Origin of the sequence: Trichocoleus sp. Lan (assembly GCF_039961855.1) — a bacterium.
Classification (GTDB): domain Bacteria; phylum Cyanobacteriota; class Cyanobacteriia; order Cyanobacteriales; family FACHB-T130; genus FACHB-T130.
This window is the reverse complement of the sequence record NZ_JAMPKA010000021.1, coordinates 57,672-115,015: the sequence shown is the minus strand read 5'-3', so window position 1 is coordinate 115,015 and position 57,344 is coordinate 57,672. Positions and strand designations below refer to the sequence as shown.

Annotated in this window: 55 protein-coding genes and 1 pseudogene (1 of these 56 only partly in view); 29 read left to right on the top strand and 27 right to left on the bottom strand. The window is 45.8% G+C overall.

What is annotated here, in order from left to right; all coding sequences use genetic code 11:
• The first annotated feature begins 12 nt into the window (after nt 1–12).
• Nucleotides 13–351, top strand: a complete 339-nt coding sequence (locus NDA03_RS19030) for a YbaB/EbfC family nucleoid-associated protein (RefSeq protein WP_190410563.1) — start codon at nt 13–15, stop codon at nt 349–351.
• 216 nt (nt 352–567) lie between these two features.
• Here NDA03_RS19030 and NDA03_RS19025 read toward each other — a convergent pair whose 3' ends face one another.
• Nucleotides 568–1,941: an SGNH/GDSL hydrolase family protein gene (locus NDA03_RS19025; protein ID WP_348238852.1), complete on the bottom strand. Its 1,374-nt coding sequence runs from the start codon at nt 1,939–1,941 to the stop codon at nt 568–570.
• A gap of 330 nt (nt 1,942–2,271) precedes the next feature.
• Here NDA03_RS19025 and NDA03_RS19020 point away from each other — a divergent pair, with 330 nt between their 5' ends.
• A complete protein-coding gene (locus NDA03_RS19020) occupies nt 2,272–2,748 on the top strand; it encodes a low molecular weight protein-tyrosine-phosphatase (protein ID WP_190425208.1) in 477 nt (158 codons plus the stop codon).
• Between the two features lie 39 nt (nt 2,749–2,787).
• Here NDA03_RS19020 and NDA03_RS19015 read toward each other — a convergent pair whose 3' ends face one another.
• Nucleotides 2,788–3,453, bottom strand: a complete 666-nt coding sequence (locus tag NDA03_RS19015) for a response regulator transcription factor (RefSeq protein WP_190410902.1) — start codon at nt 3,451–3,453, stop codon at nt 2,788–2,790.
• Nucleotides 3,454–3,548: 95 nt separating this feature from the next.
• On the opposite strand from NDA03_RS19015, the gene NDA03_RS19010 reads away from it, so the two are divergent.
• Together NDA03_RS19010 and NDA03_RS19005 are read left to right on the top strand one after the other, a co-directional pair.
• A complete protein-coding gene (locus tag NDA03_RS19010; RefSeq protein WP_190410566.1) occupies nt 3,549–4,310 on the top strand; it encodes an aldolase/citrate lyase family protein in 762 nt (253 codons plus the stop codon).
• A 220-nt stretch (nt 4,311–4,530) separates the two neighbouring features.
• Nucleotides 4,531–5,202, top strand: a complete 672-nt coding sequence (locus NDA03_RS19005) for a 2OG-Fe dioxygenase family protein (protein ID WP_190410567.1) — start codon at nt 4,531–4,533, stop codon at nt 5,200–5,202.
• A 304-nt stretch (nt 5,203–5,506) separates the two neighbouring features.
• Here the strand turns inward: NDA03_RS19005 and NDA03_RS19000 are convergent, their stop codons facing one another.
• The 3 genes from NDA03_RS19000 to NDA03_RS18990 all read right to left on the bottom strand — a co-directional run bounded on the left by NDA03_RS19000 (nt 5,507) and on the right by NDA03_RS18990 (nt 7,910).
• Nucleotides 5,507–7,093: a glucose-6-phosphate isomerase gene (locus tag NDA03_RS19000; protein WP_348238851.1), complete on the bottom strand. Its 1,587-nt coding sequence runs from the start codon at nt 7,091–7,093 to the stop codon at nt 5,507–5,509.
• Between the two features lie 233 nt (nt 7,094–7,326).
• Entirely contained in the window at nt 7,327–7,584 is a 258-nt protein-coding gene (locus NDA03_RS18995) for a cytotoxic translational repressor of toxin-antitoxin stability system (RefSeq protein ID WP_190410569.1), read from the bottom strand.
• A gap of 107 nt (nt 7,585–7,691) precedes the next feature.
• Nucleotides 7,692–7,910: a hypothetical protein gene (locus tag NDA03_RS18990; RefSeq protein ID WP_190410570.1), complete on the bottom strand. Its 219-nt coding sequence runs from the start codon at nt 7,908–7,910 to the stop codon at nt 7,692–7,694.
• 116 nt (nt 7,911–8,026) lie between these two features.
• On the opposite strand from NDA03_RS18990, the gene NDA03_RS18985 reads away from it, so the two are divergent.
• The 6 genes from NDA03_RS18985 (at nt 8,027) to NDA03_RS18960 (ending at nt 13,191) form a co-directional block, all read left to right on the top strand.
• Nucleotides 8,027–8,920, top strand: a complete 894-nt coding sequence (locus NDA03_RS18985; RefSeq protein ID WP_190410571.1) for a branched-chain amino acid ABC transporter permease — start codon at nt 8,027–8,029, stop codon at nt 8,918–8,920.
• A gap of 112 nt (nt 8,921–9,032) precedes the next feature.
• Complete coding sequence (locus tag NDA03_RS18980) at nt 9,033–9,788, top strand: ABC transporter ATP-binding protein (protein WP_347276536.1); 756 nt, start codon at nt 9,033–9,035, stop codon at nt 9,786–9,788.
• Between the two features lie 10 nt (nt 9,789–9,798).
• Nucleotides 9,799–10,992, top strand: a complete 1,194-nt coding sequence (locus tag NDA03_RS18975; protein WP_348238850.1) for an alpha/beta hydrolase — start codon at nt 9,799–9,801, stop codon at nt 10,990–10,992.
• Nucleotides 10,993–11,005: 13 nt separating this feature from the next.
• Nucleotides 11,006–11,878 carry an alpha/beta hydrolase gene (locus NDA03_RS18970; RefSeq protein ID WP_348238849.1) on the top strand — a complete coding sequence of 291 codons (873 nt, stop codon included), beginning with the start codon at nt 11,006–11,008 and terminating at the stop codon, nt 11,876–11,878.
• A gap of 136 nt (nt 11,879–12,014) precedes the next feature.
• Nucleotides 12,015–12,557 carry a CAP domain-containing protein gene (locus tag NDA03_RS18965; RefSeq protein ID WP_348238848.1) on the top strand — a complete coding sequence of 181 codons (543 nt, stop codon included), beginning with the start codon at nt 12,015–12,017 and terminating at the stop codon, nt 12,555–12,557.
• A gap of 10 nt (nt 12,558–12,567) precedes the next feature.
• Entirely contained in the window at nt 12,568–13,191 is a 624-nt protein-coding gene (locus NDA03_RS18960) for a ribonuclease D (protein ID WP_190685574.1), read from the top strand.
• 126 nt (nt 13,192–13,317) lie between these two features.
• On the opposite strand, the gene NDA03_RS18955 is transcribed toward NDA03_RS18960, so the two are convergent.
• The 12 genes from NDA03_RS18955 to NDA03_RS18900 form a co-directional block, all read right to left on the bottom strand.
• Nucleotides 13,318–13,695 carry a rhodanese-like domain-containing protein gene (locus tag NDA03_RS18955; protein ID WP_348238847.1) on the bottom strand — a complete coding sequence of 126 codons (378 nt, stop codon included), beginning with the start codon at nt 13,693–13,695 and terminating at the stop codon, nt 13,318–13,320.
• A 969-nt stretch (nt 13,696–14,664) separates the two neighbouring features.
• Nucleotides 14,665–15,021, bottom strand: coding sequence for a DUF760 domain-containing protein (locus NDA03_RS18950; RefSeq protein WP_190410577.1), 357 nt, complete (start codon nt 15,019–15,021; stop codon nt 14,665–14,667).
• 141 nt (nt 15,022–15,162) lie between these two features.
• On the bottom strand, nt 15,163–15,651 hold the full coding sequence (gene scpB, locus NDA03_RS18945) for an SMC-Scp complex subunit ScpB (RefSeq protein ID WP_190430900.1): 489 nt from the start codon (nt 15,649–15,651) through the stop codon (nt 15,163–15,165).
• A gap of 93 nt (nt 15,652–15,744) precedes the next feature.
• Nucleotides 15,745–16,593, bottom strand: coding sequence for an ABC transporter ATP-binding protein (locus NDA03_RS18940; RefSeq protein ID WP_190430896.1), 849 nt, complete (start codon nt 16,591–16,593; stop codon nt 15,745–15,747).
• Nucleotides 16,594–16,601: 8 nt separating this feature from the next.
• Nucleotides 16,602–16,886 carry a TIGR02450 family Trp-rich protein gene (locus tag NDA03_RS18935; protein ID WP_190410579.1) on the bottom strand — a complete coding sequence of 95 codons (285 nt, stop codon included), beginning with the start codon at nt 16,884–16,886 and terminating at the stop codon, nt 16,602–16,604.
• 229 nt (nt 16,887–17,115) lie between these two features.
• Nucleotides 17,116–17,310 (bottom strand): hypothetical protein, encoded by a 195-nt coding sequence (locus tag NDA03_RS18930; RefSeq protein ID WP_190430895.1) that lies wholly within the window; start codon nt 17,308–17,310, stop codon nt 17,116–17,118.
• Nucleotides 17,311–17,339: 29 nt separating this feature from the next.
• Nucleotides 17,340–18,308, bottom strand: a complete 969-nt coding sequence (locus tag NDA03_RS18925) for a transposase (RefSeq protein ID WP_348238846.1) — start codon at nt 18,306–18,308, stop codon at nt 17,340–17,342.
• The gene (locus NDA03_RS18920; protein ID WP_348238845.1) at nt 18,305–20,275 is read right to left on the bottom strand and encodes a S9 family peptidase; all 1,971 of its coding nucleotides are present in this window, start codon (nt 20,273–20,275) and stop codon (nt 18,305–18,307) included. The genes NDA03_RS18925 and NDA03_RS18920 overlap by 4 nt, the downstream gene beginning before the upstream one ends.
• Nucleotides 20,276–20,645: 370 nt before the next feature.
• On the bottom strand, nt 20,646–21,428 hold the full coding sequence (locus NDA03_RS18915; RefSeq protein WP_348238844.1) for a hypothetical protein: 783 nt from the start codon (nt 21,426–21,428) through the stop codon (nt 20,646–20,648).
• A 149-nt stretch (nt 21,429–21,577) separates the two neighbouring features.
• Nucleotides 21,578–22,489 carry a tRNA pseudouridine(55) synthase TruB gene (gene truB, locus NDA03_RS18910; protein WP_348238843.1) on the bottom strand — a complete coding sequence of 304 codons (912 nt, stop codon included), beginning with the start codon at nt 22,487–22,489 and terminating at the stop codon, nt 21,578–21,580.
• Nucleotides 22,490–22,659: 170 nt separating this feature from the next.
• Nucleotides 22,660–24,285, bottom strand: a complete 1,626-nt coding sequence (locus tag NDA03_RS18905; RefSeq protein WP_348238842.1) for an alpha/beta hydrolase — start codon at nt 24,283–24,285, stop codon at nt 22,660–22,662.
• Between the two features lie 115 nt (nt 24,286–24,400).
• Entirely contained in the window at nt 24,401–27,454 is a 3,054-nt protein-coding gene (locus NDA03_RS18900) for a response regulator (RefSeq protein WP_348238841.1), read from the bottom strand.
• Between the two features lie 637 nt (nt 27,455–28,091).
• Between NDA03_RS18900 and argF the strand changes: the two genes are divergently transcribed.
• From argF to NDA03_RS18875, 5 genes are all read left to right on the top strand, one after another.
• Entirely contained in the window at nt 28,092–29,012 is a 921-nt protein-coding gene (gene argF, locus NDA03_RS18895; RefSeq protein WP_190410588.1) for an ornithine carbamoyltransferase, read from the top strand.
• A 136-nt stretch (nt 29,013–29,148) separates the two neighbouring features.
• On the top strand, nt 29,149–29,787 hold the full coding sequence (gene lexA / locus NDA03_RS18890; RefSeq protein WP_348238840.1) for a transcriptional repressor LexA: 639 nt from the start codon (nt 29,149–29,151) through the stop codon (nt 29,785–29,787).
• A 262-nt stretch (nt 29,788–30,049) separates the two neighbouring features.
• Entirely contained in the window at nt 30,050–31,309 is a 1,260-nt protein-coding gene (locus NDA03_RS18885; RefSeq protein WP_190410905.1) for an AmpG family muropeptide MFS transporter, read from the top strand.
• A gap of 57 nt (nt 31,310–31,366) precedes the next feature.
• On the top strand, nt 31,367–31,591 hold the full coding sequence (locus tag NDA03_RS18880; protein WP_190429526.1) for a hypothetical protein: 225 nt from the start codon (nt 31,367–31,369) through the stop codon (nt 31,589–31,591).
• Between the two features lies 1 nt (nt 31,592).
• The gene (locus tag NDA03_RS18875) at nt 31,593–32,132 is read left to right on the top strand and encodes a GNAT family N-acetyltransferase (protein ID WP_190410590.1); all 540 of its coding nucleotides are present in this window, start codon (nt 31,593–31,595) and stop codon (nt 32,130–32,132) included.
• Between the two features lie 180 nt (nt 32,133–32,312).
• On the opposite strand, the pseudogene NDA03_RS18870 reads toward NDA03_RS18875, so the two are convergent.
• Nucleotides 32,313–32,411: pseudogene (locus tag NDA03_RS18870) on the bottom strand (IS1 family transposase); the annotation flags it as partial.
• A 1,332-nt stretch (nt 32,412–33,743) separates the two neighbouring features.
• Here NDA03_RS18870 and NDA03_RS18865 point away from each other — a divergent pair.
• Nucleotides 33,744–34,508 carry a HEAT repeat domain-containing protein gene (locus tag NDA03_RS18865; RefSeq protein WP_190410906.1) on the top strand — a complete coding sequence of 255 codons (765 nt, stop codon included), beginning with the start codon at nt 33,744–33,746 and terminating at the stop codon, nt 34,506–34,508.
• Between the two features lie 10 nt (nt 34,509–34,518).
• Here the strand turns inward: NDA03_RS18865 and NDA03_RS18860 are convergent, their stop codons facing one another.
• Nucleotides 34,519–35,226, bottom strand: coding sequence for a uracil-DNA glycosylase (locus NDA03_RS18860; RefSeq protein ID WP_348238839.1), 708 nt, complete (start codon nt 35,224–35,226; stop codon nt 34,519–34,521).
• Nucleotides 35,227–35,488: 262 nt separating this feature from the next.
• On the opposite strand from NDA03_RS18860, the gene NDA03_RS18855 reads away from it, so the two are divergent.
• On the top strand, nt 35,489–36,205 hold the full coding sequence (locus tag NDA03_RS18855) for a phosphoribosyltransferase family protein (RefSeq protein ID WP_190410593.1): 717 nt from the start codon (nt 35,489–35,491) through the stop codon (nt 36,203–36,205).
• Between the two features lie 112 nt (nt 36,206–36,317).
• On the top strand, nt 36,318–36,617 hold the full coding sequence (locus tag NDA03_RS18850) for a hypothetical protein (protein ID WP_190410594.1): 300 nt from the start codon (nt 36,318–36,320) through the stop codon (nt 36,615–36,617).
• Between the two features lie 114 nt (nt 36,618–36,731).
• Here the strand turns inward: NDA03_RS18850 and NDA03_RS18845 are convergent, their stop codons facing one another.
• Entirely contained in the window at nt 36,732–37,109 is a 378-nt protein-coding gene (locus NDA03_RS18845) for a VOC family protein (RefSeq protein WP_348238838.1), read from the bottom strand.
• A gap of 147 nt (nt 37,110–37,256) precedes the next feature.
• Between NDA03_RS18845 and NDA03_RS18840 the strand changes: the two genes are divergently transcribed.
• The 4 genes from NDA03_RS18840 to NDA03_RS18825 all read left to right on the top strand — a co-directional run bounded on the left by NDA03_RS18840 (nt 37,257) and on the right by NDA03_RS18825 (nt 41,767).
• Nucleotides 37,257–38,375 carry an aldo/keto reductase gene (locus tag NDA03_RS18840; RefSeq protein WP_190439307.1) on the top strand — a complete coding sequence of 373 codons (1,119 nt, stop codon included), beginning with the start codon at nt 37,257–37,259 and terminating at the stop codon, nt 38,373–38,375.
• 205 nt (nt 38,376–38,580) lie between these two features.
• On the top strand, nt 38,581–39,663 hold the full coding sequence (locus NDA03_RS18835) for a class I fructose-bisphosphate aldolase (protein WP_348238837.1): 1,083 nt from the start codon (nt 38,581–38,583) through the stop codon (nt 39,661–39,663).
• Nucleotides 39,664–39,980: 317 nt separating this feature from the next.
• Entirely contained in the window at nt 39,981–41,147 is a 1,167-nt protein-coding gene (locus tag NDA03_RS18830) for a pyridoxal phosphate-dependent aminotransferase (protein ID WP_190410599.1), read from the top strand.
• 362 nt (nt 41,148–41,509) lie between these two features.
• Nucleotides 41,510–41,767: a hypothetical protein gene (locus NDA03_RS18825; protein ID WP_348238836.1), complete on the top strand. Its 258-nt coding sequence runs from the start codon at nt 41,510–41,512 to the stop codon at nt 41,765–41,767.
• 94 nt (nt 41,768–41,861) lie between these two features.
• On the opposite strand, the gene NDA03_RS18820 is transcribed toward NDA03_RS18825, so the two are convergent.
• Nucleotides 41,862–42,908 (bottom strand): 3-deoxy-7-phosphoheptulonate synthase, encoded by a 1,047-nt coding sequence (locus NDA03_RS18820; protein WP_190530253.1) that lies wholly within the window; start codon nt 42,906–42,908, stop codon nt 41,862–41,864.
• 278 nt (nt 42,909–43,186) lie between these two features.
• Between NDA03_RS18820 and NDA03_RS18815 the strand changes: the two genes are divergently transcribed.
• From NDA03_RS18815 to ggt, 3 genes are all read left to right on the top strand, one after another.
• Entirely contained in the window at nt 43,187–43,360 is a 174-nt protein-coding gene (locus NDA03_RS18815; RefSeq protein WP_348238835.1) for a type II toxin-antitoxin system HicB family antitoxin, read from the top strand.
• Nucleotides 43,361–43,479: 119 nt separating this feature from the next.
• Entirely contained in the window at nt 43,480–46,092 is a 2,613-nt protein-coding gene (locus NDA03_RS18810) for a DEAD/DEAH box helicase (RefSeq protein ID WP_348238834.1), read from the top strand.
• Between the two features lie 136 nt (nt 46,093–46,228).
• Nucleotides 46,229–47,785, top strand: a complete 1,557-nt coding sequence (ggt, locus tag NDA03_RS18805) for a gamma-glutamyltransferase (RefSeq protein ID WP_348238833.1) — start codon at nt 46,229–46,231, stop codon at nt 47,783–47,785.
• An 8-nt stretch (nt 47,786–47,793) separates the two neighbouring features.
• Here the strand turns inward: ggt and NDA03_RS18800 are convergent, their stop codons facing one another.
• Both NDA03_RS18800 and NDA03_RS18795 read right to left on the bottom strand, forming a co-directional pair.
• Nucleotides 47,794–48,090, bottom strand: a complete 297-nt coding sequence (locus NDA03_RS18800) for an acylphosphatase (RefSeq protein ID WP_190439289.1) — start codon at nt 48,088–48,090, stop codon at nt 47,794–47,796.
• 141 nt (nt 48,091–48,231) lie between these two features.
• Nucleotides 48,232–48,651 carry a hypothetical protein gene (locus NDA03_RS18795; RefSeq protein ID WP_348238832.1) on the bottom strand — a complete coding sequence of 140 codons (420 nt, stop codon included), beginning with the start codon at nt 48,649–48,651 and terminating at the stop codon, nt 48,232–48,234.
• A 408-nt stretch (nt 48,652–49,059) separates the two neighbouring features.
• Here NDA03_RS18795 and NDA03_RS18790 point away from each other — a divergent pair, with 408 nt between their 5' ends.
• Together NDA03_RS18790 and NDA03_RS18785 are read left to right on the top strand one after the other, a co-directional pair.
• Nucleotides 49,060–49,665 (top strand): CPBP family glutamic-type intramembrane protease, encoded by a 606-nt coding sequence (locus tag NDA03_RS18790; protein ID WP_348238831.1) that lies wholly within the window; start codon nt 49,060–49,062, stop codon nt 49,663–49,665.
• A 514-nt stretch (nt 49,666–50,179) separates the two neighbouring features.
• Nucleotides 50,180–51,685 carry an adenylate/guanylate cyclase domain-containing protein gene (locus NDA03_RS18785; protein WP_190410605.1) on the top strand — a complete coding sequence of 502 codons (1,506 nt, stop codon included), beginning with the start codon at nt 50,180–50,182 and terminating at the stop codon, nt 51,683–51,685.
• Here NDA03_RS18785 and NDA03_RS18780 read toward each other — a convergent pair.
• Both NDA03_RS18780 and NDA03_RS18775 read right to left on the bottom strand, forming a co-directional pair.
• On the bottom strand, nt 51,678–51,971 hold the full coding sequence (locus NDA03_RS18780) for a DUF3593 domain-containing protein (RefSeq protein ID WP_190410606.1): 294 nt from the start codon (nt 51,969–51,971) through the stop codon (nt 51,678–51,680). The two genes, NDA03_RS18785 and NDA03_RS18780, sit on opposite strands and share 8 nt — an antisense overlap.
• On the bottom strand, nt 51,971–52,312 hold the full coding sequence (locus tag NDA03_RS18775; RefSeq protein WP_190410607.1) for a DUF2499 domain-containing protein: 342 nt from the start codon (nt 52,310–52,312) through the stop codon (nt 51,971–51,973). The genes NDA03_RS18780 and NDA03_RS18775 overlap by 1 nt, the downstream gene beginning before the upstream one ends.
• A 145-nt stretch (nt 52,313–52,457) precedes the next feature.
• Here NDA03_RS18775 and csaB point away from each other — a divergent pair, with 145 nt between their 5' ends.
• Nucleotides 52,458–53,507, top strand: a complete 1,050-nt coding sequence (csaB, locus tag NDA03_RS18770) for a polysaccharide pyruvyl transferase CsaB (protein ID WP_190410608.1) — start codon at nt 52,458–52,460, stop codon at nt 53,505–53,507.
• Nucleotides 53,508–53,550: 43 nt separating this feature from the next.
• Here the strand turns inward: csaB and NDA03_RS18765 are convergent, their stop codons facing one another.
• Nucleotides 53,551–54,105, bottom strand: coding sequence for a GNAT family N-acetyltransferase (locus NDA03_RS18765; RefSeq protein ID WP_190410908.1), 555 nt, complete (start codon nt 54,103–54,105; stop codon nt 53,551–53,553).
• A gap of 135 nt (nt 54,106–54,240) precedes the next feature.
• Between NDA03_RS18765 and NDA03_RS18760 the strand changes: the two genes are divergently transcribed.
• Nucleotides 54,241–55,800 carry a hypothetical protein gene (locus NDA03_RS18760; protein WP_348232852.1) on the top strand — a complete coding sequence of 520 codons (1,560 nt, stop codon included), beginning with the start codon at nt 54,241–54,243 and terminating at the stop codon, nt 55,798–55,800.
• A gap of 169 nt (nt 55,801–55,969) precedes the next feature.
• Here NDA03_RS18760 and NDA03_RS18755 read toward each other — a convergent pair whose 3' ends face one another.
• A protein-coding gene (locus NDA03_RS18755; RefSeq protein WP_348238830.1) for a flavin-dependent dehydrogenase crosses the window boundary here: on the bottom strand, nt 55,970–57,344 show its 3' portion. 848 nt of this gene lie beyond the right edge of the window; 1,375 of the gene's 2,223 nt are visible here — the last part of the coding sequence; the start codon falls outside the window, past its right edge — the gene reads right to left on this strand; it ends in the stop codon at nt 55,970–55,972.

The window sequence follows — 57,344 nt, the reverse complement described above, 5'->3', positions numbered from 1 at the left end:
GCATTAATAGTTATGACACAGAAAGGATTTGGCTTTGGCTTAGGCAAAATGAAAGAACTAGCCGAAGCTTTTAAAAAAGCCCAGCAGGTTCAAGAAGGTGCCAAAAGGCTCCAAGAAGAATTGGAGCAAATGGAGATTGGGGGAGAGAGTAGCGGTGGAAGCGTTAAGGTTTTCCTCAGCGGCAATCAAGAACCTCTGCGGGTAGAAATTTCAGCAGACGCCTACAATCAGGGAGCAGATGCTCTAGCTGAACTTGTAACAGCGGCAATGAAAGATGCCTACGAAAAATCCACCGCAACAATGCGATCGCGAATGGAAGACCTCACCAGTGGACTCGACCTGCCACTGTAACCCTTAAGGGATTTCCCAGGCATCAATATCTGCCGCTCTTCTTAGGCAGGCTTCTCGCCTGCCACCTACTTATCGTAGGAAGACGGCTAGCAGGCAAAACGGTGAGAATATTTCCTAGGTTTAGCAATCTTTTAAGCTCAGCGCAAAAACTTCAGGGACAGAGGAGAATTTAGCTCTACACTATTTGTTCTCTCCTCTGCTGCCTGGATTTGCTGCTTATAGCGGTGGCTGCTTTGCAGGCTGTATCTGTAGCCTTGGTAACTCCAAAAACGTTTTGTAGAGCCGATCTGCCATTACTGTATTGGCTTCATCCGTCAAGTGAATGGCGTCTGAAAAAGCCTGACCTGGGAAATTCTGGTAAAGCTTGTAAAAATTCAGCACTTTCACATTTTGCGGAAAACTTCTCTGTAACTGCCCAGTCTTTGTGTCTATTTGTCCATAACCGGCTTGTACTCGCTGGGTGTAGGTTGAACCGAGTTCGCTTAAAAGCTCCCGTTCTCTGAGAGAAAGATTATTCGCTGAACGCCCGGTGATTTCTGGCTGAACTACCAAAACCAATGGAATCTGCGCCGCTGCTGTCAGACGAACCATCTGTGTCTGGTGATTTTGATAACGCTTAACCCGACGCTCCAGCTCAGTGGTGTTAGCTGGCAGACGTTGTGCTAAAGGGACGCTTTCCTCACTCACTGCCATCGTCAGCTGGTCCACAGACGGTTGTGGTTTTAACACCCAATACTGTGTTGCTTTCACTAAATAGGTCTGATTGAGCCAGCGATTCATGTCCTGAGTCAGCTCAAACCACAGATGCCCTGCTGCATTGTTCAGAAAGTTTTCTATATAAGGGATATCCGTTTCATTTTCAGTGCTGGGTAGCATTAAGTCTGCATACCCGTTCAAAACCACAATCGCATCAGGCTGGTAAGGCAAAATCTGGAGGGCAAGCCCAGCCAGTTCGTTCCCCGAAGTATAGCCAGGAACCGCCGCGTTAATGACACGATAGTTGCCTTCCCGAATCCGTAGCGGCAAGGCGAGTGCTTTCACCCGTTCTGGCTTGTAGTAGGGCAAGAAATCCGGGCGAAATTTCTCTGGAGAAGCTTTCTGCTGCTTTACCCGTATATTCAGACTACCTTCGAGCTTATGGGCAAACGTGGTTGCGTTATTGGAACTCATTTGACCAAAAGCTGTAGAACCGCCCAAAATGAAAATCCGAATTTCATCTTTGGGTTTCGCTTGAGAAACCGGCTGGTCATCACGAAAACCCTGTTCGTTAATGCGCCAGAATTTGCTCTGTTGATTTCCTGCCAGCTGATATCCCACTGATAAACGCCGTTTGGCAACCAGACGCCCAGAATTCGGTAAACCCCCGTAGGTTTGCTGGTTTTGATCGAGGAATTTAAGGCGGTAGGCGGTAACTTCTGTCGGTTCACCTTCATAGGCTGCCAATTCAGCATTTTTGCCCGCAACGCTCACAGCAACCCGTGCAAGCAGTTCCAAGAGAATCAAAATGAGGGGCAAAGCTAGGAGTAGGATGAGGAGCGAAGGCGGCTGGCGGCGTTTTTGATAAGGTTTGTAGCGGGACTTTTTAAACATCAAGTAATGAACCTCAAATGACCAACGAACAAAGGAAGTAAAAGGCAAAAAAGGGATGATTAAATGCTTGCCTTTCGCTTTCATGAGTTGCCGGTGGAGTCAGGCAGAATAACAAAAGTAAAGATTAACTCAATCCCGGCATTCGTTATCCCACTGCGATCCCAGTATGCAGCAATTTCGTTGCTAAACTTAACACCAGGGTAGATGACCACTTATGATTAATGAGTTATACCGATTGGCTTTCCTCTAATGCTGGTGCGGAATTAGAGACTTGTGAATGGGGAAGTGTATCAATCATTAAACGTACAAAACTAGACATCTTAGCATCAAATGTCCTACAAGTTATTATTCGTTTGCTTGGGCAATATTTGCCGGTCGCCTGCGGCAGAAAACATCATGAACCATTTGATTGAGCAAGCAAACTTAGGGGAACGGATCATCTGCGATTCTGCCGGTACAGCTGGTTATCACATTGGTCGTTCCCCCGACCGACGCATGGGAGTAGCCGCAGGACACAAAGGAATTAAACTCCAAGGTCAAGCGCGGCAGTTTCAAAGGTCTGACTTTGAGGACTTTGACCTGATTCTGGCAATGGATCGGGAGAATTACCGCGATATCCTCTCCCTTGACCCATCAGGGCAGTATCGGGACAAGGTGCGGCTGATGTGTGACTTTTGCACCCGCCATACTGCAACTGAGGTTCCTGACCCCTACTACGGTGGCCCGGAGGGGTTTAACCAAGTCATCGATTTACTTTTAGATGCCTGTGAGGGTCTGCTACAACACGTTAGTCATACTAATCGCTAATGGGCTAATTAGATTCAACAATTAGCCATTAGCAATTGACTATTCCACCAGATGATGCTCTAAGGCAAAACGCACCAGTTCGGCTCGGTTGCTAGTTTCCGTTTTTCTCAGCAGGTTGCTGACGTGCTTTTCCACCGTCCGAGGACTGAGGTGCAACTCGTTGCCGATGTCGGCGTTAGATAAACCCTTAGTGAGTAAATCGAGAACTTCCTGTTCTCGCTGAGTTAGGTTGAATGAGTTTGAAGGAGTATGTTGGGGAAGCCCAGGAGCTTCCACTTCCTTCTCTGGTGTGGCAACAGCATGAATCAGCGATCGCCATTCGACTTGAATCATCTGCGATCGCTCTAAAAGATTGCGAATCACGGCCCCCAACTCATCCAACTCAAACGGCTTGGGCAGATACAGATCGCAGCCTAATTGGTAGCCCCGAATCCGTTCTGAGGTCGTTGCACGCTCCGTTAAGAAAATTACTGGTAATAGACGAAACGCTGGGCGTTGACGGAGACGCCGCACCAGTTCATAGCCATCCATCCGGGGCATCATAATGTCTGTTACCAGCAAATGAGGATGATATGACTCAACTAAACTGAGAGCTGCTTGACCATCCTCAGCTGTAATAACTGAGTAGCCAGACATTTCCAGATAATCGCATATAGAAAGCCGAATTCCTGGATCGTCATCGGCAACCACGATGAGCAAAGGCATGGGCACAGAGGAAGAGCGTACATAACCCTTAGAATAGGTCAAGTCCATCCTAAAAGTGGGAACACTGTTCTGCCTCTTAAGGTGAAAACTGACCAATGCGTGAAAATCAACTGAAACGGAAACTCAAGCGAGGTGAGGTTGTCCTCGGCCCGTTCATCAACTGCGCCTATCCGGCTTTTATAGAAATCTGCGGACACGCAGGATTTGACTTTGCCGTGATTGACATGGAACACGGTGCCCTCAACACACTGGTTGCCGAAGACCTGTGCCGTGCAGCCGACTGCGTGGGATTGGCACCGATTGTACGCATCCGCAAGAACGACGCACCGCAAATTCAACGGGCACTGGACATCGGCAGTGCCGGTGTCCAAGTGCCTCAGATAGAAACTCAGTCCGACGCAGCGGATGTTGTGCGTGGTGCCAAATATAGCCCTCTTGGTTCGCGCGGACTTTCATTTTACACCCGTGCTGGCGTGTACGCAGCAGCAGGGACGCAAATTACAAATCAGCTCAACGAAGAATCTCTGATTGTCGTTCACGTCGAAGGGATTCGCGGCGTCGAAAATATTGAAGAAATTGTCAGCGTGCCCCACATTGATGTCATTTTCCTTGGCCCTTATGACTTGTCGCAGTCTTTGGGCATTCCGGGGCAAGTGCAAGACTCGCGGGTAATTGAGCTGATGCAAAAATGCGTTACCACGATTCGCAAGGCTGGGAAATCTGCGGGCACATTTGCCGATAATCCTGAAACAGCGAAGCAGTGGATTGATGCCGGAGTTCAGTACATAACTCTCGGTGTGGATGTCGGTATTTTCCTGCGAGCGTGCGAGGCTTTGGTAAAAGCAGTGCGAACTTAAGGCTGCCAGTTCAGTAAAATCCCAGAGAAGGAAGAAATATGTAAAACTATATCTAAATTTTTACATTTCACTGAGTCATTGGGAGGGAATCTTTATCAAAAATTTGTATTAATTTTGTATCATAAACAACCAAATTAAAAATTCTAAGTTTATGCTTAAAGAATAGCCTTCCTAAAGTAGGAAGGAAAACTGGGGATCGAAGCGTACTGGAGAAAAAGCGATGCAAACGCTACCGGGATCGACGGATTTGGCTTATGCCATGATGTTTACCTTACACAAAGTCCATTCCGTAAAGATAGAAGGTTTTAAGCCATTCTTTAGCGATCTTCCTGTTGACCCTTACATCAAGAATAATTATCGTTTCAGAAGATTATCTCGGTTCAAAGTATTTGGAAATGACTTAGTCAAACTACCGCATGGTTACTTGTTTCAAAGCAAGCAATACAATCCATTAGTCGGCGATATCAAGCGAGAGTATGCCGAACTAGATGATGCCATTACGAAGCTTGAAGATTTCAAAAAACTTGTTTTGGCATTTATTGATTACTGCCAACTTGACCCAGAAGCCGTTGAAATAGGAGTTCATCAAATTAGAACGACCTGTTCGCCAGATAATTATGGGAACCCTGCCCCGGAAGGGATTCATCGGGATGGGACTGATTTTGTCGGCATATTTTCTGTAGGACGGGAAAATATTCAAGGTGGAGAAACCCATCTCTACAAATCCAAAAAGCATGACCCGGTTTTTTCTAAAGTTCTTCATCCGGGCGAACTGCTATTAGTCAACGATCGGGAGTTTTTTCACTATACAACTCCCATTCAGCCACTATTTCATGGTGAAGGAACAAGAGACGTATTTGTTCTGACTTGTCCCAGCTTATTGACAAATTAAGAAGGAGAAGGAGCGAATTTCTCAGTTTTAGCTGTGCTTTTTTAGTTACTGTTTTGAGCAGCTTGCACGAGCGTCTCGGCATTGAGAGGTAGAGTCTCTAAACTTTCGTATTAGCCATAGGGGCACAGCGTTACCGTGCCCCTACTTAAACTTAAACTGAGGGGATGTAAAACTTAGCCACTCCCCTGTTTGCGGAAGCTAGCGGACAGACCTCAATTTCCTCGATTAGAGCCATATTCAGCATCCTTCGAGTTGAAGCTTTGTCTTCGCTCTAGAATGCCAAATTTATGATAATTAGAGCCATTTAAATGGCGGAAACCCTCAAACTGCTGGGTTCGCCCAAATTGCCTTTTAAAACAACACTCCGCTGATTGGCATCAAGGTGGCGCAGAATTTTGTAGATTGCCTCAATTTGATCGGAGGCACCCGCTTTGTGAGCCAACTCAGTCAAAGAAAGGGGAGCGCCTTCCTCTTGTACTGCCTGCAAAACTCGTCTTTGCAAGTCGAGAATGGCGGCGGCAGCCTTTTTACCCGCTTCTACCCCTGGCTGGTGATAAGCATTGATATTGACCAGGAACCCATAAAGTCCAACAGCCCGGTCATACAAAGCAATTAAGGCACCTACCATGCGGGGATTTACCTGAGGAATCGTCACGGTGACAGAATCCCGCTGGTTTTCATAGAGAGCTTGTCGGGTTCCCTGGAGTAAACCTGAGAGATAGTCGCCAGAAGTAACTTCCGGCTCGACGAAGGGGGAGTCTCCCTGGCGGTCTTCTAAGACTTCTATGAAGGTGAGGAAGAAATTCGGGACACCCTCTCTCAGCTGCTGCACGTAAGCGTGTTGGTCGGTAGAGCCTTTGTTGCCATAAACAGCAATCCCTTGGTAGACGATATTTCCATCAAGGTCTTTTTCTTTGCCCAAAGATTCCATGACTAGCTGTTGCAAATAGCGGCTGAATAGCAGCAGGCTGTCTTTGTAAGGCAACACAACCATATCTTTTTCGCCCTTGCCGTTTCCGGCGAAGTACCAGCTCATCGCCAGGAGTGCGGCTGGATTTTTCCGAACATTGGGCAGGCGGGTGGCAGTGTCCATTTCTTTGGCACCGGCAAGCATGGCGCGGATATCGATTCCCTGCAAGGCGGCTGGGAGCAATCCTACGGCTGACAGCTCCGAGGTACGTCCTCCCACCCAATCTTCCATTGGGAAGGTTGCCAACCAGCCTTCTGAGTTTGCCTGCCGATCTAATTTGCTGCTTTCCCCGGTAATGGCAACAGCTTGAGGGGAAAAATTCAGATTCTGCTCAGCGAAGGCTTTTTGCACTTCTACCATGCCATTGCGGGGTTCTGGCGTCCCCCCTGATTTGGAGATGACTAAGACGAGGGTGCTGTTCAGCCGACCTTTGAGCTGGGAGAGGATACGGTCAATGCCCGCCGGATCGGTGTTGTCAATGAAGTGAATTGCCAAGGGTGGGAAGTCTGGGGCGATCGCTTGGGCGACAAATTGGGGACCGAGTGCCGATCCGCCGATACCGATGGAAACAATATCGGTAAACTTTGGAGCGTTGGGTGGATGAATTTCGCCACTGTGGATTTTTTGGGCAAACGCTTCAATCTGCTCTAAAGTTTGGACAATCTGTTGTTTGATTTCCGGAGTGGGCGCTAAATCCGGGTCGCGCAGCCAGTAGTGACCTACCATGCGGTTTTCATCAGGGTTTGCGATCGCGCCTCCCTCCAGTGCCTCCATCTCCTGAAACGCCTTCTCAAACCTCGGCTGCATCGCCTCGACAAACTCACTATCAAACCGCATCCGGCTGACATCGAGGTAAAAGTCTAATCCCTCATGGTAGTAGAGCCATTCTTGGTAACGTTGCCAAAGTGCAGCAGCATCCATAAGTAAATCTCAATAAGCGTGTTTCCAGTCAACACAAGTTTAAGGTAAGCTTCAGCATCACTTTTGACGAATTAGCCTGTCAATTCGTTAATTGGGTAATTCTCCTACCCCAAATTGAGATTCAGAATTCCTTTAGAGTCCTGTACAGCTAGATTTATCTGAGATAGCCAGGAAAATTCAATTAGACCGCTCTATTCGGTCTTACAACGACCAGCTTTCAACTCGAAAGCCTCTTAAAGACGCGGTTTGGGCAGAACCCGCAGAAATTTAACAAGATGCCCGGTCACTTCAATCGCAATCAGATAGTCATCTATCGTAAAGCGGTAGAAGATACTATCAGACCCGATTCCCCGGAGTTCCGGCAAATCGGTAATTCGCTCGATCCGCATGAACTCCTCAAAGACGAATTCATATATCCGCTCTCTAGCTGCGTATTCTAAGTTCTTCAGGTCTCGCAGAAAAGACCGGGCATAGCGCACTTCTAGTTTCACAGGGCAACTGGCTCTTACTCCAAATGGCAGATACTTTTTCTTTTTACTGCGAAATTTGACTAAAAGCGATTTTTACCCCTTGATTCAGCCGACGAACAGGGGAAAACTTAGGGGAAGTGCAACATCCGGAGAGCTTCTTCGCGGGTTAGGGTTTCCCCCGGCTGTACGGTATGCTTCGACTCTTGGATGGCTTTGAGCATATACAGGTCATAATAAATCTGTTGTAGAACTTTCCAGGCGTCATCCAAATTGTCATCAGCGAGTTGATCGATTAAATCGGGTAGCTGAGCAGTTAAGCGTTGTAATCGACCTCTGAGAAAATTCATAATTAAACACTGGCGAACAACGTAACATTCCCTAGAGCCTTCTTGTTAGAGGGATCTTGGACAATCTAAAGCTTAGAGCTTAGAGTTTATAGTTTATTGAGTCTCACAAGCGTGGCATGGTTGGCTATCTCATCTTTTTGACAATTTCTACGACAATTTTTGCCCTGTTTAGCTTGGGTTTAAATTTACAGTGGGGCTTCACCGGACTGATTAATTTTGGGCATATTGCCTTTATGACAGTTGGTGCATACACCACAGTGTTGTTGAGCTTGCAGGGGGTTCCCCTAATTTTCGGGGTGGCTATCGGTGCTGTTTTAGCAGCGCTGCTAGGACTGTTAATCGGATTATCAACTCTACGGTTGCGCGAGGATTACCTAGCAATCGTGACCATCGGCGTTTCCGAATTGCTCCGTTTAGTTGTCAATAATCAGCCATTGCCAATGGGCAAGGAATTCCGGCAAGGATCGTTTGGGGTATATGGATATGCCTTGCCGCCGGGAGATAAGCTTGGTTTGATGGTGTTGTCGCTGCTGGTATTGGGGCTGACATTTTGGCTGCTGGAGACGTTGGTGCGATCGCCTTGGGGTCGAGTGCTAAAAGCGATTCGAGAAGATGAGCAAATTCCCAAAGCATTAGGAAAAAATGTCTTTTGGTACAAACTACAATCTTTTATGCTGGGAGGCGCGATCGCCGGAGTCGCTGGGGCTTTTTTGGCATGGCAGACGACAACGGTTTACCCGAATAACTTTGAGCCGCTAACGACTTTCTACGCTTGGACGATTGTTGTCTTGGGCGGTGCGGGTAACAATGTGGGCACAATCCTGGGGGCGGTGATTTTCTGGGGTTACGATAGTTTGACTCGCTTTTACTTACCTCAGTTGGTGCAACTGGATGCCTCGCGGGAAGGGGCATTTAGAATCATGGTGATTGGTTTAATCCTGATGGTGCTGATGGTTTGGCGTCCACAAGGTATCTTAGGGAAAAAAGAGGAACTGACCCTTGGCAAATAACTCGCACATTCCGCCCAATCGGTTGTCTGAGGGGTCTTTAAACGGGGGCGGCAAGCATCTCGAAGAAAGCCCCGATTTAGTCGAAGCAGACCCAAAACCCCCACTCTCAGAAATCGCTTTACTCGCTGCCAGCGGACTCTGTAAAAGCTTCGGCGGAGTTCGGGCTGTCGATAATGTCGAGATTACGGTACCGCAAGGCAGTATCACGGGACTGATTGGCCCGAATGGTGCTGGCAAAACGACGCTATTTAATCTCCTATCAAACTTCATTCATCCAGACAAAGGGCGGGTGATTTTTGACGGCGAACCGATTCATTCGTTGCAGCCGTATCAAATTGCTCAGATGGGAATGGTTCGTACATTTCAGGTAGCGCGGGTGCTATCGCGGCTTTCGGTCATGGAAAATATGCTGCTGGCAGCTCAAAAACAGACGGGGGAAAACTTTTGGAAAGTTTGGTTTCAACCCCATCTGGTGGCGAAGGAAGAACGGCAGCAGCGAGAAAGAGCGATGATGTTGCTGGAATCAGTGGGGTTGGCAGCGAAGGCGCAGGATTACGCCGGGGCGCTCTCTGGAGGGCAACGCAAGCTGCTGGAAATGGCACGGGCGCTGATGACGCAGCCAAAGCTGATCTTATTGGATGAACCGGCGGCTGGTGTGAATCCGACGCTAATTAGACAAATCTGTGACTACATCACCCAATGGAATCAGGAGGGTATGACCTTTTTGATTATTGAACACAATATGGACGTAATCATGTCTTTGTGCGATCGCGTCTGGGTTGTCGCTGAAGGTCGCAATCTTGCTGTGGGGACTCCGATTGAAATTCAGCGCAATCCACAAGTCTTAGAAGCTTACCTGGGGCAATAGAGCAGCGATTGTGTCTCATTGGTTAGCAGTAATTACCCAGACGTTAGTTTTGCTCTTGAGTGGCGCGGCACTTTTCTTGAGTTCCTGGATTGTGGTTCCAGCGCCCACGATGTCCCTACTGCCATTAGGGGTAGGGGCACCAGAAGTCAGTCCTTGGTTGGTGGTGCTAAACGCGATCGCAAGTCTGTTGGTGCTGGTAACGATCCGTCGCACTCCGTGGCAATTTTTAGCTTTGGCTGCTAGTTTGCTAGCACTGCTTTTGAGTGTTTTGCCACTGTTACAGATGCCAGCGACACAACAGCATCTAGCCGTGGCAATGCAAGAGGGTCTCGGAGACTATAGGGGAATTTTGCCTAATCGTCAGCAAACAGGGATGCGCGAACAACCGTTCGTCCTAGCTGATGTGTTTCGAGGCATCAATCCGGGTGAAAGTCGCTATACCTCTGGCATCGTCTTTTCAAACCCAGATGGTGTCCCGTTGAGCATGGATCTCTACCGACCGCCGCAAGTCGGCAATTATCCAGCGCTAATTATCATCTACGCTGGGGCATGGCGGAGCGGCGACCCAACCCAAAACGCTGATTTCAGCCGTTATATGGCAGCGAGGGGCTATAGTGTCTTTGCCATCGATTACCGACACACGCCGCGCTACCGTTTTCCCGCGCAGCTAGATGACGTGCGTGCCGCCTTAGCCTTCATCCACCAACACGCAGCCGAGTACGAGGCTGACCCAGAACGGATTGCATTCGTTGGACGTTCCGCAGGCGGACATTTAGCAATGCTGGCGGCTTATGAGCCGGATGCACTGCCTGTAAAAGCAGTGGTTAGCTATTATGGCCCAGTGGATCTGTCTGGAGGCTATGCCAACCCGCCACGCCCCGATCCCATCGATACGCGAGCGGTTTTAAAAACATTTATGGGTGGAACGCCTGCGACCATGCCCGATCGGTATCGTCTGGCTTCACCGATTAGCTATGTTAGGCGATCGCTACCACCAACTTTATTTGTACATGGAAGCCGCGATCATTTAGTGCAATTAAAATTTATCCAGCAAATGCACCAACGGCTGCTTGCAGATGGAAATACATCGATTTTGCTGGAAATTCCTTGGGCTGAACACGCTTTTGATGCTGTCTTTCAGGGGCTGAGCAACCAGTTAGCGCTCTATCATACTGAGCGATTTTTAGATTGGGCACTGCGTTAATTCAAAAATGACTATGTTCGCTAATTTTGATGTGACTAAAATTGATACCCCTGAAGCAAGAATCAATTTAGTCAAGGCGGGATCTGGTCCAGCACTCCTGATGCTGCACGGCTATCCTCAAACCCACGTCATGTGGCATAAAATAGCACCTCGTCTCGCCGAGAATTTTACAGTAGTGGCACCGGATTTGAGAGGCTACGGCGACAGCTCTAAACCGGAAGGCGAACCAGATCATCGAAATTATTCAAAACGAGCGATCGCGCAAGATCAGGTCGAGGTGATGTCAAAATTAGGTTATGAAGAATTTTATGTAGCCGGTCATGACAGGGGCGCACGAGTCGCTCATCGCATGGCACTCGATCATCCTAACCGAGTTAAGAAACTAGCATTATTAGATATCGCGCCTACTCATAAAATGTACGCGACGACCGATCGAGATTTTGCCACGGCTTACTACCACTGGTTTTTTCTCATTCAACCCGATGGCTTACCCGAAACCTTGATTGGCGCTAATCCTGAATATTACCTCCGCACCTGTTTAGAAAGATGGAGTCAAGATTTTTCTGCCTTTGTTCCGGAAGCCTTGGCTGAGTATATTCGGTGCTTTAGCGATCGCGCTGCGATTCATGCCACCTGCGAAGATTATCGCGCCGCTGCTACCATCGATTTAGAACACGATACCCTAGATATGGAGAAAAAAATTCTCTGTCCGGTGCTAGCTCTTTGGGGCGGAAAAGGAATTATTGAGTGCAAATATGATGTTTTAGAAACCTGGCGCGATCGCGCAATTGATGTACGCGGTAAGGCTATCAATTGCGGTCACTTTCTACCCGAAGAAGCGCCAGAAGAAACTTATCTTGCCCTGTCTGAATTCTTGGCAACGTGAAGGCCAGATCCCGGACTTTTTTAAGGAGGCGGGGATCTGAAGAGATGGCTGACAAAAAATAGAATTGCTACAGTGAAAATTTATATTCTCATCCTAAAAAAATTGCCAAATTGATTCTCAAATATATCCAGAACTCATGCAAAAATTAGCTGCGGGGCTTGTTTTCGGAATGCTTGTCCTGGCTGTTGGCGCTGGAGGCTGCGATTTGATCCCTAGCCCTGATGGTGAAATTTCGCCAAATGAAACATCACCAACCGCCCCAAGCCCCACGCCTAGTTCCTCTAGTAATTTCCTAACCTTGGAAGAGTATACTCACGAACTGATCAATCAATATCGAAAGTCCCAAAATTTGCCACCTCTGACGCTAGATCCTCGAATTAGCAAAGAGGCAAGGGCACACAGTCAGGCAATGGCAAATGGTGCGGTTCCTTTCAGCCATAATGGATTTGAGCAGCGAGCGAAGGCAATTGGTAAATCAATTTCTTATGGCGGTGCATCTGAAAATGTGGCATACAATCAAGGCTTTAGCGATCCAGCCAAGCAAGCAGTAGAAGGTTGGCTAAAAAGCCCCGGTCATCTGAAAAATATTCAAGGTCAGTATGATTTAACTGGGGTAGGTGTTGCCAAGAACGCAAAGGGCGAGTATTACTTAACTCAAATATTCATTAAACGCCGATAAGGAGAGAAAATTGGAAGATTTTCAGGTATGCGATCGCGACCTTTCCGAGGAGATATTGTCTCAGTATCTGCAAGAGTCAGCGATCGCAGTGGATACGGAAACAATGGGATTGATACCCCAACGCGATCGCTTATGCTTGGTGCAGCTGTGCGACTCCCAAAACCGCGTTACAGTCGTGCGAATTGCCAAAGGACAGATAGACGCTCCCAATTTAAAACAACTGATGGAAGCCCCCAATGTCCTAAAACTATTTCACTTTGCCCGTTTCGATGTTGCCCAACTACGGCAAAATTTAGGCATCCATGTAACTCCAATTTTTTGTACTAAAATTGCCAGCAAGCTTGCTCGCACCTATACTTCCCGCCACGGTTTGAAGGAGTTGGTGCAAGAGTTAGAGAAGGTAGAACTCGACAAAACGGCTCAAAGTTCAGACTGGGGAAATGCTGCAAACTTATCCGAAGAACAACTCCGCTATGCAGCGAATGATGTTCGTTATCTACTCAGCGTGCGACAAAAACTAATTGCAATGCTGCAACGCGAAGGGCGGTGGGAAGTTGCTCAGCAATGTTTTGAATGTTTGCCCACTATTGTGACTTTGGATTTGCTGCAATATAAGGATATTTTTGAACACTAAAAACGTGGATACAATAACTTATAAAATTCACGTCCTCTAGGGGCATGGTAATGCCATACCCCTACACAAGAAATAGGTAGTAAATCTACGTTCCTGATCTATTCGCGATTCCTGGTTCACAATTTATTAACAGTTAGCAGTCAGAATCGTCTCAACTGGAAAGCCTACTGCTTTCCACGCCGCTACGCCCCCTCTGATTTCAGACACTTTTTGATAGCCAGCCGCACGCAGTTTTGTAGCACCAACTGCGGTTTCTTCATCGGTTTCACCGTAAATGTAAATATCACGGGTGAGCTCCAATTTGGTGAGGGCGCGATCGACTAATTCGTTCATCGGCATGGGGATAGCTCCCATGATGTGGCTAATATTAAATTGGCTGCGATCGCTTACATCAATAATCGTCAAAGCCGGTTCACCCCAGTCTAGCCGCGCTTTCAGGTCATAAACACGAGATTGGGCTTGCAGCGTTGGCGGTGACGGAATAATCCAAAAGAACTTATTCATCGCTGGGTATCATCTTCTATGGCGTTCCCTGAAATTTAACAATAATTTTTAACATTTGCAAATTTTTATAGATAAAGTATTTACACTTGAGGGAATTTATGCCTATTTGTATAGGTGAAATTACTTAGATAGTATAATCATTAGCTTTGACGATAAATGCTAGAAAAAATCTAAGATTTTCTTTTCCTGTATTGGCTGATTACTAAATATTTTTTTAAATTTATTTTATGAGAACTTTCAATTGCATTAAACGCAAAATAACCTTTAACAAAGGCATTTTGACAAAACTATAGGAAATTTTTTTCAATGAACTGAAAATTTTAACTGCAAATCAGGCAAAAATGCTTGATAGAAAATGGCTGTAATAAGATTTAAAATATAAGGTGTTTCAGGACTGGCATTAAGTAAAAATGTTCCCTGTCAAATCCGTCTCATCATAAAGTAATCCAACCGGGCTTGGGGAGCCGGGTTAGGTTTCGGGAATTGCAGGAAGAGAATGTAATGAATTAGCTAGATTAAATTCAAATATTTAATCTAGCTAATTCATTACATTTTGAAATCATAATTCATTCTGCTTATTGCTTCTGAAGAAACGATTGCCGTGTTAGGATCGCTATCGATTAGATGAGCTTTAGTAGTGGTGCAAGAAAATGGAATTCAATGAACTGTTAACCTTAGCGCTGATGCTTAGTCCGGGTCTTTTACTGTCAATTTTGATATTGGCTGCTTTTGCGGCTGGCGGCTAAGACTATTTTTAGGTTCAGATGGGAAATTCCCTGAAATAGGAAGCCAATTGGCTAGTTGCCAACTATGCGATCGCAAGTTGGTAATAAAACGAGCAACTTTAACCGAAGCGATCGCCTAAAATGCCAAAAATAGGCGATAACTTCTCATCGAAACAATATCCTCTCTTGAGCTAGAGACAGAATTGCGATCGCAGATGACATATCGCTGAGAATTTGACTAAATTTAATCAGCGAATTTTTCGCTGTTAGAAGGTTTGTGAGACAGGGAAGAACCAGTCAACGATTCATCCAGCTGCATCCGTTGTTCAAGCTGGCGTAAGAAATAGCCAGTCATCATGGCTGATGCCAATAGACCTGCTAAATTTTCTCTGTCAGTCGTAATTTGAACATTAAAATTCTCTGAGGGAAGCATTCCCACCAGTCCCTGAACGTTCTGCGAGACGATTTGCTTAATGTCCGGCGTGACAGATTTGGCAACTCGCGCTAAAACTTCTGGAGATTGGTGCTGAATATATTGGAGGAGCTGATTGACTTGTGCATCTTCAGGCTCGCGGTCGAACAATTCAGGGTTAAACACCATTGGAATAAAAAGATTTGAGTAGCTTTCCTTCTACTGTAAACGATTGTGTTGTTTGGCTACTCCATACTATTGGTTATCAAATGTAAGCCGATAGAGAGATTTTTTGAAAAATATGCTCTGTGAAACACCAAATGGCTGGTTTTACGGTACATCCTGCTGAGTCAGTTGGGGGAGTTGTTCGACTTCAAAATATTGATGAAATTTTTCCGTAACCTGTAACCAGTAGGAACGACCATCGGCTTGTCGGCGCTTGCGGATAAAACCCAGTTCGACAAGTTCCTGGACGTGCTGATAAGCTCCCGAACCGCGCAAATCGACCAACTCAGATTGGGTAATGGGGCTTTTGAGGGCGATCGCTGCCAGCGTCCTCAAGGCTCCCACGCCTAAGTCTAGTGGCACTAACGCCTCTACCAAACCTTGAAAGGGCGAGCGCAATTGTAAGGTAAAGCCTTCAGGCGTTTCCACCACTTCTAGGGCGCTATCCCGGTGAGCATAGTCAGTCATGAGTTCAATCAGGGCATCTTCGGCGTTATCGCGATCGCATTCAGCATATTCGGCAATTTCGCTAACCGAGATCGGCTTACCCTTGAGATAAAGAATAGCTTCAATTTTCGAGGCGAGGCGAGGCATCATTACTCATTCGTCATTAGTCAGTCATTGGTCATTCGTCATTAGTCAGTCATTGGTAAGAGACTCTGAACAAAAGACGAATGACTAAATGGGTTAGTCTAGCTGGCGTCCTGTGAGTTCAACGAAAATATCTTCTAGATTGGACGGGCGAACCATCATACCAGTTTTATCCGGTGCAGCGTCAAGATAAGCGTTGGCTTGTTCCAGATTGGGGAAGAATTTGTATTCCCAGCGATCTCCTTGTTGTTTCATCACCAACCCTTCGCCGTGTTTAGAGCGCAGCTGTTGCAAGGTGCCAAGCTCAATCAATTGACCGGCATCCATGATACCAATGCGATCGCACAAATATTCCACCTCATCCATGTAATGCGTCGTCAGCAGCATCGTCATCCCTTGCTTATTCAAATCTCGGATAATTTCCCAGAGACGGCGGCGCGTTTGCGGGTCTAATCCCACCGTTGGCTCATCCAAAAAAAGAATAGAAGGTTGATGCAATAAGGCTCTGGCAATCTGCAATCGGCGCTTCATGCCACCTGAAAGGGTTTTTACCAGGCTATCTCGCCTGTCTACCAGTTCCACGTATTCCAGCCATCGATCGATGTCCTGCTGTCGCTGGTGCTGGGGAATATGGTGCATCCGCCCATGCAGTTCCATATTTTCCCAAACCGTCAAATCGGCATCCACGCTGATTTGTTGCAATACCACCCCAATATTTTGTTTTACCTGCAAAGGTTGTCGTACCACATCATATCCAGCGACCTCAATTTGACCTTCACTGGGTTTTGTCAATGTGGTTAGCATCCGAATTGTCGTAGATTTCCCTGCACCGTTAGGGCCAAGGAGTCCAAACATCTCTCCAGATTTAATCGTAAAGCAGAGGTCGTTGACGACAGGGATTTTGTTGTAGAGTTTGCGGACGTTCTCAAGGGAAACAGCAGTCATAGGAATTATTAAAAATTAGAAATGATTGGACTTTCAATATTTAATTCGCTATTTTCCTTTTCCTCCATTTCTTGCAAAGATTGCCAGCCTGCTTGCCACTGGGAGGGATTTTTTAGCAGCTTGGCGTTAATCCAGAAACGCACATTTGGGTCACAGGAAGCAACCATTTCTGCAAAAACAAACTTACCTTGGTTTTTGCGATTCACTACCTGAAAATGTCGCCATCCCCACGTTTTTTGCTGGGCTGTCCATTTGGAACCAACTAAGTAGGGAAATTTTTGTTTTTTCTGCATTTTCTACTTAATAAAATATTTTTCAACAAAAAATACTAAATCATGTTGCTAGATTTTTGGCACTTCTGAATTAGATTTATTGCACGGCATCATCAGGACAATTTGCTCTTGATTTTACGCACGCAACAGACGAGACGAATGAAGAAGTGAAGGATGCGATAGCGAAGTGCCGACCTGTCGGTTCGCTCTTCCCATCCCTCACAAGCGCGATCGCATCCTACTACTGGCTTTACTCAAGAGGGTGTTTTGAATCACTCTCAGCCAAGTAAACATTTTCTAGAGATTCTCTAGCCGTGTCGAGATTCTCTTGTTCTTGTGTGGTTTCCGCTGGTGATTCGACTTCGCCTGCTTCAATTTGCTGCTGAAATTCTAACAGCGTCTCATACATTTCTTCGTTAATGTTGAATATGGGTTCTTCAGTCATGAATTAATCTCCGTTTAAAAATTGTGACTTTAAGCTGTTTCCGATTCTTCCTGAGAGGTAAGCTGGGCGATCGCTTGTTGGAATTCTTCCACCGATCTGATTGTAATTGCCCGTCTATGAAGCTGTTTTAGCAAAGCTGGATCTTCTATGCTAGTGACGCTCTCGACAATTAAGCTAGGCACCGTTTCAAACCGCGTCTCCAGAACTTCAATGATATTCTCTCTAGAAGTTTGTAAGATTCCCTTGCGGATGCCTCTCCGTTCAATTGGAGTGATAAACGGCATTCTTCTTTCCTCCTCGTAACGACTCAGTGTTTCTTCAAACCCAAACTGCAATTCCTCTGGTAACACCATCATCCACTCAATCAACCGGAACAACTCTAGGATGTTTTCCCGGCTGTAGCCTCGTTCATATAGCCCTCGAACTAGGCTCAATTTCCACTCTAACCGTCCTTCGGGATTGCGGCGCGTTGCCTGTGCTTTCAGATGAGCCATGATGATGACAGCAAAAGGATTAGTGCTTTGCTCTAAACTTTGCCACTGCGCTTCATAGTCCAATAGTTTGACAGTGGGAAACCGCAAACTAACTGTTGCGCCCCAAATTTCATAGCCATAACTCTGCGGACGCCAAGACACTTGCTCGTCTGCTAAAACTGCTAAGCTGGCAACTTGCCGCCGGTATCGGTCAAAAAGGCGGTAATTATAGACATACATCCGCTCAGCAAAATTAGCATCGACTTTGTTTTGAACTTCGATGTGAATCAGTACCCAAGTTTCTTCGCCGTTTTGTCGCCAGACTTTTACCAGTTTATCGACTCGACGCCTCCCCAGTTCTGCATCGCGGACGACTTGTTGAAGTTCGGTGTCGAGAAATTCGTAGCCCTGCGACCAGTTGATGTCAGCATAAGCTTGCGGGAAGAAGAAAGCCATGAAGTCAGTAAAATAAATCTCCAAAGCTTCCTTCCAAGGGCTATCGTAATCAGCCTGAGGGTTGGTCATGATTCAGGAAGATTCGCGATCGCAACTGGCTCCACTGGATCGGTAAGCTCAAACCGGAAGACGCGAGAATAAAAGTAAAACTCCCCATCAATGGCGCGTTTAATATTCTCTGAACGGCGAAAACCGTGCTGTTCGCCTTCAAAAGGAACATAAGCAACTGGCAACCCTTTGGCACGTAGTGCCTCTACCATCATCTCCGCTTGGTTGGGCGGGACAACTTTATCTTCTAGCCCTTGAAAGAAAATGACCGGACAAGAGAGATTCTCCGTAAAGTAAATAGGCGATCGCTTTTGATAAATATCTTGCCGCTGTGGGTAAGGGCCAATCAGCCGATCCAGATAGCGCGCCTCAAATTTGTGGGTATCTCTGACCAGCGCCTCTAAGTCGCTGACGCCGTAGTAACTTGCACCTGCCTTGAAGATATCGCGGAAAGTCAGGGCGCACAGCGTCGTGTAGCCACCCGCACTACCACCAGCGATCGCCATCCGGTTTCCATCCGCCAAGCCTTGCTGAGCCAGATACCGCGCCCCATTCACGCAATCATCCACGTCCACAATTCCCCACAGCCCATCTAGCCGCTGATGGTAGGCGCGTCCATAGCCGGTGCTGCCGCCATAATTCACATCTAGATAAGCAAATCCCCGACTTGTCCAGTATTGAATCCGCAAGTTCAGCTGGCTAGAGGTGGCTGCTGTCGGCCCTCCGTGGCTTTTAACGACTAAGGGCGGCAACTCTCCATCTGGTGCTGTATAGTCGCGATTTTGGGGCGGATAGAAGAAGCCGTGAGCGGTTAATCCGTTCTCGGTCGGAAATTCAATCGGTTGCGGAACAGACAAATACCCAGAGTCAATTTCTAACTGGCTCGATCGCTGCAACACTTCTATTTGCCGCGTCGCCATATCCATTTGGATAATCGAGCTAAATTTGGTCGGTGAGCCAGCAATGAATCCCACACGACCCCCAGAGGCTTTGAGAGACGAAATCTCAGTGTAATCCGTCTCAATTTGCTCCAGTCCTGTCTCCGTGTCGAGGCTCGCCAAATGCCAAATGCCTCGCTGAGTATAGGTGCAGATAATGCGTTCTTCAGATTCAAAGGCATAGGTAGACATCCCAAAAACCCACTGCGGAAGCCCAAATTCAGCCTCCATCTCGCACAGCGGTTCAACCTCTTTTTCCCCCTTTTTAAGGGAGGTTAGGGAGGATCGAGATTGCCATCTGTAGAGATTCCACCAGCCACTGCGATCGCTAACAAAGTGTAAAATGCCATCCGGCGACCATTCTGGCTGAAAAATAGACTCATCAACGCCACCAGCAACCCGTTGGCTTTCACCCAAGGAACCATCCGCTTTAATCTGTGCAACCCATAATTCGGTTCCATCCCACGGCAGATTCGGATGATTCCAAGTTAACCAAGCCAGCTGAGAACCGTCAGGACTGAGACGTGGAGATGAGTAAAAGTCGTTTCCAGACACTAACACCCGAATATCATCACCATCTTCCAAGTTGATGCTAACCAAGGTATTGATTGGTTCGCGATCGCCTGTGGTGTGGTCTTCGCGCACAACATACAACCGCCGCTGTTTCCGGTCAATTATTCCATCCGCATAGCAGAAGCTTCCTTCTGGTGTCAGCGGTTGCGATTCTGCACCTGGAGTCTGCCGATAAAGGCGCTGATCCGCAAAATTAGAAAAATAAATAGTGCCATCAGCGACGCAGAAGGCACCGCCGCCGTATTCATTGACGCGGGTTCGGACGTTAAAGGGAGGTGGAGTGACATCAATCGTTTTCCCCTCTGGGGTTCGTCGCACAATTACATTCCGTCCGGCTTCTGCGGGTCGCCCTTCAATCCAGTAAACATCCTCGCCATCAAAGGCAATCTGCCCCACTCCAATCGTTTCAGAAACAATTAAGTCAGAGGTGATGGGCGATTTCCAGGAACCATAAGGTGCTACTTGTGCTTGGGTCATGTTTTTACTTTTACAATCAAATATTGATGAATGTATCCACTTTAGGGCTAAATTACTATCTTCCGAGTATTAGATTACTGGAGTTTTGTCAGTTAGTTTTCGTTCTTTAACCCAGCAGAAGGGTTGGGTTTCAGTATCTTTGAATCCAAGCTAAGGATTCAGTAATTTTGGGGCAGACAGAAACTTTTTGAAAATGCGAAATGTTGCATATTTATCGCAATTATATTTAAGTTTTGAGATGCCAGGGTTTCAGATCCCCGACTTCTCTAAGAAGTCGGGGATCTCGCCTTCACGAATTATTGATGTCTGCTATACAAACTCTATAGCACTAAAAAACTCTAGTAAGATTTTAGATCCAAGGGCTTAACTTCTATTGAGGAGGAAACTGCTGCTCGTTGACGATGGTAAATCCTGAAGAAACTGAGCCGTAAGAACGAACTTTGTCAAAAATTTTTACTAATTCCCTTGAAGGTTTCCGGGTAGAAATCTTCTGTCGCGACCTTTTTTGGAAATTAAAGATCTCTATAGGGCCTGGTTCGCTAGGATTCTCGCAGGCAAAAACTATCTCAGAAGATGAAATAAATCCTAAATAGGAATTGCTTTCAAATCCTTCACAATTAGAAAAAGCCAATATTTTATAGCGATTAAGAGTGTCTAAAACTAAATGATTAACCCAAGAATTATTTAATCCATCAAAAATATCTAATCTTAACACTAAATATCTATCATCCGGGGAAAAAGAGACTGGATTAGCAATAACGTAGTTATGAATATTGTTACTTAAGCCCAGAATATCTCCCAGCCTTGTTGTACTCGATAGTCCATCCTTTTCAATCACTAATTCTCCAAGAATTTTATCAGCAGTATTGGGATTACATTTTATCAACAAGTTATTGTTTGCCCGACTGTTGGCTTGACCAACTCTCCGAATATTCATATTCAGATAAATTGAATTGATCCCATTCGGTGAGGTTAGTTTCTGGGATTGATAGCTAACTTGCGTAGAACCCTGACAATTTCCATTCAGTCTGCTAATAATTTCTCGGCTTAAAGTGGCGAAATCGGAATCTTGAGCCGATGATTTGTTCGCGTAGCTCGAAATAAATCCAAGAATAATTGCAATATAAATTAACGTTGATTTTAGCGATCGCATCCGAAATTTTCTCCAAACGCAGCCAAGTCGTTCGCACACGGCTATCATGCTGCCAGTTCTAACTCTAAAACGATTATCCTGACGACCGGCTCGCAGAGGCATCGCAGCGATCGCGCACGCGAGAAAGCGGGTGTTCCTCTAAATATGGCTCAAAGTGGCTCAAATACCATCAGAGGAACGAGTAGATAGCCAGTTTCTGAGGCAAGCAGGCAGCCTATGCCCAAAAAACGACCCTCTTCATCGTTCAGCCGCAACTTTCCCTCTTCAGCGTCCGTCAAGGCAGGAAAGGAAAGGGGGCGAAAAGGAATGCGCTGACCTTGGCACCAGGCTTTAGCGTCTGTTGCTTGTAAGGTGACAGCTGGGAGATGCCCCAAAGCTGCCGACGCTAGAATTGGGTGGAACGTTCCTTGTTTGAGCTGTTCTTCCAATTCTTCAAAAGTCAGACTATCTGCTATCTGGAAACCGCTACTCTCAGTGCGAGTCAAGGCGGCAAGGGTGCCGCCGGTTGCACACGCCGAACCTAAATCGCGGGCGATCGCTCTAATATAAGTTCCAGGGCCACAAGCGATCGCTATATCTAATTCGGGAAAATCGCGATCACGCCACTCTAATATTTCTAGCTTATAAACTTCCACCTCTCGCGCCGGAACTTCAATAATTTCACCCGCTCGTGCCTTATCGTACAGGCGTTTTCCCTCAACTTGAATGGCGCTATAATTTGGCGGCACTTGCTGAATTTTGCCCTCAAAATTCTTTAGCGCTGCTTTCACTTGTTCTAAGGTTAATCCTGGTACTGGCTGGGTGCTGATTATTTCCCCTTCCAAGTCATCAGTCGTCGTCCTTACTCCCAGCCGAATCGTCCCTCGATAAGCCTTATCCTGCTGTAGATATTGCAACAGCCGCGTCGCCTTGCCCAGGGCAATTGGTAACACCCCAGTGGCAGCCGGATCTAAGGTTCCCGCGTGTCCCACGCGCTTGAGGCGCACGAGTTTCCGCACCTTGGCGACACAATCGTGAGAGGTGAATCCAACTGGTTTGTTTAGGTTAAGAAATCCTTGCATTTAATTGATTCATTTTTTAGTTACAACTAGAACAGTTGGGATATTCAGGAACTTGCACCCAAGGAGAGTCTGCGTAGCCGCAAATTCTATTCATCTTTTCTTGGATGTCTTTGCGTCTTGCTGGTTTATTCTTCTTTAACTTTAGCTGTAGAAGGTTCGCTCGGTATAGTTTAAGGGGTAGAAGATGGGATTGGTTGAGCAGTAGAAGTATTGGTGACTCCCTGCAATTGTTCCTCTGTTAAAGACTGAATCAAAACTAAAGGAATCTCATCTCGACTCATATATTGAGCGTAAGAAGCATTCAGGTAGCCTTGATATTCTGGCTCGTTAGAAACATAGGTTTTAAAAAAAGCTAGGCTCAAGGCTTTCACATATCCAAAAGCAGTCACGGGATTTGGCCCGGCAACTTGCGGCGGGATTTTAACTACGCCAGTGCCTTCAAACGCTTCTCCCAAAGTGGAAAAATGCGTTGCCTTTTTCATTAAAACCAGATATTTGTTGGGAGTTGTCAGCCAGGTGAAGGGTTTAATTTGTTCTGATAAAGCAGGTGCGGCGGTATCGTTACTGCTGGCAAATAACATTATCGGAACTTTGATGCCGCTCATCTCAGTTTTTCCGAAAATACTACTATCAACTGGATTGATCGCGATCGCTGCCTTAATTCGGTCATCCTCCAATTGATAATCAATTTGCGGCAACAGCAGCGCCCGACACTGGAGCAACAGCGACAGATTCAACGAACTATTGATAGCAGTGCAATCTTTTTCCAGGTTCTCAAAATTAATTTCTGCACCCGCCAGCGCCAACGCTGTGTAGCCGCCAAACGATTGACCAAGGACGCCGACGTTTTGCATATCTAGTCGTCCTCTATAAGTAGCTGCCAGTTGATCTAGCACATACTTCATATCCAGAGGACGGTCAACCGCCTCGCTGGGAGGAGCCGCATCGCTCGTCAGACCACTAATTAGAGCCTGCAACTGCTGGGAATTACTGCCTGGATGCTCTGGTAGAGCCACTGCAAATCCATGAGAGGCTAGGTGTCTTGCCAGATAAGCATAGGACAAGCGATCGCTTCCCAGCCCGTGAGAAATTACAATTACGGGTGCGGCTCGTCCGCTCAACTGCGGCAGATAAACATCGACTGGGAAGGTACGGCTGCGGCTGAGGTCATTGAGCGTCAGGGTTTGCATTTCCCAGCTTAGCGGCCCTGGTTGCTGTAAATCTCGCCCTGCGGGAATATGAAAGGGCATCTGAGTGGATGACTGAGCTGAGATTTCAGCCAAAGCTGCCTGTTCAACGGCAGCGATCGCTCCTTGGGTTTTCCCGATTAGGTTGCTCAGCTCATCAATAATCTCAAAGCCCCGATCCGAATTAATCCGAATTGCGTAAGTCGGAAACTTTCGCAGTACATTCAATGGCGTCAACCCTGCGGGATCGGCAGCAGCTTGAATTAAAGCAGCTCGAATTGCATAAAAACCCGGTTGAAACGCTTTTGTTTGAATAATTTCGCCAATCCGCCGCAGCAGAATTTCCCCCTGCGGTGTGTAGAGAAATTGAGCCACTGCCACCGGACTCACATTCGCACGAGTTTGCAAAATCCTCCGTAACTGCTCTAGCTGTTCCGGCTTAAAAAATTGAGCATAAAACCCTAAATCCTGATTGATTTTGCCTTCCCTGGCATATTCTTCCAGTGCCGAAACCGGAAGGGATAACTGTATCGGTCCATAGGAAATAAATATTTTTTCCGCAGCCAAAACCCGACTCGGCATCAAAGCCGTTACAGAAGGTAAAACCATTCCTAGACAGAGACCTGGAAGGCTTAAAAGCAAGCGTTTAATCGCAGAATTGGTAATCGGCAATGTAGGTTGCCTTTGCAACCCACTCTTTAAACATCCCTCCCTGTTGTTTTGCCTAAAAGGCTTCCTCGAAAGACTCAATTTCGTCCCATCTTTCATCGGTTCCCTGTTTTTGCAATCTCTGGCAACGTTTAACATAGAGGCTAGCCGCTTTATCTTGATTATTTTGCTCTAAGACGTTCTTGAAAATTTCCTCCGCAGAGGCATATTTTTTGCTGTAATAGAGATGAATTCCCCATTCAAAAGAGCTTCTGGTTTTGTTCTTTAGCTCTAAATTCTCTAAGATAACACCATCAAAAACTTCAAAAATAGGCGATAAATCTTTACGACCTTTAATATGAACTTTATCCAAAAATCTATAGTTATATCGAGTGGGATCTGCTAAATCCAGCAAAGTCTTTTCACTAATAATAATAGAAGCTCCGTAGGCTTTGGTCAAATCTTCCAGACGAGACGCCAGATTCACTGCATCTGAAATCACTGTCCCTTCCATACGCTGTTCATCTCCAATTGTGCCTAGCATCAAACTGCCGCTATGGATGCCAATGCCGATAGCGATAGGAGGTAAATTGCTTCTTCGGCGTTCCATATTGTACTGCGAAACTTGTTTTTGCATTTCAATCGCTGCCCTCAAAGCATCTTCAGCGCTTTCCGGGAAAAGCGCCATCACCGCATCTCCAATATATTTATCTATAAAACCATTATTATTCCGGATAACGGGGCTCACCCGACTCAAGTAGGAATTAATAAAATTAAAATTCTCTTTGGGTGACATCGCCTCTGAAAGGCTCGTAAAGTTGCGAATGTCAGAAAAGAGGATTGTCATGTCTTTCTGCACTTGATCGCCTAGCTTTACATTAACAATGCTTTCTTCTCCCAGCAAACTAATAAATTGACGGGGCACAAATCGACCATAAGCAATATTTATTTTGGAAAGCTCAAGATGAGTCTCTATTCGTGCTATCAATTCGTGTCTAGAAATTGGTTTGGTTAGATAATCATTGGCTCCTGACCCAAAGGTTTCTAATAAATTAGCAACGCTATGCGCTTCTGTCACAATCACAATTGGTAATTCATTGGCAGGGAAAGTTTGGCGAATTTTTTTGCAAACTTCATAGCCTGACATTTTTGGCATCATTACATCAAGTAAAATTAAATCAGGCTTTAGACCTTGCGCAATGGCTTCTAAAGCAGCGATTCCATTCCTCGCTTGATAAACCGTATAATTTTCCAAATAGAGATAATTGTTAAGGATCTGAAGATTAACCGGATCGTCATCTACAATTAAAATTTTAAATTTTCCTTCTTGGGGTGCAGGTTGTAGGTAATCTTGTAACCTTTCAAACTGAAAGTTTTGAATTTCAACCTCTTTTGAACTGAGTTCTTTGGAAAGCGTTTGTTGTATACTTTCCAATTTTCCTGCCAGCGGTAGCGTAAAAGTAAACCGCGAACCTTTTTTTAGAATGGATTCTACGTAAATTTTGCCGCCATGCAATTCCACCAGTTGTTTAGTAACTGCAAGGCGGATGCCCGTCCCCACGTAAGGTCTAGAAATAGATTCTTCGGTAAGTTCAAAAGCATCAAAAATGGTATTTATTCTATTGATTGGAATGCCAGTTCCGGTATCTGCAACCGTAATTTCCATGTAATTATCCGCAACTGAAGAAACAACTTGTATACTACCTGTATCAGTAAATTTAATCGCATTACTAACTAAATTATGCAGGATTTGTTGAACTCTATTTTCATCAGCACATACCATTGGTACAGTAGGTTCAATTCGATTAATCAAGCGCAAACCTTTGATATCTGCGAAAGGTTTAGCAAGAGTTAAAACTACATCGGCAATTTCTTGCATTCCTACTGGTCTGAGTTTTAACCCCAGTGTTTTATGCTTAAGTTTTTCTAAATCAACAATATCGTTAACCATATTTGCTAGCCGTTGACCGCTTTGCAAAACCATTAACAAGTTTTGCGTTTGAATTTCCGACAGTTCTCCAGCAGCTCCCTCTAAAAGAGAGTCAGTGATACCGATTATTTCATTTAAAGGGGTTTGTAGTTCTTGGGAAGTATTAGCTAAAAACTCATCTTTTAGTTGATTAATTTGTAATAAATCTTTGTTTTTGGATTCTAGGTTTCGGGCATAGTCTCGAATCTCAGCTACCATCGAATTAAAGGCATCTGCCAGTAGTCCTAGCTCATCTTTGCTTTTAACATCTATAAAGATGTCAAAGTTGCGATCGCATACTTTTTGAGCACCTTCTAATAATTTTTCGATAGGGTTTCCCAACCAACGCGCCAGTAAAAATGCGACGAGCAATGACAGGACTAAACTAATACTAATAATACTGATGCAAATATATCGTAATTTATGAATTTGATTGATTTCGTGGGTACCGTCGTACTCTAAAACTAAAACAGCAATAACATTATCTTTTTCATCTTTAATGGGAATAGCTGCTTTGAGAAAAGTGCCAATTTCATCTTTATAAAATTTCTTGCCAGCTTGTGCTTCCCCCTCAAAAGCTTGCTGTAGTTCATTTTGCTCAGTTGCGTATAAATCCCCAATCAATTTTTCTTTCTGAGCTAGTGTTCTTTGAGAATTGTCATGAGCTATAAACTTGACAATTCGATATCTCGGCGATTCTGGAATGCTGACAATAAGATAGGTTGAGCGAATGAGGGGGATCTTGTCTTTTGCTTCCGAGGTTTGCCTCAAAAATCTCACAGGAAATACTTTTCTCCGGCTGCTATTTCTAATTTTTATCAAAATTTTTACAAGAGCTTGATACTCCGGGGATTTTATATATTCTTGAGCAATTTTAGGTGGTAAAGAAGCCGTGATTTCTCCAGGTTCTAGGGTTCTGATTTTTTCGCTGACAGGCAGAGAATTTTTTTCAAGAGACTGACGAAGCTGCTGAATTGTTTGTTTTTCGTCTTGCTCTAACGAAGATGCTCCTTGACGACCTACGTCTTTAAGTCGCTCTGACATCTGGTTTAAAACAATTTGATTTGTTTTTGAGTAGAAAAAATAAACGCTAGTGCTGGTGACTCCAACTGAAAGAAGCGAGATAGCCAGCCCTATTTTCACCGCGAAGGGAAATTTCATATTCGGGATTCTGGAAAAGTTATATTTCTGTGATATTTCTAATTATTTTTATGAATCAACGATTATCTTAGTAAATATCCTTAAATGGCTTAAGGTTATACTAAAAATTTTAAGTCTAACCCCCCTAAGGGGTATACATCAGTTTGTTAATTCTTGCAACCTATTTTCTAGGTAGGGGAAACAGGCTGAGCTTTTGCTTACTTTTTTTGCTGAAAAGATACAAAAGGAACTTTTACCATATCAATACCTTTTTTAAGGTTTATTTTGACTTTATAGTGGTTTATTTCTCACTTGAAAAGATATTTTCGAGAACTAGGGTTAAAAGAGACTGGAGAAGCCTAAATTTGGGATGAATAACTCTCTATTAAGCTGCTGGAACAGAAAAAACATTTTCCCTTCAAACCCGTTAAATTCTGCAAAAATGGGTTGCTATCCCGCAAGTTTTACCCTGGATGTACCTGGAAACACTTCTGGTTACTCATGAACTTGTCCTTACAATTCTCTGCCACAGCTAAGTTGATAAAAATCTGGTAGGGTTTTAAAACGGTATAACAAGAGCCAAGTAGAGTCTAAACGACGCGATCCGTTAAGACTCACGCTGCGGGAACGCATTTTACTTCACTCATCGGGGATAAAAATGGAAGCATTGAAAGGACGAGATCTCCTAAGTCTGGCAGACCTCAGTGCTGAGGAAATGAAAGAACTTTTGGATTTGGCAGCTCAGCTGAAGACGCATCAGCTAAATTTGCGCTGCAATAAGGTGTTAGGGCTGTTGTTTTATAAAGCGTCTACACGGACTCGCGTTAGCTTTTCAGTGGCAATGTACCAACTAGGCGGTCAGGTGATAGACCTTAATCCTAATGTTACCCAGGTGAGCCGGGGAGAACCGTTAGCCGATACAGCACGAGTGTTGGATCGCTATCTAGACATCTTAGCGATTCGGACATTTGAGCAGGAGGATCTGCAAACTTTTGCGAACTATGCCAAGATTCCGATTATCAATGCGCTGTCGGATTTAGAACATCCCTGTCAGGTTTTAGCTGATTTGTTAACTGTTCAAGAATGCTTTGGAACGCCAGATGGGCTGACTTTGACTTATCTGGGAGATGGCAATAATATGGCAAACTCGCTGCTTTTGGGCTGCGCGTTGATGGGGATAAATGTGAGAATTGCTACACCTACGGAGTATCAACCCGATGCGGCAATTGTCGAGCAAGCGAAAAAGATTGCACAGGCTAACTCTGAGGTGACAATTACTAACGACCCTGAAGCTGCCGCCAAAGGTGCCCATGCGCTTTATACCGATGTTTGGGCAAGTATGGGTCAAGAGGAACAAGCAGATGCCAGAATTCCAATTTTTCAACCTTACCAAGTGAATGAGCAGCTGTTGAGTATTGCCGATCCTGACGCAATTGTGCTGCATTGTTTACCTGCTCATCGAGAGGAAGAAATTACCGATGCTGTTATCGAAGGTTCTCAGTCGCGGGTTTGGGATCAGGCAGAAAACCGAATGCACGCGCAGAAGGCTTTGTTGGTGAGTCTTTTGGGAGCAGATTGATAATTTGCTAATCCCTAATCGCCAATGGCAAATGGCTAATTGTTTAAAAAACATTAGCCATTAACCACTGGACAGACGTGGATTTTAGTAGTACGAATGTTCTACAGGACGTAGATTTGTATTCCCCTATTGTTTTATGGAACCCCTAACTGATGCTCAGCAGCAACTTTATAATTGGCTGGTGGAATATATCAGTCAATATCAACACGCGCCTTCAATTCGGCAGATGATGCGGGCAATGGAACTGAAGTCGCCTGCGCCGGTTCAGAGCCGCCTGGAACACTTGCGTGCGAAAGGCTATATTGACTGGACGGAAGGAAAAGCCCGCACGATTAGGATTGTGCGCTCTGGTGCGAGTGGAGTGCCGGTTTTAGGAGCGATCGCTGCCGGTGGTCTTGTCGAACCTTTCACCGATACGGTCGAACAGCTGGATTTGGCTGCCCTGTTTCGTCAGCCGGATTATTATGCCCTTCGGGTGGTCGGAGACAGCATGATTGATGACCAAATTGCTGAAGGCGATATGGTCATCATGCGACCCGTACCCGAACCGGATCGCGTGAAAAATGGCACGATTGTGGCAGCACGAGTCGAAGGACACGGAACGACCTTGAAACGCTATCACCGGCAGGGAGAGCAAATTACGCTCAAACCAGCCAATACCAAATACGACCCCATTAAGGTAAAGGCGAACCAAGTGGAGGTGCAAGGTGTGTTGGTCGGCGTCTGGCGCGGCTATGAATTTGCTTCCATGAAATCGGGATCTCGAAGGCGATAGCATTCTTCGCGTTCCTCTTATCAAAGTCTCCGGGAAAAGGTTTCTCTCTATGGGATGATATCTCAAGACCAAAAGAGCCATTCTCCTGAGTCATTAGGAATTGGAGAAACGGTAATTGGTAATTGGTAATTCATACAAGGCATTACCGATTACCGATTACCCACTACCAAGGACAGCAAACTAATGACTCAAAGTTCGTAAGGAGCCTTTGTCAGTCGTGAAAGCAACCCAATCTTTTTTTCAAGTTTTTCAAAGCCGCAAGATGGCGGCTCTTTTGTTTCTGGGCTTTGCGTCAGGTTTGCCCTTGTTCTTGACGAGTAAGACGTTGCAAGCCTGGATGACAGTCGAGAACGTGAATTTAAGTGCGATTGGGTTGTTCAGCTTGGTAGGTTTGCCCTACTCGCTCAAGTTTATTTGGTCGCCCTTACTCGACCGCTTTGTGCCGCCGTTTCTGGGGCGTCGTCGTGGCTGGCTAGTTCTGACGCAAGCGGCATTGTTGTTAGCGATCGCAGCAATGGCGCTCCAAAAGCCCTCCCAAGCTTTGCAACTGTTAGCCGTCAATGCTTTATTCATTGCCTTTTTCAGCGCGACTCAAGACATCGCCGTTGACGCCTATCGCACAGATGTCCTGGAAGAACGGGAAATGGGAGCCGGGGCAGCGATTTTTGTTTTAGGATATCGCGTTGCCTTGCTGATTACGGGTGGTTTGGCGCTGATTTTAGCGGAAAAATTGTCTTGGCCTACAGTTTACTTGTTGATGTCGCTGTTGATGGCAATTGGGTTCGTGAGTTCAATTTGGGCACCGGAACCCATACAGCGCGATCGCCCACCCGATTCCTTATCAGAAGCGGTGTCTTTGCCATTTATTGAATTCTTTCAACGCAATGGTCAGAGCCAAGGATTTTTGATTCTAGTTTTCATTGTTCTCTACAAACTGGGTGACGCGCTTGTTAATAATATGTCTACGCCCTTTTTGTTGGAGAAGACCGGCTTAAACTTCTCTTCCGCAGAAGTTGGTGCAATTCAGGGCGGCATGGGATTACTGGCAAGCATTGTTGGCGCTCTTTCAGGCGGTGCAATTCTCAGCAAAATCGGTATTAATCGCTCACTTTGGGTATTCGGTGCTTTGCAAGCAGTGAGTAATTTTGCTTATTTTCTCCTTGCACAAGTCGGGAAAAACTATCAGTTACTTGTACTGACTATTAATATTGAAAACTTTTGTGCTGGACTCGGAAACGCCGCTTTTGTAGCCTTTTTGATGAGTCTTTGTAACCAGCGCTTCTCGGCAACCCAGTATGCTTTACTCTCCAGCTTAATGGCAGTCAGCCGCGATATTTTAGTTGCCCCGGCGGGTCGAATCGCAGAAGCCACTGGTTGGCCTTCCTTTTTCCTAATTAGCATCGCCGCTGCCTTGCCTGGATTACTGCTGCTGCCTATTTTTGCTCCCTGGAATTCGCGTTCCGTGCCAGAAATGCCTAGAGAGGTACTAGATGATGAAGACGATGACTCTCAACAGTTGTAGGATAGAAACAGAGAGCTTAATAAATCTTAAACACAATTCTTAGAAAAGTCTTTCTCTATGGCTATCTTTCGTCAGTACATTGTTCCATTGATCGTGGTGTTGATCTTTTTTGTGGCGCTGGTGGCAGTTAGCGCCCGCATCTTTTTACCCTCTGACATGGCAGCACCCGCACCTATTGAGGAAGTCAATCCTCCTGGGGAACACGCTCAGGCACCGACATCTGATTTTGGCTTAGAAATGATGGATTTAGGATTGATCTCCAATCTAAAATCGATAGTCTAAAATGCCTTGTCCGTTATTGCCGGGGTATCAGCTGCGCGAAGGATCGAGTCTGAATCGAGCAAGTCTCGTGAAATTCATGCAGCTGACTTACCAGGAGCTTTTTCCAGAACAAAAAGATTTTTCTCATCTAGCGGAAACGGTTGAGCAATACTTTTCTAAAAAAACGCCTTTGTGGTGGGTTGAACTAAAGGAAGAAGGAAGAAAAAAGGAAGAAACAGATTCTTCAATTCCTGGCTCATCCGTTCATCATCCTTCCCAAGTAGCTTGTCTTTGGTTGGGAAATGCCGTGGATCAGGTGACAGGCGATCGCCATGCCCACATTTTTTTACTCTATGTCTTGCCAGAACACCGCCGACGTGGCATAGGAAAAGCTTTGGTCAATCATGCCGAAGACTGGGCGCGGGCAAGAGGCGATCGCCAAATGGGTCTGCAAGTCTTTCAAACCAATCAACCCGCGTTGAATCTTTACCGCAGCCTCGGCTACCAAACCCAGTCTTTGTGGATGCTGAAACCGCTGTTTCCTGAGACACCGCAGCCATAAGGAAGACCAAGCCAGCTATTTTGTTTTGGGTCGTCCAAAACCTTTTGCCTGTTTCTTCCCTTTGCCCTTAGAAGTTTTTTCCGGTACGGCAGGAACGCTGTGCGTCTTTGGCAATGCCTGAGCTTCAGATGTTACAGCAGGCTTTGTCTGCATTTGTGGCTCGGCTTCTTCACCAGCATCAGCGGCAACAAACTGTTTCCCACAGTCTTTACAAACATATCTTTGCTTGTTTTTATAGTGCCCATTTTTCCGAACCTCAGTAGCGCCGCATTTTGGACAGTTAATCTGAGGTGTTTCTATTGCTTGGGCTTCTGGGACGGCTGCGGGTGCTGATTCTACCGCGGGTTCGTTCTGGTCGTCTGCTTCTGGTTGCTGGCTGAAAACAGATACCACTGCCTCAAGCGCTGATGCAGCTCTATCTAATAAAGTTGGTTGAGGGGCGTCTGGTTCATCATTGGGGGCGATCGCTTCCTCCGAAGACTCAGCAGCCGTCTCCTCGTCTGGTAGAACTGACTCTGGAGCTTCGGCGGTTGGTGTTTCGGTTTCGACTTCCGATTCGCTGGGGATCTCTTCGACTGGAACGGATGTAGCCGCTGATATTTCGGCTTCGACTGGAGGTGCTGGTTCTACAGCAGGCTCTTTTTGGTCGGCATCTGGCTTGTCGAAAACAGATACCACTGCCTGAAGCGCCGCCGCCGCCCTGTCTAATAAAGAGGGTTGTTGGGTATCTTTTGGTTCCTCTATCGGAGCGATCGCCTCTGGCGACTCAGCCTCAGCAGCAGTCGTCTCCTCTGTCGGTTGAACTGACACTTCCGGTGCCGCCGTTGGAGTTTCAGATATTGCTTCTGGAAGGGCGCTGGGCGTCTCCTTGACGGGTTCGGGAATGGGTGCTGCTTCCGTCTCTGGCACTGAACTGGGTGATGACTCTACTTCCGGTGCCGAGACTGGAGTTTGGGCTTCTTTCCCTGGCACTGAGCTGGATGGTGACTCTACTTCCGGTGCCGCGACATCTGAGGGAGCCGTAGAACTCGCGTCTACTGGCTGCTCCCAACCAGGTACTGGAGGGGCAGGCTTCCAGTTGGGGTCAGGCTGGGGAATTTTGAATGCTATAATTTCCGGCGGTTGCGATCGCGTTGGTTTGGCAGCAGTCAGTCGGCTGATGCGATCGCCGAGATTTTCCGCGATCGCATAGGTCACGGGAAGCACCGTCGGTTTCGAGACTGCCTCTCGCACCAAGCCGCTAACGTGTTCGGACGGATCGAGGGCAGGTTGAGGGGCAGGTTGAGGGGTAGATGGCACTGACGGTGATAAATTGACCTGCGGCAATGGCATCACCGGCTGCTGAGATTGGTGGGTAGGTCCCAAGGCGGGAACGAATCGAATGGAACGAACCATCCGGCGATATGGCTCTAGGTGGTCTGTCACATTACTCCCCCTGTTATCAAGGATCACAATAGAAGGCTCTTGGTGTCGTGTACTATACCAAATTCAACTTTTTGATCGGGTCTAGCAACTCATAATGTTAGTTTTCTTAACTTTCGTGCCTCTCTCAAGCAGGCATTGCCAGTAGAGACTAGAGGAATGGGAGCGGTAGTGGTACTTTATTCAAATATGTATGACGACGATGACGATTTGAGCTTACTCGATCCAGAGATAGAGCTAGAAAGCCCTCTGGATCAAATAGAGCCGCTTGATGCCGACGCAGAGAGCCAGCCTAAACCAGATCCAGATGCGATGCTGGCACTGTTAACGGCTCCTGGAACACAGCAACGGATGCTAGCAGCACGAGCTTTCTGCGAACTCCAGGATGAACGGGCGATTCCTCATTTAATTCACTTACTGAGTGACCCCTGCCCGTTGCTACGGGTGAGTGCTGCTTATGGGCTGGGGCGCAATCCCAGTTCTACAGCCGTAGTGCCGTTGATTACCCAGCTCAACAACGATTGGAATGGCTACGTCCGCAAAGGTGTTGTTTGGGCTTTGGGAAACTGCCGCGATCGCCGCTCGTTAGAACCTCTCACCGACGCCTTAAAAACCGATATTTCTGCCGTGCGTCTGTGGGCAGCCAGTGGGTTAGCTCAAATGGCTGAACTGGGCTACGAAGCCATTGTGGCATCAATTCCACCCCTGATTGAAGCTCTAAGGCAAGACCCGATCGCCGCCGTCCGTAGCAACTGTGCTTGGTCGTTAGGACAACTCTGCCGCGAAATGCCTTCTAATGCCGTCTACGCGGGTGCCATTGATGGATTAATTGAGGCATTTGCAGAAGATGAAGAGATGGGTGTCCGAGAAGATGCAAAAGCTGCGCTTTTGAGAGTCGGCGATCCCAGAGGTCTTCAGCTGATTGAAACCCTAGAACAGGAAGGACTCGTGTAAACCGACAACATTAGCCTGGAGAACTGCGGATTTCATCCAACTTTGCCCGTACTGCTTGAATATCCTGCCACATTAACCATTTGGGGCTGCCCGCTTCACGGGCAGGATTCCGCAGCAGGTAGGCTGGATGGAGAATCGGCATACACAGGCGTCCTTCCCACTCGATCCAAGTGCCGCGAATTTTAGTAATGCCTCTTTTGTCGCCAGTCAATCCTTTCACTGCTGTAGCGCCCGTTAATAGAATAATTTTCGGGTCTACCATGCGAATCTGTTCTAACAGATAGGGTTTGCAAGCAGCGATTTCATCGGGGGTGGGAACCCGATTAGCGGGGGGACGGCACTTATTAATATTGGCAATGTAGACGTCCTGTTCGGTATCTAGCTGCACCGACGCGAGTATTTTATCTAGCAACTGACCCGATTTACCGACAAATGGTTTGCCTTGTTCGTCTTCATTTTGACCGGGCGCTTCCCCCACAACCATAATGGGTGCCTGGAGATTGCCGCGTCCAACTACAGCGTTTGTGCGGGTTTCGCCCAATTGACAGCGATAGCATTGGTTGCAATGCTCAGCCATCTGAGCCATTGTTTGATAGGTGCCAGCAGGAATAGGAATTTTGGCACTTGTCGGAATCAGTTCTAGTGCTTGAGGCTGGGCTGTGGTAGATTCGCTAATCCCTGAGGTGTCAAAAAGGCTGAGTTGGTCTTCGCTTGGCATGAATTTGGCGGATAGTCTATGGTTTTTCCGAAATAATCCTAACAATATTGACACTCCGCTGACCTAAGTCGGAAGCTCACTCTTCCGACTTAGGTCAGCGTGAGGCTTAGGTTCTCTGAGCTTCCGGTTACTCTTAGGCTGAAGGTGGGTTCACACTTGCCCTTTGATAGTTCATACTTTGGATGGACTCTCGATTTCTGCCTTATCTGGCGAAAATCAGCCATTATAGAGGCGAGCGCACTGCCAACTTCTGGAGGGTGCCATGTCATCAGCCCCAATTTTCCGCGATCGCATTACTGCTGGCGAGCAGCTAGCTCAGCCGATTCTGGCAGAGATTAAGCAGCTCCAGGCTCAAGGCTTGAGCGTTCAGCCTATCGTTTATGCACTGCCTCGCGGCGGCATTCCGGTGGCTGTGCCGGTAGCACGCTGTCTAGGTTGCCCGGTGGATATCGTTGTCGCTAAAAAAATTACCCGTCCTGAAAATCCAGAACTGGCGATTGGTGCCGTCACGTCAGATGGGCACGTTATCTGGTACCAGGCAAAGCGATCGCGGAAAGATCCCGAAAATAATCAGCTACGGGAAGCGGCGTTGCACCAAGCCCAAGAAAAAGCTGCGGCGCTCTACAGTCAGCTTTCTCCTAGCTGCTTATCCGTGAATCCTCGCGGTGCGATCGCTATTTTGATTGACGATGGCATTGCTACCGGCATGACAATGGCAGCCGCCGCTTACGCTTTGAAAGCCCAAGAACCTGCTGCGGTTTGGGTTTGTAGTCCGGTGGCACCGATAGGATTAGGCGATTGGCTATTATCTTGGAGCGATCGCGTGATTATTCTCCAAACACCCGATCCTTTCCTCAGTGTCAGTCGCTTCTATGAGGCATTTCCCCAAGTTGAGACACAAGAAGCGATCGCTGACTTACAACAGCACAATCAGCAGATTTTCCCTGGAACTCCTCCAGATGCACCTCTAAGCAGATAGCCAAACTGTTTAATTTTGATTATCTTAACTAGTAGTCCTAGATTGATTTTTTTATTAACGATTAACCGTTAGTTAATCGTTAATGGCTCTTTTAAAAAATAACAACCGATCGATGAGACCTATACAATTTTGGTGGCGCACTTTAGTTTTTTCTAGCCAGTACAATCCACCTTGGTTCGTTGAGTTGCTGATGACCGGGTTAGCTATCGGCTTACTGATGAGCTGGGAAATTACCAAAGACTGGCCTTATCTGCTTTTAAGTTCAAGCTATGCTATTGGAGCTGCGATGTCAATGTGGGTACGCGAAACTCTCATGCCCTCGCCCCATTTGCGCGTGATGCAGATTCTCGCCATCCTGTTACTAATCTATAGTTTTTGTAGCTTTTCTGACTTAGCCGTTTACCTCAAGTAATCCTGTTTGAAATTTAGATTTCAAAATCTAATTTCACACACTATTGGATAATTTTAAATAATGCAAGTTTAAAATTATCAAGCGATACCTTTTCTTCAAAAATAAGTAGAAATTCTAACAAATAGCAAATGCTTGGTGAAGAATTAACCGATTTCCTATGGGATCGTAAGCATAGATTTCTCTGCCATGAGAAGCGATAAAAATTTCTCCTGGGGGTGGATATCCGAGGGCAGTTAGGTGAGAAATTGCCCCTTCTAAGTCAGTCACTTCTAAACACAAGCTCATTCCACTTTTAGCTGATTCAAACTCTGATAAGTGCGTTTCTTTAGGTCTGAAAATTCCTAAGCGAAATCCAGGCAACTGAAATTCAGCGTAAATATTCGGGATGTAGGGATTTGGGTTTTGGTTGAGCAGATTGGTATAGAAAAGCACTAGAACTTCAAGGTCAACGGTTGCTAAAGTGACGAGTGCGGCGGTGCATTGGAAAAGCATATTTGTTAGGAATCACCTGAAAAAAAGGTTAAGCCTTAATAAATTGGATTTTTAAGAGAAGTGAATAACCTATCTAGAGACGGGTGAAATACACTAACAAAAATATTAATTCTAGGAAGAAATAAAAGAAATCAGCAGGGTCAGTTCATGCCAGATGCACATGATGATACCGCAGCCCAGAATCGTCGCCAAGAGATTCTGAACTGGAAGCGCAGGCAGTTTCTGCAACGACTCGGCGTTTTGGGAGCTGGAGTCGCGATCGCCGATCGGATTTTGCTACACCCCCACCAACAAGTCAATGCTGAAACGAATCTATCGCCAACTTCCCAGGCGACGCCCATCAAAGCAGGCGAGATTCCCCGCCGAAAACTCGGACGCACTGGCGTAGAAGTTTCCGCGCTGACACTCGGCGGCTTTCACTTGGGAGTTCCGAACGAACCCGAAGCGATTCGGATTGTTCAAGAAGCGCTGGATGCGGGTGTCACCTTTATGGACAACGCCTGGGAATATAACGAAGGTGTCAGCGAACAACGGCTGGGGAAGGCGCTGCAAGGGCGGCGGGATAAAGCTTTTGTGATGACCAAAGTTTGTACCCACGGACGCGATCGCAAAGTCGCCATGCAGCAACTAGAGCAATCTTTGCGGCGTCTGAAGACGGATTATATCGACTTATGGCAAGTTCACGAAGTTGTTTACGACAACGACCCGGAAAGGCATTTCTCCAAAGGGGGTGTTATCGAGGCTTTAGATGAAGCCAAGCAGCAGGGTAAAGTTCGGTTTGTCGGCTTCACAGGTCACAAAGATCCGGCAATTCACCTGAAAATGCTTTCCTATGATTACCCCTTTGATACGGTGCAACTGCCACTGAATTGTTTTGATGCCAGTTTTCGCAGCTTTGAGAAGCAAGTTCTCCCAGAACTCAACAAGCGCGGGATTGCCGCCATTGGCATGAAAAGTCTCGGCGGTGAGGGCGAACCGATTAAAGCAGGCGTTGTCACCGTTCAAGAAGCGCTACGCTATGCTATGAGTCTTCCCGTGGCAACGACGGTGAGTGGGATTGACTCGCTACAAGTGCTGCGCCAAAACTTGAATATTGCCAGGGGTTTCACGCCGATGACTCCAGAGGAAATGCAAGCAGTGCGATCGCGTTATGCAACCTATGCTGCTGATGGGCGCTTTGAACTTTACAAAACATCAAAGAAGTACGACGGGCCACCGGGTAGAGAACAGCACGGATTTCCACCAAAAGAGCAAGTTGAAACTTGAAGCGGTACGCTAGCTTTTAAGGATAGTTCTCTCGTTGATTAAAGACGGGTGGTAATTGGAATTGGAGTGATGAGTTTTGAATAAAGCATTTTAAACTCAAAACTCAGAATTAAACACGCGCTACTCTAACAAAACTTTTGATTGATTACCCCTCTTCCCTGCATCAGTACTGCCCACCAAAACTCAAGTTTTTAGGAAAACGGCTATGACTACTACGCTATCTATGCCCAGTTTTCTAGAGTCGAATCTTGGTCAAGAAGCAGAAGACCTTCTGACTCACAAAGCGAAGATTTCTAAAGATTTACTGCATCTGCCAGGGCCTGATTTCGTAGACCGAATTTTTGCTGCTAGCGATCGCAACCCGCAAGTGCTGCGGAGTCTCCAGCAACTCTATTCAACCGGGCGTTTAGCCAATACTGGCTATCTTTCCATCCTGCCAGTAGACCAAGGCATCGAACACTCAGCGGGTGCTTCTTTTGCACCCAACCCGATGTATTTCGATCCTGAGAATATCGTCAAACTCGCGATCGCTGCCGGTTGCAATGCCGTTGCTACCACGCTGGGCGTTTTGGGCATGGTTTCTCGCAAGTATGCCCACAAAATCCCCTTCATTCTCAAGATTAACCACAACGAACTGCTCACTTACCCCAATCAATTCGACCAGATAATGTTTGCCTCTATCGAGCAAGCATGGAATTTGGGGGCAACTGCGGTCGGGGCAACGATTTACTTTGGTTCAGAGCAATCTACCCGCCAAATTCAGGAAGTCAGCCAAGCTTTTGAACTTGCCCACGAATATGGGATGGCAACCATCCTTTGGTGCTATCTCCGGAATAACGCTTTTAAGCAAGACAAAGACTATCACCTGGCAGGGGATCTCACGGCTCAGGCAAATCACTTGGGTGTGACCATTCAAGCAGACATCATTAAACAAAAGCTGCCTGAATGCAACAACGGATATGCTGCGGTTGCCAAAGCCACAGGTCAAAGTTACGGCAAAACCCACGATCGAGTTTACACCGACCTGACGACCGACCACCCGATCGATCTCACCCGCTACCAGGTGCTAAATTGCTACTCTGGTCGCGCTGGATTGATTAATTCCGGAGGTGCGTCAGGTAAAAACGACTTTGCCGAAGCAATCCGCACCGCCGTCATTAACAAACGGGCTGGGGGTACTGGATTGATTTCCGGTCGTAAAACCTTCCAGCGTCCGTTTGAGGAAGGAGTGAAGCTATTTAACGCCATCCAAGATGTTTATCTCTCACCAGATGTAACCATTGCTTGAGCGCGGGGTCTGTTTATCCAGATCCATAAGCGCCAAAGCGTGTTTTCAAAGAACCACTAAGGTACAACGACACTAAAAAGGAAAACTTTGTGTTTCCTGAGTGTCTTTGTGCCTTAGTGGTTAATTGTCAGGATGCAGGTAAAAACAAGGAATTCGTTTAAAAAGTAAAAAAAATGCCAACCTGGAGCCTGATTGCAGGCTACTCTGAAAGACTAGAGAGTTACCAAGAGCGAACTGGCAAGTCAGCGCAACGCGATCGCACAAGCTAAGTTACTTTGGCAACGGCTCTCTAAGTTAGTCTCAAGAGTGGGGTAAGGATGAAGCTGGCAGCACGAGTGGAGCAAGTACAGCCTTCTTTAACATTGGCGATCGCAGCTAAAGCCAAGGCGATGAAGGCAGAAGGAATGGATGTTTGTAGTTTGAGTGCTGGGGAACCGGATTTCGATACCCCGACGCATATCAAAGTCGCTGCCCAAAAAGCGCTAGACGAGGGCAAGACCAAGTACGGGCCAGCGGCGGGGGAACCGAAGTTAAGGCAAGCGATCGCTCACAAGCTACAAACTGATAATGGACTCAGCTACATGGCTGAAAATGTCATCGTTACCAACGGTGGCAAACATTCCCTCTATAACCTGCACATGGCGCTGATTGAGGCGGGGGATGAGGTGATTATCCCCGCTCCCTACTGGCTCAGTTATCCGGATATGGTGGTTCTAGCGGGTGGGACTCCGGTGATTGTGCAGACAGATGCCTCCACCGGCTATAAAATTACGCCGGAGCAACTCCGCTCATCTTGTACCGAACGGACGAAGCTCTTTGTCCTCAATTCCCCTTCTAATCCCACCGGCATCGTCTATACGCCAGCAGAGTTGGCAGCATTGGCAGAGGTGGTGGTAGAGAAAGATATTCTGGTTGTCTCCGATGAGATTTACGAAAAGATTATCTATGATGGAGTGCAACAGATTAGTATTGGTTCGCTGGGACCAGAGATTTTTGAGCGCACCCTCATTAGCAATGGGTTTGCAAAAGCTTACTCAATGACGGGTTGGCGAATTGGTTATCTCGCGGGTCCCGTAAAATTGATTAAAACAATGAGTACCATCCAAGGGCACAGCACCTCGAATGTGTGTACTTTTGCACAATTTGGCGCGATCGCTGCCTTGGAAGGTTCTCAAGAGTGCGTGGAACAAATGCGCCTCGCCTTTGCCGAACGGCGACAGGTAATGTTAGAGCGTCTCAACGCTATTTCTGGACTCAGTTGTGCCAAGCCTGACGGTGCTTTCTATTTGTTCATTAATATCGGCAAGACGGGTTTAACTTCTCTAGAATTCTGTGATGCTTTACTAGAATCTCAGCAAGTTGCTGCCATTCCAGGGATTGCTTTTGGTGCCGATGACCACATCCGTTTATCTTACGCGACGGATATGACCTCGATTGAGAAAGGCATGGACAGATTAGATAAGTTTGTGCGATCGCTAGTTTAGTCCAGAGCTGGGGAAAATGATCTCGTCACTCACTAACTGAACAAAATTGGTAAAGTAGCACCCGCGATTCTTATGGTTTCTGGGATGCTACTTTGCGATCGCTTTGTCTAAAATTTGCCACGAGCAAAATACAAAGGAGCTGCTTCTTGTGATTTGCATCACATAAGCGGAAGATAGCGATCGCATTTATTGAGATTGCTGTCACTCAATTGAGTGCGACTTTAACTTTTATTAATTAGTTTCATCACTCATAAGGTTGATATGCGTCACTTTTTTTGTAGACAGCTATCACTTATCCCGACAGAGATTGCAGTGCATAGTAAGAATTAAGATACAGAATTTCACCAGCGGAGATAAATAAAATGTTAGTAACTTCCAATTTTTTATATTCTCACAGCCGTTACTATGGCGATGTAAAACCAGAAAATTTAGTTTTTAATGCAAATCTACAAGAATTTGCTCAAAAAGCAACTTATATCAGTTGTCTGGCAAGCAATGGCAAAATTCCTCTAGAGAAAGCTTTCCAAGACCTTGAAATGCTTTGGAAACAGTTAGAAGATTCAAAAAAGCAGCTAGGTGTAGGCGAACATCCATTCCAAGTAGAAGGAGAAAACACTTAGTTTAGTATCGGTGAAACTACCTTCACCGATACTACAAGCACAGGCGAGAGCGTTGCGCTGACTTGTCAGTTCTCACTTTTAAAAAACTGCTTTTTTACTTTAGCTTCTCGTAGGCAGCTAAAATAATCCTTTCTGTTTCCTCCCAATTAATACATTTATCTGTTACTGAAACCCCGTATTTTAATTCTTCTAATTGGCTAGGAATGGGTTGATTGCCTTCGTACAAATTTGATTCCAGCATCATGCCAACGATAGAAGCATTCCCCTCCAATATTTGTTGAATAACATTTTCAAAAACTGCTGACTGTTTTTTATAGTCTTTATTTGAATTTCCGTGACTACAGTCAATGACAATTTTTGGAGGTAAATTAGCTGCTTTTAATTTTTCCTCCGCAATTTTTACATTTGCAGCATCAAAGTTAGGCTGTTTGGCACCGCCCCGTAAAATAATATGACCGTAAGCATTTCCTTTCGTTTTAAAAATGCTCACCTGTCCCGTTGCATTAATCCCTAGAAAATGGTGAGGTTTTCTAGCTGACTCCAGAGCATTTAAAGCGACTTGAACGCTACCATCAGTACCATTTTTAAAACCTACAGGCATTGAAAGTCCGCTTGCCATTTCGCGGTGAGTTTGCGATTCGGTTGTGCGTGCCCCAATTGCAGACCATGCAATCAATTCGCCAATATATTGTGGGACTATAGGATCGAGAGCTTCTGTAGCAGCAGGTAATCCCAATTCAGTTATTTTGATTAATAAACTCCGTGCAGTTAATAAACCCTTTTCTATGTGGAAAGAATCATCCATATCCGGATCGTTAATTAATCCTTTCCATCCAACAGTAGTCCTTGGTTTTTCAAAATACACTCTCATGATCAGCAGCAGCTTATCGTTCACTCGATCGGAGAGATTTTTTAGTCTATAGGCGTATTCTTCAGCCGACTTTATATCATGGATAGAACAAGGGCCAACTACAATAAATTTTCGACTATCTTTCCCATCTAGGATATCCTCTATTTCATTCCTAAAGTTTAAAACGGTTTTTTCTGCCTCATCTGTTAAAGGTAATTTTGATTTAACTTCATTTGGAGTTAAGAGAATATGCGATTCTTCAATATGAGTGTTGAATAATTGAGTTTCCATCGGGTATAATTCCTGGTTTTTGTATGCGTTAGGGATTGAAGTCCAAATGTAATGTTATAGACAGGGTGAAAAAATTCATCTAACTTAGATAAAAAAATTAATAAAAACGCTGAACCCTAGCTGCAAGGATTCCCCGAAGCACATCTTAGGGAAGCGATCGCTACCTGGATGCACCCTCATCCAAGCTGAGAGCGATCGCACTTTTGATAAAAAAGCGATCGCTTTGGATGCCCTAAACTAGAGTGATAGAGCCAAAATTCAGCCAATTTTGCCAAAAAATGTCTCAAATTTTTACTGCAATTGTGTATTGGGAAGAGGATGTATATGTGGCACAATGCCCTGAAGTAGGGACTGCCACCCAGGGAGAAACGATTGAAGAAGCAATGGCTAATCTCAAAGAAGCAACAGAACTCTATTTAGAAGAATTTCCACCCTCTATGATGAATCTATAGAGGGCTTGAATGTGGCAAGCGATAGCACTTTTCCCAAGGTTAAAAGCCATCATACTCTCACAGATACCAAAGTACGATAGCCCGTTGTTTCACCCCTATATCTACAGATAGATAAAAATATGGCATTTAAGAAAATACGTCACTCCAGCATATCCGCCGAGACCCCTGAAGCACTTTTCCGAGATTTGAGAAATCGAGAAGTTGAAGGGCTACTTTCCCATCAAGCTGACATACTTAGAGAATATTGCAAGCAGCAAGTTCTGAATGCTTCAGACGTTGCCCTACAGCTTCCAACTGGTAGTGGTAAAACTCTGGTGGCGCTTCTGATTGGAGAATGGCGTCGTCGCCGTTTTAACGAGAGAGTGGTATATCTATGCCCTACTCGTCAGCTTGTCAATCAAGTAGTTGAGCAATCATTAAGCAAATATGGAATCAAGGCAAATGCCTTTGTTGGCAAACAAACTGAGTACTCTCCTGCTATCAAGGCTGAGTATACAAATGCAGAAACACTCGCCGTTACAACATATAGTGGTTTATTTAATACAAATCCATTTTTGAATAATGCAGACCTAATAATTCTTGATGATGCCCACGCTGCTGAAAACTATATAGCAAAATATTGGTCTCTTTTGATTGAAAGAGATAAGCCAGAGCATAGCGCCCTTTTTAAAGCTCTAGTTTCAGCTATGCGCGGAATTGTATCGGATGAACACTACCGTCGATTATCTGGCAATTGTGATGATATTGGAGATACCCAATGGGTTGAAAAGATTCCAACCCCCAATCTATACGGTAGACTCACAGAAATTACTGAAATACTTGATGTGCATATTAAGGACAGGACTGACTTACAGTATTCTTGGTCTGTTTTGCAAAATCATTTATTTTCATGTCATATATACAGCAGCTCTAACTCTATACTGATACGCCCCATTTTGCCACCTACTCGTAGCCATCAGCCATTTTATAATGCTAAACAACGCATTTATATGTCTGCAACATTAGGAGAAGGGGGAGAGCTTGAACGGGTTTCAGGTATAGAAAAAATAGTCCGTCTGTCAGTTCCAGAGGGCTGGGATAAGCAGGCTATTGGTCGTCGATTGTTTTTGTTCCCGGAAAGATGTTTAGATGAAGAACTTGCGCTCAACCTTGCAATCGACATGATCAAAGAAACCCCAAGGTCTCTTGTGCTAGTGCCAAATGAACATACCTCTACTGAATTCAAAAACAAAATACGGGAAAAAACTGGTAGCAAAATATTTGACGCGGCTCAGATTGAACAATCGAAGCAGCCTTTCGTATTAGCAGAAAAAGCTGTTGCAGTAGTTGCAAACCGTTATGATGGCATTGATTTGGCTGGGGATGAATGTCGCCTTCTAATTGTGAAAGGATTGCAACGGGCAACGAACCTTCAAGAAAAATTCCTTGTAACTAGAATGCCTGCTTCCATTCTCTTCAATGACCGCATTTTAACTCGAATTGTCCAGGCAGTCGGACGTTGTACGAGAGCGGCTAATGACTATGCCGCAGTAATAGTCCTTGGAGAAGAATTGAATAAATTCTTACTTGATAAGGATAAAAGACCATTTTTGCATCCAGAAGTTCAAGCTGAACTTGAGTTTGGAAATGAACAATCTAAGGATGTTGAAGCAAAAAGTTTTCTTGATAATCTGCGTATCTTTCTAGAACATAAGGAAGAGTGGAATGAGGCAGAAGAAGAAATAATCTCCCTCAGAGGCACACTTCAACAATCTCAACTTCCAGGCATAGACAAATTGAAAAATGCTGTTACTTACGAATTGAGATATCAATATGCGCTTTGGAATGGTGACTATGAGAAAGCAGTTGAAGAGTGTCGTTCTGTTTTAAATTCGCTTAGTGGAGATGAGGTTAAAGGCTATAGAGCCTTTTGGTATTATTTAGCTGGCAGTGCAGCTTGGATCGCTACAAAAAATGGAATTACTTATATGGAGAGCGTTGCACGGGATTTCTTCCAGCGAGCTGCTCAGACAACTGAAATCCGATGGCTCTATGAACTCTCTCGTATAAATATTGGAGTTACTCAAGAGAATCATACTGATGCTTCGAGACTAACTGCTGTAATTGAGAGATTAGAAGCACAACTATCAGAACTCGGTACTGCCAATAATACTAAATTTGAAGCTGAGGTTAAAACAATTCTTGAGAATTTGGATAGAATTAAAGACTCTCAGGAAGATTCTAAAGCTTTTGAAGACGGTCATGAAAGATTAGGACGTCTGTTGGGGTATCAAGTAGCGAATTCTGAATCAAACGCGGCTCCCGATCCCTACTGGATGGCTGATGATGGCTTTTGTATTGTATTTGAAGACCATTCAGTTAATAGCCAAAAATCACCACTAGGAGCAAACAAAGTTAGACAAGTAGCTTCACATCCTAACTGGATTAAAGCTAATGTTCAGCTTCGTAGTGATGCAGAAATTATCCCGGTAATTATTACACCTTGCGAAAGCATAGAGGATGGTGCTAAGCCTCATACTTCAGATGTTTGTTACTGGAATCAAAAAGAATTTAGAGCGTGGGCAGAAAGTGCAATCTCTGTTATTCGTGACCTAAGACGTAGTTTTCCAGGTGAGGCTAATTTGGAATGGCGAGAGCGTGCAATACAGGCTTATCGGGATTCTGGTCTTGACCCAGCATCCCTAGCAGAAAATTTACGAAAGCAAAAATTATCCAGTCTTCCGAGCAAATAATTAAAGTTTTTGCCTTAAATTTAGCAGCATTGTCCTCTGAGGGATAGGCTTTCCAAGTTAAATTTACTTGATGTAGAGTGCCCAATATCTCTACTATCTAACCTCTATTCCCTCTAGCTTTTCGTACTCAATATTTATGTATAAAAAAACTCACGGTGTTATTGCTGCTGGACATCAAAAAACAGCCGAAGCTGGAATTGAGATGCTCCAATTAGGGGGGAACGCATTTGATGCAGCGGCGGCTGCAATCCTAGCCTCTTGCGTTACCGAAACTGCGCTGACATCTGCGGGGGGTGGTGGGTTTCTTTTAGCCCATACTCAGAATAATCAAAATATTTTGTTTGACTTCTTTTCTCAAACACCACGACAGAAAAAAAGTCAGGAACAGCTTAATTTTTATCCAGTTGCAATTAATTTTGGCGATGCAGTCCAAGAGTTCCATATTGGGCTTGGTTCAATGGCTGTTCCTGGAAACCTCAAGGGCGTTTTTCACGTTCATCAGAAATTAGGGAGATTACCTTTTAATGTGGTTGCTGAACCGGCAATCCGTTATGCAAAAACGGGTGTCGAACTAAACGATTTTACCTATTACTGTTTGACAATCCTCAGCCCCATGCTGCTTGGCTCTAAAGAGATGCAGCAGGTTTTTGCCCCAGAGGGGAAACTTGTTCAGCCTGGAGGAACAGTCTTGATGAGTGATTTTGCTGATACGTTAACTTATTTAGCTGAAAGTGGAATCAGAGAATTTTACGAGGGTGAAATTGCCCAACGCTTGGTTAATGACTGCCAAGATTATGGAGGTTATTTAACCTTAGAAGACCTTAAGAATTATCGAGTAATCGAGAGAAATCCTCTGGTGATGAATTACCGGGGGAACACCTTCTTAACCAATCCTCCACCCAGTTCTGGCGGCATTCTGATTGCTTTTGCTTTAGAACTGCTTTCAAAAGTTGATTTAACTAATATAGAGTTTGGCAGTTCTCGCCATTTAGCAATATTAGCTCATGTGATGCGCCTAACCAATGAAGCCAGAACAGATAGATATGACGCTTATACTCATACAGAAGATATTGCCCAAACTTTTTTATCATCTGAACATTTGGCTATTTATGAAGGTCAATTAACTGAAGTTGTCAATAAATGGGGAAGCACTACTCATATCAGTGTGGTTGATAGCGAAGGTAATGCGGCGAGTGTTACCACTTCCAACGGAGAGGGGTCTTCTTATGTAATTCCGGGAACTGGGATTATGCTGAATAATATGCTAGGAGAAGCCGATTTAAATCCGCATGGATTTCATAACTGGGAAGAAAATACGCGAATTTCTTCGATGATGGCTCCAACTATTGTTCTTAAGAATAATCAACCAGAAATTGTTTTAGGTTCTGGTGGCTCGAATCGAATTAGAACTGCAATTTTACAAGTTATTTCTAATATTATTGATTTTAAAATGGACGTTGATGCAGCAGTAAATCATCCTCGCGTTCATTGGGAAAGTGATATTTTTAATCTTGAACCCGGCTTTAGCGAAGAAGAACTTAAAAATCTGATGCTTCCAGGTAGTAATGAATTGATTTTTTGGAAACAGAAGAATATGTTTTTTGGTGGCGTTCATAGTGTCATGGAAAATTCGGAAGGATTAATAACCGGCGCTGGCGATCGCCGTAGAAGTGGAGTCATCGCGACCTGCTAAAATTGCCTCTATCGCCACATTTCAAATCCGCGCAATCCTTCTGGCGTTTCGTATTCAACCGCCACCGCTTTCACCACAGCAGCAGGTGGCCCTTTGTGACACCATTGAATTACCTCTTCAACATCTGCCTTGCTTCCTTCAAAAACAGCTTCTACACGCCCATCGGGGAGATTTTGCACCCAGCCGCTGACGCCTAGCTGGATCGCTTCATCCAACGTTGAGAACCGAAAACCAACTCCCTGAACGGTTCCTGAAACGATTACGTGGGCGCGGATTTGCCCCGTCGAGGCTGATGAATTCTGCATTTATTTTTTCCTGTCTACGACAGATTTTAAGCTTAAAAGTATTGCCTGGGTTCATTTTAAGCAGGAATGGCGTCAGCTATTGAGCTAACGCCATTTAATTCTTTGGCAGATTGTGTGGATGGTTAATCCAACCCGACCATTTTAGTCGTCGTCATCATCGTCATGGTGTTTGCGGCGATGGCTGTGCTTATGTTCGTCATCATCGTCGTCATCATCATCGCGATGTTCACTACGATATCTATCTTTGCGATCGTCATCATCGTCATCATCATTTCCGTCACGATACCTATCGCGATCGCGGTATTCCCGATCTTCATTGCGATCGCTATACTCCCGATCTCGATCGCGGTATTCCCGATCTTCGTTGCGATCGCTATACTCCCGATTGCGATCGCGGTATTCTCGATCTTCATTGCGATCGCGGTATTCTCGATCTTCATTGCGATCGCGGTACTCTCGATCTTCATTGCGATCGCTATACTCCCGATCTTCATTGCGATCGCTATACTCCCGATCTCGATCGCCTCCTTCCCTATTCAAACCGGGTATGTTTCTGAACATATCGCCGATTCCCATAATGTCCCTCCAAGTTAAAGTTGAGAATTTTTATTATTAAAGCCGTACTAATTCTTCAAGTTTGTTACACAAATTTGACCATTATCTCTTCCGACAGGTAGAGATTCTCATTAAGAGAAAGCTTCGCAAACTTGCTTAACAGTATGTTTTTCAACATTAAGGGTGAAATGGTTTACTCAGAGGTACGCAGAGTTTAAACTTACCCGTATGTACCTCTTAATCTACCCTTTTTACACAGATAACTTTGTTTATACTATTACCGAATTTTTCTTTTCCGAGGGATATTCATTAAGCCTATAGTATAGGATACTGGCAGATTACTTCACTTAACGAAAAAGGCTATTGATAACAGAATTTTATTTTGAGGAAACACCTATTAAAGGAAGTATTTTAATGGTTGATGCGTATATTAGTAATGTACCAGCGATCGCAGCCACGTTTGAGCTTTCGCTAGATGCGATCGCGCTTACGCCAAGCCTGGGAATTGTCTCTCGCTTAATTACAGCCGCCTCTACAACTCCTGATGCCAAAGCGTGGCTATATTCTGCTGCTTTGGTACTGATATATACCTTAATTTCACTACCTATTGGATTCAAATTTGGTTTTTTAAAACTTGATGTAGAAACATCCTGGGAAATGATTATTGGTGTAATGGCGCGTTGTCTGTTGTCTCCCGCCATATCTGAAGAGTTATTTTTTCGGATCTTACTACTTCCTCACCCTACAGAAAAAGCTACCCCTACTACTCTATGGCTTTGGGGAGGTATTAGTTTAGCAATGTTTATCATATACCATCCGCTAAATGCCGTAACTTTCTATCCCGATGGACTCCGAACTTTTTTTAATCCAGTTTTTCTATTCTTGGCAGCACTTCTAGGTGTTATTTGTACTCTTGCCTATTTTCAAAGTGGCTCTCTATGGATGCCCGTGGCAATTCATTGGCTAATTGTGGTGGTTTGGCTACTTCTATTGGGAGGATATAAAACCTTAAACTCGTAACATTTTTGTCTTGAATGTTTATCAAAATTCTTCAAGTAGTATGTAGATTTAATGGGCGATCGCTTATAATAACGCTCGTCAATCTTAGGTATTTTATGCGAACTTTTAAAATTGTTTATTTATGGCGATATTCAAATTATTATTGCTAGTATCTAGATTGTAATAAAGTTTTTGTGATACAATAAATTTAATAAATAAGAACTTGTCTACTAATAATAGTATTGAAAATTTATATTATTTAAGTCAATTCAAAGCGTGCCAACGTTTAGTCAGTAAAATCTAATCCTAATTTAGATAAAAGATAGATAAAAAAATGGGTGTAAAACCTTGACATAAGGCATTTTTTCAGCGTGGCGCTAGAACAAGCCTCAAACTTTTGCTCTTTTGCAAAGTCTCCGGAAATTTAGCCTGACTGCGGTAGTCTAGTTAGGCTTGTCGTAGCTTAAAACAGAAGCTAAAGGGTGTTCTGCTTGGAATATAAGGTATCGCTATAGGAAACAGTAGGAGAGATTCGATGACGCTGCAAGGCTCCCGTGTAGATAGGCGTACAATTCGCCAGTCAATTGCGAAAAGTCTAGCAAAAATCATTCAATTGCTAAATAAACAGACAATTCTGGTCTTGACACTCCTATTGTGTGCTGGAGTAGCGGGAGCTTTGTGGAATATGTCCCATCTCTCGTCAAACCTAATTCAATCACAAGCACTTCAGAATGCAGCCTTGTATGCCCAAGCGATAGAGGAAGCACGCACTCTCTACAGCTCCGAGATCCTGAAGCGGATAGAAGCAGTTCCTGAAATCACCATTACCGACAACTACACTGCTCTAGAAAAGGCAATTCCCGTACCAGCGACATTCTTGATAGAACTCAGTCACCGCCTCGTTCAAAAAAACCCTGGGATGTCAGTCCGACTTTATAGTGAGTATCCCTTTCGCCAGCGGCAAGCGACAGGTGGCCCCAAAGACAATTTTGAGTGGGAAGCGCTTCGCGCCTTGAGGCAACATCCCGATCGACCCTTTGTTCGCTTGGAGAAGTTTCAAGGGCGTTTGTCATTGCGATATGCACAAGCCGATCTCATGAAGGCTAGCTGCGTTGCTTGCCACAATACTCACCCAGATAGCCCTAAAAAAGACTGGAAAGTAGGGGATGTTCGAGGGATTTTGGAAATCTCCAGTCCTCTGGATGAGTTCATGGCAAAAACTCATGCAGGACTGCGAGGAACTTTCGTAATGTTAGCGCTCCTATCTCTATTGGGGCTGTTAGGAATTGCTCTGGTGATCGGCAGGCTGCGCCAAACTTCCAAGGAGCTAGAGTTGCGCGTCATCGAACGCACGGCGCAATTGCGGGAGTCAAATCAGCAACTGACGGTAGAACAGGAGAAGTCTGACAACTTGTTACTTAATATCTTGCCAGAGCCGATTGCCAGACAACTCAAAGACGGGCAAAGTAACATTGCCGATGGATTTGCTGAAGTGACGATTTTATTTGCCGATCTGGTTAACTTTACTCAGCTTTCAGAAAAGATATCACCGAAAGAACTTGTCTGGTTGCTGAACGAAATTTTCTCCGGGTTCGATCGCCTCACCGAACGGCATAACTTGGAGAAAATCAAGACAATTGGCGATGCCTACATGGTGGTAGGAGGTCTTCCCGAACCCCGACCCGATCATGCAGAAGCGATCGCCCAAATGGCAATCGATATGCAAAAAGAAATTGACCAATTCAACGCCAAACATCATCAAACACTCAGTATCCGCATTGGCATTAATACTGGCCCGGTAGTTGCTGGAGTTATCGGCACTAAAAAGTTCATCTATGACCTTTGGGGGGATACCGTGAACATCGCCAGCCGGATGGAATCCCACGGATTGCCAGGTGAAATTCAAGTAACGGCTACAACTTACGAATACTTACAGAATCGATATGCGTTGGAGCAGAGAGGCTCGATTCAGGTCAAAGGCAAAGGAGAAATGGAAACTTACCTTCTAAAAGGGAGAAAGCGTGAGGTTTCCCTTACTTAATGACTTGGCGTTTTTGAATCACTGCCTGCCGAAATCCCAACACAATCAGAATATTAGAAAGCGTCAGAAAAACCTCTGCGCCACCGTGCAGCCAATCGACATTTGCTAAGGATTCCCCATAGGCAACTTGGGCATAAATTCCAGCCGGAATTGTGACGCCCACAAAAACCAAGGTCATGTAGAAACCAATTAAAGCTAAACGCGGCATCTGCCCGCTTCGCGTTAGAAACCAGAGAAAGCCTAAATAGGGGAATAGAGAGAGTGCAAAAAGGGTTTCTTTAGACATTACCGTGATTTTGGAGAGATAATTGGCGCATCGTCTTTTTGATTAGCCACGGGTGATGAACGCCAAATCCACCAAGCAGCCGCCAAAAGGGTGAAGTTACCCAGCAAAGTCATCGCAGCCTGAAGCGTCACCAGCCATTCTAAGGATTTTGGGTTGTCAAAATAGTGCCAAGTGCAGGCACACATGGCACTGACTAATGCCGGTAGCATGGCAAAGGATAATCCCCACCAAGCCCGATTGTGAGTTACTTCGCCGTAAATCCAGATCAACCAAATAGCGGCAATCCACTCGATGACGCTGGAAACGTGAATAATCCAGGTAGGAATTGAGAGTGCGTGCATAAATGAAGTTTTTGAGGGTCGAGGTTGAAGTTTTGAATTAGAAGTCTTAACTCAACCCGTGCTAAGCACCGCTTCGCTAACATCATTCAAAACTCATCACTCTTTTTCTTATAGTACCGCTCGGCTTTGCTGGTAAAGTTTGAGCATGGGAATTCGAGCGGTTTTGTGTGGATATTATGGGCAGGGCAATGCAGGCGATGAAGCATTGCTGGCATCGTTGCTGCAAATGTTACCGGCTGATGTGACGCCGATTGTGCTTTCTGGGAATCCGAAAAAGACGCGCGATCGCTATGGCGTAGAAAGTTGCTCGCGCAAAGCTTTTTTCCCAGTGCAGCAAGCACTCCGTAAATCGGATGTTTTCATCTGGGGCGGTGGGAGTCTGATGCAAGACGCCACCAGTGCCCTAAGTCCCCTCTACTACGCGGGATTGATGGGATTAGCCCAGAAGCGGGGCTTAAAAACCATTGCTTGGGCGCAGGGAATTGGCCCTTTGAACCGCAATTCGACTCGCTGGATAACGCGAAAAGCGATCGCGGGTTGCCATGCCGTCAGCGTGCGCGATCGCGCCTCTGCTGCCCTGCTGATGGATTGGAAAATCCCCTATATCCAAGCCCCAGACCCGGTTTGGGCGTTAGACGCGAAGCCAGTGAAGGGACTGTGGGATTTACCAGCACCCAGAGTCGCCGTCACCTTGCGATCGCATCCCCATCTGACTCCCGCCCGACTTGATAACTTAACTCGCGCCTTGATTGACTTTCAAAAAGCTACTCAGACCTGCATTTTACTGGTGCCATTTCAAGCAAGTCAGGATCTAGCGATCGCTCAGTCAATTCAACCGCAATTAACGGGTGCCAGCCATATTTTTTCTCTTCAAGACCCTAGAGAATTGAAAGGATTATTTCAGGGTGTCGAGATGGCAATCGGGATGCGCTACCACAGCTTAATTATGGCGGCAGCACAAGAATGCCGTTGTTTCGCCCTCAGCTACGACCCCAAAGTTAGCTTGCTGATGGAAGAACTCAATATGCCAGGGTGGGACTTAACCCAATTGCCTGACGACCCCAACTTGATTAGTCAAACTTGGTTAGAACACTACGTCAACGGCGACCCCCTGTCACCCCATCAAATACAATCTTTAGTCGATCGGGCACTGATGCATCGGGATTTGTTGAGTGATGCTTTAGGGGCAAAATAGTCCTGTCGGAGCGCAACGCCTTCTGCCCTAAGTTTGAAAAGTATTATTGTGGGGCTAACCTTTGCCAATCGCGTGCCAACATCCCGTAAACAACCAAATCTACAAAATGGTCGTATAACCAACAAGCTTGGCGAAGCGTTCCTTCATTGGTAAATCCTAGTTTCTCTGGAATCGCTCGACTTTTAGAGTTCTCCACAGCAGCGCGAATTTCAACTCGGTTCAGCTTCAACTCAACCAGAGTATGATTTACCAAAGTGCGACACGATTTAATCATTATCCCGCATCCTGGGAAATTCTCGCCCAGCCAATACCCAATGCTAGTGGCTCGATTTTCCCAATCAATTTCGTGACATCCAATTGCTCCTGCCATTTTGCCCTGATACCAAATGCCAGCATGAAATCCATTATTGGCGGCAAATTGTTTCAATGCAGCCTCAATGAAAAACTTGGTATCTTCAGGACTTTTCGAGCCATCAACCCAGGGAAGCCATTCCCGTAGGGAGGTGCGACAAGAATCAACCAAAGCATAAACTTCTTGTGCGTGTCGCACCTCAAGCAATTTGAGTTCGATTTCCTCGTCGATGCGAAATTTGAAAATGGTAGAGTGACTCCGAGAGCGTCGTGGAATAATCTTATTAGAATTATTGCAATCTAGGCGCAACTAAAGCTGTGAATTGATAAAGCTACAGCTAGTCCATTCCAAGCACCCATGACCTTCTCTTAAATCAGAGCAATGAGTGAAGCTGACACCCCCCAAGAAGCTAACCAGTCCCAGTCCTTCCCCCAATCAACCGATTCTCCAATGGACGATCCTGTGGAAGATCCGGTGAAGGATGAAACAGATCCTAACCTTGATCCTGTACAGGAGACAGCACCGGCACAGGACGAGACTCTCGTGGAAGTAATAGAAGTCGTCAGCTTAGTGCATCGTTCACCCGCGCTAGTAGACGATGAGGCGAATGCCGCAAAGACAACTGATGATGGGGATGGGGTGCATCGGGAAAAGTCTGAGCCGCAGTCATTGCCAGCAGAGGCGGGAAATTTGTTTCCACTGTTGGCGGAGATGCGTCAGCGCAATCGGGACTTAGTCAGCCGAGTGAATCACCTAGAGAAGGCACTGGGGGATTGTCAGGAGGCGTTGCAATTGCAAAGACAGCGATCGCAAGCTCAAGAAAATATCCTCACCTCTACAACCCAGGAACTCAACGGGACGCAAGAACAAGTCACCCGGATGTTCCGAGAACTAGAATCGTCTCATCAAGCTGCCCAGCGCCAACAGATCTTAATTGAAACCGTAACAGAACAGCTGGAAAACAGCCAAGAACGCATCGCCCAGCTAGAACGGGAATGTGCCTTCACCCAGCAACGCTATAACGAACAATCTCACGCGCTGTTGCAAAGCGAAAATACAATCCGCGAACTCCGTACCCGTTTGCAACGCCAGCAGCGCCAAACCCTGCAATTCAAGTCGGCGTTAGAAAAGTGTCTGGAAATGCCTCCCCCCACCCAAATCGAACCAGATACCAGACCTTCTCCCACTTGGGCGCATCGCCATCTTAAAAACGCCCACGATTCTCAATCTCTGCTCCCCAAAGCGCCGCCTATTCAACCTTGGTCAGCGCAACCTGCATTTCAGGAAGACCCCGCCCAGAATGAGGAAGATTGGGAGATTTCAGTACCATCTCCGGCTTATGCACCGATTACAGAGCCAACTGCCTTCGTTTCGAGGGAATGGGAGCCGTTAGAAGAAATACCCGCCTCTGAGAGCCTCGAAGCCACCGATGAAGAGGAGATATGGCAATGGGGAATGCTAGACTCAGACTCCGATCCGCTCATGGATGATTTTCTCATGCCCCCTGAGCTGGAAATCTCTGGTAACGACGATTTCAGCGATGAATTAGCGATCGCTTCTACCCAGGAAAGTATCGCGATTGAGAACGAACTGGAAGACCTGCTGCTGGCTGTCAGTTTCGAGCCAGATGAGAACGATGAAGCTGGAACGATCTATGCCCTAGAAAATACCGAATCAGCTTCTCCTTCCTCGTACATCTTTGAGCCTTCTGAACCAGAGGCAATCTGGTCAGAAGATGCGAGTGGAGACAATGCTGAGCAAGAAGAGGAGGTAATATCTCGCAGAGAATTTCCGGCTGCTGTGCCCACCCAGCGCCCTGATGCCATCCCCTCCCAACCAAACTGGCCTTCCCCTCTCCTTTATCCGACACGTCCCCCGAAAGGGCGGAAATCCTTGGCGTCGATAGAATTGCCAACGTTTCCCAGAAAAACTGGCGCGTAGAAATTAAAAATCAGGACTTACGCATTGAAAGCTTGAAATCTAGATCCCTCTAGCCCCCTTTTTTAAGGGGGCTTTTCCGGTTCCCCCTTTTTAAGGGAGATGCAAGGGGGATCTCGGCGTAAGTCCTAAAAATACAAAATTAAACATTGTTCTTTTTAATTTTGCATTTTTAATTTTTAATCGCGACCCGCTCGGAAGACGTTTGCCTCTGCTCTTTCCGCGTAGAAAGCTGATGGTTCTTTTGAGGACGCCCCATCCCAGCAGTGAGGGCATAGCTCTGAGCCAGCAGCCATAACCACAAAGCAGGATAGTGTTCTTCTAGTGAAGGTTGTAGACGCCGGAGGGCACCCGGAAACCAACCCCCCAGCAACCAAACAACTAGGGCATGAAGTGTAAAGCTGAAATAGCTGCCCAGCCAGCGGAAGATATCTTTAGCACCGGCAAGTTGCCAAATCCATAACAGCAAAGCTGGATTGATCCAAGCGGCTTTTAGCGCCAGTCGATTGAAGGTTAGCCAATTCACTCGGTCTTTAATAAACGTGTCTGCCACCTCTGGGGGTTCTGTCGCCAAAAGCCCGAAAAAGGTATTCAGCATCGAGTTAATTCGCTGCGGCGGTAAGTAGGTGCCGGTGGGAACCATCATGCCTTTAGAAAATAACCAGGTAACGGAGACGTTGCTTTGATAAGCGCGAATCTGATTTAAGTGATGGGCTTGGAGCAAGTCATGTTTGAGGGCGGTATCGAGAAGGTTGGTTAAACGGGAGAGATTGCGAACCAGGGAACCAAAGCCGGTAAAAACGAGGGGAGATTGGAGAGAGGCGGCATCGCCAATGCTAATTAGCCGATCGAAAGCAACCGTGCGATCGCGACTTCCAACACTAAAGTGACCCGGAATATACCCAAATGTCGGTTTTTTCCACACCAGCTTCTCCATATCGCAGCGGCGATACTCCGGCAAAATGTTGAAAAAATCTTCATACATTTCTAATAACGAGCCGGGGTTATCGGGATGCACTTGATGATAGTGGAATAAGTAGAAGGTCACTTCTTCACCTTCAGCGGGGAATAACTCCCAAATCAGCTGCCGTCCCCGCGAAATATCGCCGTGACTGTTCAGCACATCCCCGTATTGGGCATCCCACACCCCCGGCTCAAACCCGCTGGCAATCACAGCCCCAACGGTTGGGCAAACACTATCAAAAGTGCGACCCCCATTCAACTGCCACGCAATCGGCGAAGCAGTGCCCATCGCATCTACTAGCAGGCGTCCGCTAGCTTGGCGCTGAGCTTGGCTGGGCAGATGTTTCGCTTGTACGGTAACTTGCGATCGCTCAAGATCCGCTCGGATAAACTCCGTCTCATCCCAAATTTCCCCACCGGCTTTGGTGAGTTTTTCCCCACACAGACGCAGTAGTTTCTCGGCGTCCAATCCCACATTCAGTACCGTTGGGGTATGCAATACCTGTGCTTTTAGCTTGGGTGGATTATTGGCATCAAAGAATTTGTGAAACCCATCTACATACTCCGCGGCAATAATGCTTTCA

Coding starts and splice junctions, on each gene's coding strand:
- NDA03_RS19030 (WP_190410563.1), top strand. CDS start 13: ATGACACAGAAAGGATTTGGCTTTGGCTTAGGCAAAATGAAAGAACTA.
- NDA03_RS19025 (WP_348238852.1), bottom strand. CDS start 1,941: ATGTTTAAAAAGTCCCGCTACAAACCTTATCAAAAACGCCGCCAGCCG.
- NDA03_RS19020 (WP_190425208.1), top strand. CDS start 2,272: ATGTCCTACAAGTTATTATTCGTTTGCTTGGGCAATATTTGCCGGTCG.
- NDA03_RS19015 (WP_190410902.1), bottom strand. CDS start 3,453: ATGCCTTTGCTCATCGTGGTTGCCGATGACGATCCAGGAATTCGGCTT.
- NDA03_RS19010 (WP_190410566.1), top strand. CDS start 3,549: ATGCGTGAAAATCAACTGAAACGGAAACTCAAGCGAGGTGAGGTTGTC.
- NDA03_RS19005 (WP_190410567.1), top strand. CDS start 4,531: ATGCAAACGCTACCGGGATCGACGGATTTGGCTTATGCCATGATGTTT.
- NDA03_RS19000 (WP_348238851.1), bottom strand. CDS start 7,093: ATGGATGCTGCTGCACTTTGGCAACGTTACCAAGAATGGCTCTACTAC.
- NDA03_RS18990 (WP_190410570.1), bottom strand. CDS start 7,910: ATGAATTTTCTCAGAGGTCGATTACAACGCTTAACTGCTCAGCTACCC.
- NDA03_RS18985 (WP_190410571.1), top strand. CDS start 8,027: ATGGTTGGCTATCTCATCTTTTTGACAATTTCTACGACAATTTTTGCC.
- NDA03_RS18970 (WP_348238849.1), top strand. CDS start 11,006: ATGTTCGCTAATTTTGATGTGACTAAAATTGATACCCCTGAAGCAAGA.
- NDA03_RS18965 (WP_348238848.1), top strand. CDS start 12,015: ATGCAAAAATTAGCTGCGGGGCTTGTTTTCGGAATGCTTGTCCTGGCT.
- NDA03_RS18955 (WP_348238847.1), bottom strand. CDS start 13,695: ATGAATAAGTTCTTTTGGATTATTCCGTCACCGCCAACGCTGCAAGCC.
- NDA03_RS18950 (WP_190410577.1), bottom strand. CDS start 15,021: ATGGTGTTTAACCCTGAATTGTTCGACCGCGAGCCTGAAGATGCACAA.
- scpB (WP_190430900.1), bottom strand. CDS start 15,651: ATGCCTCGCCTCGCCTCGAAAATTGAAGCTATTCTTTATCTCAAGGGT.
- NDA03_RS18940 (WP_190430896.1), bottom strand. CDS start 16,593: ATGACTGCTGTTTCCCTTGAGAACGTCCGCAAACTCTACAACAAAATC.
- NDA03_RS18935 (WP_190410579.1), bottom strand. CDS start 16,886: ATGCAGAAAAAACAAAAATTTCCCTACTTAGTTGGTTCCAAATGGACA.
- NDA03_RS18930 (WP_190430895.1), bottom strand. CDS start 17,310: ATGACTGAAGAACCCATATTCAACATTAACGAAGAAATGTATGAGACG.
- NDA03_RS18925 (WP_348238846.1), bottom strand. CDS start 18,308: ATGACCAACCCTCAGGCTGATTACGATAGCCCTTGGAAGGAAGCTTTG.
- NDA03_RS18920 (WP_348238845.1), bottom strand. CDS start 20,275: ATGACCCAAGCACAAGTAGCACCTTATGGTTCCTGGAAATCGCCCATC.
- NDA03_RS18915 (WP_348238844.1), bottom strand. CDS start 21,428: ATGCGATCGCTAAAATCAACGTTAATTTATATTGCAATTATTCTTGGA.
- truB (WP_348238843.1), bottom strand. CDS start 22,489: ATGCAAGGATTTCTTAACCTAAACAAACCAGTTGGATTCACCTCTCAC.
- NDA03_RS18905 (WP_348238842.1), bottom strand. CDS start 24,285: ATGGTTTTACCTTCTGTAACGGCTTTGATGCCGAGTCGGGTTTTGGCT.
- NDA03_RS18900 (WP_348238841.1), bottom strand. CDS start 27,454: ATGAAATTTCCCTTCGCGGTGAAAATAGGGCTGGCTATCTCGCTTCTT.
- argF (WP_190410588.1), top strand. CDS start 28,092: ATGGAAGCATTGAAAGGACGAGATCTCCTAAGTCTGGCAGACCTCAGT.
- lexA (WP_348238840.1), top strand. CDS start 29,149: ATGGAACCCCTAACTGATGCTCAGCAGCAACTTTATAATTGGCTGGTG.
- NDA03_RS18885 (WP_190410905.1), top strand. CDS start 30,050: ATGGCGGCTCTTTTGTTTCTGGGCTTTGCGTCAGGTTTGCCCTTGTTC.
- NDA03_RS18880 (WP_190429526.1), top strand. CDS start 31,367: ATGGCTATCTTTCGTCAGTACATTGTTCCATTGATCGTGGTGTTGATC.
- NDA03_RS18875 (WP_190410590.1), top strand. CDS start 31,593: ATGCCTTGTCCGTTATTGCCGGGGTATCAGCTGCGCGAAGGATCGAGT.
- NDA03_RS18865 (WP_190410906.1), top strand. CDS start 33,744: ATGTATGACGACGATGACGATTTGAGCTTACTCGATCCAGAGATAGAG.
- NDA03_RS18860 (WP_348238839.1), bottom strand. CDS start 35,226: ATGCCAAGCGAAGACCAACTCAGCCTTTTTGACACCTCAGGGATTAGC.
- NDA03_RS18855 (WP_190410593.1), top strand. CDS start 35,489: ATGTCATCAGCCCCAATTTTCCGCGATCGCATTACTGCTGGCGAGCAG.
- NDA03_RS18850 (WP_190410594.1), top strand. CDS start 36,318: ATGAGACCTATACAATTTTGGTGGCGCACTTTAGTTTTTTCTAGCCAG.
- NDA03_RS18845 (WP_348238838.1), bottom strand. CDS start 37,109: ATGCTTTTCCAATGCACCGCCGCACTCGTCACTTTAGCAACCGTTGAC.
- NDA03_RS18840 (WP_190439307.1), top strand. CDS start 37,257: ATGCCAGATGCACATGATGATACCGCAGCCCAGAATCGTCGCCAAGAG.
- NDA03_RS18835 (WP_348238837.1), top strand. CDS start 38,581: ATGACTACTACGCTATCTATGCCCAGTTTTCTAGAGTCGAATCTTGGT.
- NDA03_RS18830 (WP_190410599.1), top strand. CDS start 39,981: ATGAAGCTGGCAGCACGAGTGGAGCAAGTACAGCCTTCTTTAACATTG.
- NDA03_RS18825 (WP_348238836.1), top strand. CDS start 41,510: ATGTTAGTAACTTCCAATTTTTTATATTCTCACAGCCGTTACTATGGC.
- NDA03_RS18820 (WP_190530253.1), bottom strand. CDS start 42,908: ATGGAAACTCAATTATTCAACACTCATATTGAAGAATCGCATATTCTC.
- NDA03_RS18815 (WP_348238835.1), top strand. CDS start 43,187: ATGTCTCAAATTTTTACTGCAATTGTGTATTGGGAAGAGGATGTATAT.
- NDA03_RS18810 (WP_348238834.1), top strand. CDS start 43,480: ATGGCATTTAAGAAAATACGTCACTCCAGCATATCCGCCGAGACCCCT.
- ggt (WP_348238833.1), top strand. CDS start 46,229: ATGTATAAAAAAACTCACGGTGTTATTGCTGCTGGACATCAAAAAACA.
- NDA03_RS18800 (WP_190439289.1), bottom strand. CDS start 48,090: ATGCAGAATTCATCAGCCTCGACGGGGCAAATCCGCGCCCACGTAATC.
- NDA03_RS18795 (WP_348238832.1), bottom strand. CDS start 48,651: ATGTTCAGAAACATACCCGGTTTGAATAGGGAAGGAGGCGATCGAGAT.
- NDA03_RS18790 (WP_348238831.1), top strand. CDS start 49,060: ATGGTTGATGCGTATATTAGTAATGTACCAGCGATCGCAGCCACGTTT.
- NDA03_RS18785 (WP_190410605.1), top strand. CDS start 50,180: ATGACGCTGCAAGGCTCCCGTGTAGATAGGCGTACAATTCGCCAGTCA.
- NDA03_RS18780 (WP_190410606.1), bottom strand. CDS start 51,971: ATGTCTAAAGAAACCCTTTTTGCACTCTCTCTATTCCCCTATTTAGGC.
- NDA03_RS18775 (WP_190410607.1), bottom strand. CDS start 52,312: ATGCACGCACTCTCAATTCCTACCTGGATTATTCACGTTTCCAGCGTC.
- csaB (WP_190410608.1), top strand. CDS start 52,458: ATGGGAATTCGAGCGGTTTTGTGTGGATATTATGGGCAGGGCAATGCA.
- NDA03_RS18760 (WP_348232852.1), top strand. CDS start 54,241: ATGAGTGAAGCTGACACCCCCCAAGAAGCTAACCAGTCCCAGTCCTTC.